The 55,002-nt window shown below is 69.1% G+C and carries 60 protein-coding genes and 2 tRNA genes (1 of these 62 only partly in view); 24 read left to right on the forward strand and 38 right to left on the reverse strand.

The annotated features are described in order from the left end of the window. The 3 genes from BLV96_RS21620 to BLV96_RS21630 all read left to right on the forward strand — a co-directional run. On the forward strand, positions 1–444 hold a 444-nt coding region (locus BLV96_RS21620; RefSeq protein ID WP_167379687.1), incomplete at its 5' end, for an NAD(P)/FAD-dependent oxidoreductase. Positions 445–480: 36 nt separating this feature from the next. Further along, the gene (gene trxA, locus BLV96_RS21625; RefSeq protein ID WP_003082899.1) at positions 481–804 is read left to right on the forward strand and encodes a thioredoxin; all 324 of its coding nucleotides are present in this window, start codon (positions 481–483) and stop codon (positions 802–804) included. 276 nt (positions 805–1,080) lie between these two features. Next, positions 1,081–2,229, forward strand: a complete 1,149-nt coding sequence (locus BLV96_RS21630; protein WP_086678915.1) for an N-acetylmuramoyl-L-alanine amidase — start codon at positions 1,081–1,083, stop codon at positions 2,227–2,229. 209 nt (positions 2,230–2,438) lie between these two features. Here the strand turns inward: BLV96_RS21630 and BLV96_RS21635 are convergent, their stop codons facing one another. Continuing rightward, a complete protein-coding gene (locus BLV96_RS21635; RefSeq protein ID WP_086678914.1) occupies positions 2,439–3,083 on the reverse strand; it encodes a GNAT family N-acetyltransferase in 645 nt (214 codons plus the stop codon). A gap of 192 nt (positions 3,084–3,275) precedes the next feature. Between BLV96_RS21635 and BLV96_RS21640 the strand changes: the two genes are divergently transcribed. Both BLV96_RS21640 and BLV96_RS21645 read left to right on the forward strand, forming a co-directional pair. Then, positions 3,276–4,595 carry an aminotransferase-like domain-containing protein gene (locus BLV96_RS21640; RefSeq protein ID WP_086678913.1) on the forward strand — a complete coding sequence of 440 codons (1,320 nt, stop codon included), beginning with the start codon at positions 3,276–3,278 and terminating at the stop codon, positions 4,593–4,595. Positions 4,596–4,621: 26 nt separating this feature from the next. Beyond that, complete coding sequence (locus BLV96_RS21645; protein ID WP_086678912.1) at positions 4,622–5,566, forward strand: D-alanine--D-alanine ligase family protein; 945 nt, start codon at positions 4,622–4,624, stop codon at positions 5,564–5,566. A 132-nt stretch (positions 5,567–5,698) separates the two neighbouring features. Here the strand turns inward: BLV96_RS21645 and BLV96_RS21650 are convergent, their stop codons facing one another. From BLV96_RS21650 to rpmH, 9 genes are all read right to left on the reverse strand, one after another. Continuing rightward, complete coding sequence (locus tag BLV96_RS21650; protein WP_086678911.1) at positions 5,699–6,703, reverse strand: ParB/RepB/Spo0J family partition protein; 1,005 nt, start codon at positions 6,701–6,703, stop codon at positions 5,699–5,701. Then, positions 6,700–7,626 (reverse strand): ParA family protein, encoded by a 927-nt coding sequence (locus BLV96_RS21655; RefSeq protein WP_086678910.1) that lies wholly within the window; start codon positions 7,624–7,626, stop codon positions 6,700–6,702. The genes BLV96_RS21650 and BLV96_RS21655 overlap by 4 nt, the downstream gene beginning before the upstream one ends. Positions 7,627–7,703: 77 nt before the next feature. After that, positions 7,704–8,387: a 16S rRNA (guanine(527)-N(7))-methyltransferase RsmG gene (gene rsmG, locus BLV96_RS21660; RefSeq protein ID WP_086678909.1), complete on the reverse strand. Its 684-nt coding sequence runs from the start codon at positions 8,385–8,387 to the stop codon at positions 7,704–7,706. 106 nt (positions 8,388–8,493) lie between these two features. Next, positions 8,494–8,847 (reverse strand): DUF6886 family protein, encoded by a 354-nt coding sequence (locus tag BLV96_RS51450; protein ID WP_341866096.1) that lies wholly within the window; start codon positions 8,845–8,847, stop codon positions 8,494–8,496. Positions 8,848–9,000: 153 nt separating this feature from the next. Continuing rightward, positions 9,001–9,558, reverse strand: a complete 558-nt coding sequence (locus tag BLV96_RS21670) for a Jag family protein (protein ID WP_167379690.1) — start codon at positions 9,556–9,558, stop codon at positions 9,001–9,003. 30 nt (positions 9,559–9,588) lie between these two features. Beyond that, entirely contained in the window at positions 9,589–10,716 is a 1,128-nt protein-coding gene (gene yidC, locus BLV96_RS21675) for a membrane protein insertase YidC (protein ID WP_086678907.1), read from the reverse strand. A 5-nt stretch (positions 10,717–10,721) separates the two neighbouring features. Beyond that, positions 10,722–11,045, reverse strand: coding sequence for a membrane protein insertion efficiency factor YidD (gene yidD, locus BLV96_RS21680; protein ID WP_091389515.1), 324 nt, complete (start codon positions 11,043–11,045; stop codon positions 10,722–10,724). A gap of 5 nt (positions 11,046–11,050) precedes the next feature. Further along, positions 11,051–11,488: a ribonuclease P protein component gene (gene rnpA, locus BLV96_RS21685; RefSeq protein WP_086678905.1), complete on the reverse strand. Its 438-nt coding sequence runs from the start codon at positions 11,486–11,488 to the stop codon at positions 11,051–11,053. Positions 11,489–11,509: 21 nt separating this feature from the next. After that, entirely contained in the window at positions 11,510–11,653 is a 144-nt protein-coding gene (gene rpmH / locus BLV96_RS21690) for a 50S ribosomal protein L34 (protein WP_003082934.1), read from the reverse strand. Positions 11,654–12,228: 575 nt separating this feature from the next. Here rpmH and dnaA point away from each other — a divergent pair. The 9 genes from dnaA (at position 12,229) to BLV96_RS21735 (ending at position 24,171) form a co-directional block, all read left to right on the forward strand. Beyond that, on the forward strand, positions 12,229–13,839 hold the full coding sequence (dnaA, locus tag BLV96_RS21695; protein WP_086678904.1) for a chromosomal replication initiator protein DnaA: 1,611 nt from the start codon (positions 12,229–12,231) through the stop codon (positions 13,837–13,839). Positions 13,840–14,628: 789 nt separating this feature from the next. Then, positions 14,629–15,762 carry a DNA polymerase III subunit beta gene (gene dnaN / locus BLV96_RS21700; RefSeq protein ID WP_086678903.1) on the forward strand — a complete coding sequence of 378 codons (1,134 nt, stop codon included), beginning with the start codon at positions 14,629–14,631 and terminating at the stop codon, positions 15,760–15,762. A gap of 34 nt (positions 15,763–15,796) precedes the next feature. Next, positions 15,797–16,687 (forward strand): phosphogluconate dehydrogenase (NAD(+)-dependent, decarboxylating), encoded by an 891-nt coding sequence (gene gnd / locus BLV96_RS21705; RefSeq protein ID WP_086678902.1) that lies wholly within the window; start codon positions 15,797–15,799, stop codon positions 16,685–16,687. Between the two features lie 10 nt (positions 16,688–16,697). After that, positions 16,698–17,852 carry a DNA replication/repair protein RecF gene (gene recF, locus BLV96_RS21710; protein ID WP_086678901.1) on the forward strand — a complete coding sequence of 385 codons (1,155 nt, stop codon included), beginning with the start codon at positions 16,698–16,700 and terminating at the stop codon, positions 17,850–17,852. Between the two features lie 106 nt (positions 17,853–17,958). After that, positions 17,959–18,570, forward strand: coding sequence for a DciA family protein (locus BLV96_RS21715; protein ID WP_086678900.1), 612 nt, complete (start codon positions 17,959–17,961; stop codon positions 18,568–18,570). A gap of 197 nt (positions 18,571–18,767) precedes the next feature. After that, the gene (gene gyrB / locus BLV96_RS21720; RefSeq protein WP_086678899.1) at positions 18,768–20,735 is read left to right on the forward strand and encodes a DNA topoisomerase (ATP-hydrolyzing) subunit B; all 1,968 of its coding nucleotides are present in this window, start codon (positions 18,768–18,770) and stop codon (positions 20,733–20,735) included. A 51-nt stretch (positions 20,736–20,786) separates the two neighbouring features. Further along, positions 20,787–23,345 carry a DNA gyrase subunit A gene (gene gyrA, locus BLV96_RS21725; protein ID WP_086678898.1) on the forward strand — a complete coding sequence of 853 codons (2,559 nt, stop codon included), beginning with the start codon at positions 20,787–20,789 and terminating at the stop codon, positions 23,343–23,345. 49 nt (positions 23,346–23,394) lie between these two features. Further along, on the forward strand, positions 23,395–24,048 hold the full coding sequence (locus tag BLV96_RS21730; protein WP_086678897.1) for a DUF3566 domain-containing protein: 654 nt from the start codon (positions 23,395–23,397) through the stop codon (positions 24,046–24,048). A gap of 49 nt (positions 24,049–24,097) precedes the next feature. Further along, positions 24,098–24,171, forward strand: a tRNA-Ile gene (locus BLV96_RS21735). 69 nt (positions 24,172–24,240) lie between these two features. On the opposite strand, the gene BLV96_RS21740 is transcribed toward BLV96_RS21735, so the two are convergent. From BLV96_RS21740 to BLV96_RS49940, 20 genes are all read right to left on the reverse strand, one after another. After that, entirely contained in the window at positions 24,241–25,428 is a 1,188-nt protein-coding gene (locus BLV96_RS21740) for a site-specific integrase (protein WP_086678896.1), read from the reverse strand. Then, entirely contained in the window at positions 25,412–25,645 is a 234-nt protein-coding gene (locus BLV96_RS21745) for a helix-turn-helix domain-containing protein (RefSeq protein WP_086678895.1), read from the reverse strand. The genes BLV96_RS21740 and BLV96_RS21745 overlap by 17 nt, the downstream gene beginning before the upstream one ends. Before the next feature lie 202 nt (positions 25,646–25,847). Continuing rightward, positions 25,848–26,570 (reverse strand): hypothetical protein, encoded by a 723-nt coding sequence (locus BLV96_RS49925; protein ID WP_086678894.1) that lies wholly within the window; start codon positions 26,568–26,570, stop codon positions 25,848–25,850. Between the two features lie 52 nt (positions 26,571–26,622). After that, a complete protein-coding gene (locus BLV96_RS21755; protein ID WP_086678893.1) occupies positions 26,623–27,327 on the reverse strand; it encodes a DNA cytosine methyltransferase in 705 nt (234 codons plus the stop codon). A gap of 111 nt (positions 27,328–27,438) precedes the next feature. Continuing rightward, the gene (locus tag BLV96_RS21760; RefSeq protein WP_086678892.1) at positions 27,439–28,491 is read right to left on the reverse strand and encodes an AAA family ATPase; all 1,053 of its coding nucleotides are present in this window, start codon (positions 28,489–28,491) and stop codon (positions 27,439–27,441) included. 34 nt (positions 28,492–28,525) lie between these two features. After that, positions 28,526–29,482 carry a bifunctional DNA primase/polymerase gene (locus tag BLV96_RS21765; protein WP_091389437.1) on the reverse strand — a complete coding sequence of 319 codons (957 nt, stop codon included), beginning with the start codon at positions 29,480–29,482 and terminating at the stop codon, positions 28,526–28,528. Next, entirely contained in the window at positions 29,479–29,946 is a 468-nt protein-coding gene (locus BLV96_RS51260) for an NUDIX domain-containing protein (RefSeq protein WP_086679317.1), read from the reverse strand. The genes BLV96_RS21765 and BLV96_RS51260 overlap by 4 nt, the downstream gene beginning before the upstream one ends. Positions 29,947–30,014: 68 nt before the next feature. After that, positions 30,015–31,286 carry a hypothetical protein gene (locus BLV96_RS49930; protein WP_086679318.1) on the reverse strand — a complete coding sequence of 424 codons (1,272 nt, stop codon included), beginning with the start codon at positions 31,284–31,286 and terminating at the stop codon, positions 30,015–30,017. A 2-nt stretch (positions 31,287–31,288) separates the two neighbouring features. After that, complete coding sequence (locus BLV96_RS49935; protein WP_167379691.1) at positions 31,289–31,456, reverse strand: hypothetical protein; 168 nt, start codon at positions 31,454–31,456, stop codon at positions 31,289–31,291. Positions 31,457–31,551: 95 nt separating this feature from the next. Then, a complete protein-coding gene (locus tag BLV96_RS21780) occupies positions 31,552–31,965 on the reverse strand; it encodes a hypothetical protein (RefSeq protein ID WP_086679319.1) in 414 nt (137 codons plus the stop codon). 233 nt (positions 31,966–32,198) lie between these two features. Beyond that, positions 32,199–34,379, reverse strand: coding sequence for a zonular occludens toxin domain-containing protein (locus BLV96_RS21785; protein WP_086679320.1), 2,181 nt, complete (start codon positions 34,377–34,379; stop codon positions 32,199–32,201). An 18-nt stretch (positions 34,380–34,397) separates the two neighbouring features. Then, positions 34,398–35,495, reverse strand: coding sequence for a hypothetical protein (locus tag BLV96_RS21790; RefSeq protein ID WP_086679321.1), 1,098 nt, complete (start codon positions 35,493–35,495; stop codon positions 34,398–34,400). Continuing rightward, on the reverse strand, positions 35,492–35,791 hold the full coding sequence (locus BLV96_RS21795) for a hypothetical protein (RefSeq protein WP_086679322.1): 300 nt from the start codon (positions 35,789–35,791) through the stop codon (positions 35,492–35,494). Before BLV96_RS21795 ends, BLV96_RS21790 begins: the two co-directional genes overlap by 4 nt. After that, positions 35,788–36,033, reverse strand: a complete 246-nt coding sequence (locus tag BLV96_RS21800; protein WP_086679323.1) for a hypothetical protein — start codon at positions 36,031–36,033, stop codon at positions 35,788–35,790. Before BLV96_RS21800 ends, BLV96_RS21795 begins: the two co-directional genes overlap by 4 nt. Continuing rightward, a complete protein-coding gene (locus BLV96_RS21805; RefSeq protein WP_086679324.1) occupies positions 36,030–36,422 on the reverse strand; it encodes a hypothetical protein in 393 nt (130 codons plus the stop codon). The genes BLV96_RS21800 and BLV96_RS21805 overlap by 4 nt, the downstream gene beginning before the upstream one ends. Positions 36,423–36,525: 103 nt before the next feature. After that, positions 36,526–36,954 (reverse strand): RRQRL motif-containing zinc-binding protein, encoded by a 429-nt coding sequence (locus BLV96_RS21810; protein ID WP_086679325.1) that lies wholly within the window; start codon positions 36,952–36,954, stop codon positions 36,526–36,528. After that, complete coding sequence (locus BLV96_RS21815) at positions 36,951–37,328, reverse strand: hypothetical protein (protein WP_244180394.1); 378 nt, start codon at positions 37,326–37,328, stop codon at positions 36,951–36,953. Before BLV96_RS21815 ends, BLV96_RS21810 begins: the two co-directional genes overlap by 4 nt. Next, the gene (locus BLV96_RS21820) at positions 37,328–37,780 is read right to left on the reverse strand and encodes a Pycsar system effector family protein (RefSeq protein WP_086679326.1); all 453 of its coding nucleotides are present in this window, start codon (positions 37,778–37,780) and stop codon (positions 37,328–37,330) included. The genes BLV96_RS21815 and BLV96_RS21820 overlap by 1 nt, the downstream gene beginning before the upstream one ends. Continuing rightward, positions 37,780–38,073 (reverse strand): hypothetical protein, encoded by a 294-nt coding sequence (locus tag BLV96_RS21825; RefSeq protein WP_086679327.1) that lies wholly within the window; start codon positions 38,071–38,073, stop codon positions 37,780–37,782. Before BLV96_RS21825 ends, BLV96_RS21820 begins: the two co-directional genes overlap by 1 nt. A 40-nt stretch (positions 38,074–38,113) precedes the next feature. Then, positions 38,114–38,290, reverse strand: coding sequence for a hypothetical protein (locus tag BLV96_RS49940; protein WP_158104195.1), 177 nt, complete (start codon positions 38,288–38,290; stop codon positions 38,114–38,116). A gap of 116 nt (positions 38,291–38,406) precedes the next feature. Here BLV96_RS49940 and BLV96_RS21830 point away from each other — a divergent pair, with 116 nt between their 5' ends. Together BLV96_RS21830 and BLV96_RS21835 are read left to right on the forward strand one after the other, a co-directional pair. Next, positions 38,407–39,189 (forward strand): GntR family transcriptional regulator, encoded by a 783-nt coding sequence (locus BLV96_RS21830; RefSeq protein WP_086679328.1) that lies wholly within the window; start codon positions 38,407–38,409, stop codon positions 39,187–39,189. A 116-nt stretch (positions 39,190–39,305) separates the two neighbouring features. Beyond that, entirely contained in the window at positions 39,306–39,692 is a 387-nt protein-coding gene (locus BLV96_RS21835; RefSeq protein WP_086679329.1) for an SCO5389 family protein, read from the forward strand. A gap of 454 nt (positions 39,693–40,146) precedes the next feature. Here the strand turns inward: BLV96_RS21835 and BLV96_RS49265 are convergent, their stop codons facing one another. The 3 genes from BLV96_RS49265 to BLV96_RS21845 all read right to left on the reverse strand — a co-directional run bounded on the left by BLV96_RS49265 (position 40,147) and on the right by BLV96_RS21845 (position 44,735). Then, complete coding sequence (locus BLV96_RS49265) at positions 40,147–40,608, reverse strand: hypothetical protein (RefSeq protein ID WP_143051011.1); 462 nt, start codon at positions 40,606–40,608, stop codon at positions 40,147–40,149. A gap of 947 nt (positions 40,609–41,555) precedes the next feature. Further along, positions 41,556–43,148, reverse strand: coding sequence for a hypothetical protein (locus BLV96_RS21840; RefSeq protein ID WP_244180396.1), 1,593 nt, complete (start codon positions 43,146–43,148; stop codon positions 41,556–41,558). Between the two features lie 801 nt (positions 43,149–43,949). Continuing rightward, positions 43,950–44,735 (reverse strand): maleylpyruvate isomerase family mycothiol-dependent enzyme, encoded by a 786-nt coding sequence (locus tag BLV96_RS21845; RefSeq protein WP_086679330.1) that lies wholly within the window; start codon positions 44,733–44,735, stop codon positions 43,950–43,952. A gap of 405 nt (positions 44,736–45,140) precedes the next feature. On the opposite strand from BLV96_RS21845, the gene BLV96_RS21850 reads away from it, so the two are divergent. The 4 genes from BLV96_RS21850 (at position 45,141) to lipB (ending at position 48,846) form a co-directional block, all read left to right on the forward strand. Then, the gene (locus BLV96_RS21850; protein ID WP_086679331.1) at positions 45,141–45,308 is read left to right on the forward strand and encodes a DLW-39 family protein; all 168 of its coding nucleotides are present in this window, start codon (positions 45,141–45,143) and stop codon (positions 45,306–45,308) included. A gap of 27 nt (positions 45,309–45,335) precedes the next feature. Further along, positions 45,336–45,408 (forward strand) — tRNA-Ala (locus BLV96_RS21855). 280 nt (positions 45,409–45,688) lie between these two features. Next, a complete protein-coding gene (locus tag BLV96_RS21860) occupies positions 45,689–47,977 on the forward strand; it encodes a type I restriction-modification system subunit M/S (RefSeq protein ID WP_086679332.1) in 2,289 nt (762 codons plus the stop codon). A 233-nt stretch (positions 47,978–48,210) separates the two neighbouring features. Further along, positions 48,211–48,846, forward strand: coding sequence for a lipoyl(octanoyl) transferase LipB (lipB, locus tag BLV96_RS21870; protein WP_086679334.1), 636 nt, complete (start codon positions 48,211–48,213; stop codon positions 48,844–48,846). Here lipB and BLV96_RS21875 read toward each other — a convergent pair. Beyond that, on the reverse strand, positions 48,830–50,218 hold the full coding sequence (locus BLV96_RS21875) for an alpha/beta fold hydrolase (protein ID WP_086679335.1): 1,389 nt from the start codon (positions 50,216–50,218) through the stop codon (positions 48,830–48,832). The two genes, lipB and BLV96_RS21875, sit on opposite strands and share 17 nt — an antisense overlap. 61 nt (positions 50,219–50,279) lie before the next feature. Here BLV96_RS21875 and BLV96_RS49945 point away from each other — a divergent pair, with 61 nt between their 5' ends. Continuing rightward, a complete protein-coding gene (locus tag BLV96_RS49945; RefSeq protein WP_158104196.1) occupies positions 50,280–50,441 on the forward strand; it encodes a hypothetical protein in 162 nt (53 codons plus the stop codon). A 30-nt stretch (positions 50,442–50,471) separates the two neighbouring features. Here BLV96_RS49945 and BLV96_RS21880 read toward each other — a convergent pair whose 3' ends face one another. Genes BLV96_RS21880 through BLV96_RS21890 form a run of 3 tightly spaced genes read right to left on the reverse strand, consistent with a single transcriptional unit; the run spans position 50,472 to position 52,915 of the window. After that, the gene (locus BLV96_RS21880; RefSeq protein ID WP_086679336.1) at positions 50,472–51,599 is read right to left on the reverse strand and encodes an SMP-30/gluconolactonase/LRE family protein; all 1,128 of its coding nucleotides are present in this window, start codon (positions 51,597–51,599) and stop codon (positions 50,472–50,474) included. 52 nt (positions 51,600–51,651) lie between these two features. Beyond that, positions 51,652–52,290: a pyridoxine/pyridoxamine 5'-phosphate oxidase gene (locus tag BLV96_RS21885; RefSeq protein WP_086679337.1), complete on the reverse strand. Its 639-nt coding sequence runs from the start codon at positions 52,288–52,290 to the stop codon at positions 51,652–51,654. A gap of 1 nt (position 52,291) precedes the next feature. Further along, positions 52,292–52,915 (reverse strand): hypothetical protein, encoded by a 624-nt coding sequence (locus BLV96_RS21890; protein WP_086679338.1) that lies wholly within the window; start codon positions 52,913–52,915, stop codon positions 52,292–52,294. 82 nt (positions 52,916–52,997) lie between these two features. On the opposite strand from BLV96_RS21890, the gene BLV96_RS21895 reads away from it, so the two are divergent. Both BLV96_RS21895 and BLV96_RS21900 read left to right on the forward strand, forming a co-directional pair. Beyond that, positions 52,998–53,531 (forward strand): DUF2020 domain-containing protein, encoded by a 534-nt coding sequence (locus BLV96_RS21895; RefSeq protein ID WP_208608297.1) that lies wholly within the window; start codon positions 52,998–53,000, stop codon positions 53,529–53,531. Between the two features lie 147 nt (positions 53,532–53,678). Next, positions 53,679–54,131 carry a DUF6918 family protein gene (locus tag BLV96_RS21900; protein ID WP_086679339.1) on the forward strand — a complete coding sequence of 151 codons (453 nt, stop codon included), beginning with the start codon at positions 53,679–53,681 and terminating at the stop codon, positions 54,129–54,131. Between the two features lie 61 nt (positions 54,132–54,192). On the opposite strand, the gene BLV96_RS21905 is transcribed toward BLV96_RS21900, so the two are convergent. Beyond that, positions 54,193–54,729 carry a hypothetical protein gene (locus BLV96_RS21905; RefSeq protein WP_086679342.1) on the reverse strand — a complete coding sequence of 179 codons (537 nt, stop codon included), beginning with the start codon at positions 54,727–54,729 and terminating at the stop codon, positions 54,193–54,195. A 97-nt stretch (positions 54,730–54,826) separates the two neighbouring features. Here BLV96_RS21905 and BLV96_RS21910 point away from each other — a divergent pair, with 97 nt between their 5' ends. Beyond that, positions 54,827–55,002, forward strand: partial view of a peptidylprolyl isomerase gene (locus tag BLV96_RS21910; RefSeq protein ID WP_091389439.1) — the 5' end (the start) only. It continues 334 nt past the right edge of the window; 176 of the gene's 510 nt are visible here — the first part of the coding sequence; the start codon lies at positions 54,827–54,829; its stop codon lies beyond the right edge, outside the window.

A 55,002-nucleotide genomic window follows, 5' to 3' on the forward strand; every position in this document is an offset into this window, starting at 1 on the left:
TCCAAGATCATGCTCGAGCGCGCCCGCGCGAACGAGAAGATCAAGTGGAAGCTGAACTCGCAGATCACCGGCGTGGTCGGCGACGGCAAGGTCGAGGGCCTGCAGCTCAAGGACACCAAGGACGGCTCGGAGTCGACGCTGGACGTGTCGGGCTTCTTCGTCGCGATCGGCCACGACCCCCGCAGCCAGCTGGTGAAGGGGCAGGTCGACCTGGACGAGGACGGCTACGTCGTCACCCAGGGGCGGACGTCCTACACCAACCTCGACGGCGTGTTCGCGGCCGGCGACCTGGTGGACCGCACGTACCGGCAGGCGATCACCGCCGCCGGTTCCGGGTGCAGTGCCGCGATCGACGCGGAACGATGGCTCGCGGAGCACGGCGAATCGGACGCGCACGAGGCGGCCGAGCTCGTCGGCGGCGGCTACGGCGCGGGCACCAACTGACTTTCCGGCGCAACACACCCCTTGGAGGAGAAAACCATGGCCAACACCGTCAAGGTGACCGACGCGACGTTCGTCGACGAGGTCCTGACCAGCGAGAAGCCCGTTCTGGTCGACTTCTGGGCCACCTGGTGCGGCCCGTGCAAGATGGTCGCCCCGGTGCTCGAGGAGATCGCGGCCGAGAACGGCGAGAAGCTGACCATCGCCAAGATCGACATCGACGAGAACCCGAACACGCCGCGTGACTACCAGGTGATGTCCATCCCGACGCTGATCCTGTTCCAGGGCGGCAAGCCGGTGAAGCAGATCGTCGGCGCCAAGCCGAAGGCCGCGCTGCTGTCGGACCTCGCCGACGTTCTCTGAGTTCCAGTACTCCCGGCGGACCCGGGGCCTGCGAGAACCCTCTTGCGGACCCCGGGTCCGTCGCCGTTCAGGGGAATGTGACCGGTGTGGGTGAATCGAGCGTGACCGGGGCCACCAGGGGTACTCCACGATCGGGCTCTTGACTGACCTACCGGGCCTACGCTGTCACCGAGAGTTGGCAAGGCACAATAGAGGACCTGGGCCCGTCCCAGCGAAGGTTTTCTTGCCCCGCACCGAGCCCCCCGACTCGGTGCCCTAGGAAAGAGCGAGGAGTGCATGCGGGTACTCCGCCGCGGTGACGCCGGTCCGGACGTCGCCGAAATCAGGTCCATCCTGGCCGGGATGGATCTGCTCCCGCCGGTCACCGGTACCGACGCCTACGACACGTTCGACGTCGCCGTCGAGCACGCCGTCCGTGCCTTCCAGCAGCGCCGTGGGCTGATGACCGACGGCATCGTGGGTCCGGCGACCTTCCAGGCGCTCAAGGGCGCCAGCTACCACCTGGGCAGCCGCCCGCTGTCGTACATGATCGCGTCGCCGGTGCACGGCGACGACGTCTTCACGCTGCAGGAGCGGCTGACCGAGCTCGGTTTCGACGCCGGCCGCCCGGACGGCTACTTCGGCCCCGCCACCGAGCGCGCGCTGAAGACGTTCCAGCGCGACATGCGCCTGACGCCGGACGGCATGTGCGGCCCGGCGACCATCCGCGAGCTGCACCGCCTGTCCTCGCCGCGGGCCAGGGGCGGGCGCCCCGTGTTCCTGCGCGAGCAGGAGCAGGTGCGCCAGGCCGGTCCGCGCCTGCGCGGCAAGCGCATCGTGATCGACCCGGGCCACGGCGGCGACGACCTCGGCGTGGTCGCCGGCGGCCTGCGCGAAGCCGACATCGCCTGGGACCTCGCGCGCCGCCTCGAAGGCCGGATGAAGGCCACGGGCATGGAGGCGCTGATCTCCCGCGGCCCGAACCACAGCCCGACCGAGCTGGAACGCGCCAAGTTCGCCAACGACGCCGGCGCGGACCTGTTCCTGTCCCTGCACAGCGACAAGAACCCGTCGCCGCGCGCGCAGGGTGTCGCGAGCTTCCACTTCGGCAACGGCAACGGCACGACGTCCACGGTGGGCGAGCTGCTGGCCGGCTTCATCCAGCGTGAGGTCGCGGCCCGCACGGGCCTGCAGGACAACCGCACGCACTACAAGTCGTGGGACATCTTCACCCGCACCCGCTGCCCGGCGGTCCGGATCGAGATCGGTTACCTGACGAACCCGGACGACGCCCGCAAGCTCGGCGACCCGGCGTTCCGCGACATCGTCGCGGAGGGCATCCTGATCGCCGTCAAGCGCCTGTACCTGCTCGGCGAAGGCGACCAGCCGACGGGAACGTTCACGTTCGCCGACGTCCTGGCGCACGAGCTCGCCAAAGCCGAATAGGGCCGACCACAACCCCTAGCGGCTCACCTTCACCTGCTCCACCACCCCTGGGGACGCACGCGCTGCGTCCCCAGGTTCGTGGGCAGTCATCCACAGCTTTTCCACCGCTCCTAGCAGCGCTCTGTGGATAACTCGGCACTTCTTCCACAGTTGTGCACACGCGTGTTTCAGCCGTGCTCGAGCACGGGAGCAAACGTTTGCGGGGTGGGTCAGGCGCGGCCGAGGCTGGGCTCGGCCGTCGTGATCGTCACCTGGCCGAGCAGCCGTTCCAGCGCCGCCTCGACGTCTTCCTTCCAGGTGATCGCCGACCGCAGCTCCAGCCGCAAGCGCGGCCACTTCTGGTGCGGGCGGACCGTCTTGAAGCCGACGCTCTGGAGGAACGCCGCCGGCAGCACGCAGCTGTGGCCGCCGTCCGGGTCGGTCTCGTCGGGGCGGGCGTCGCCGAACGCCTCGATCGCGCGGACACCGCGCTTGGTCAGGTCCTTGGCGACCGCCTGGACGAGCATCCGGCCGAGGCCGCCGCCGCGGAACTCCGGGAGGACCTGGAACGCCGTCAGCAGGATCGCGTCCGCGCTCGGCGGGGACGTCGGGAAGGCCAGCGAGCGCGGGACGGCGTTCGGCGGGGCGTACAGCACGAACCCGACCGGCAGCGTGTCGCTGTAGACGATGCGGCCGCAGGAACCCCACTCGAGCAGGACGCTGGAAACCCAGGCTTCCTTCTCGACCTCGGTGGCGCCGAACTCCTCGGCCTGGTTCTTCAGGTGCGGGGCCAGTTCCCAGTACACGCACCTGCGGCAGCTCTTGGGCAGGTGCTCCAGGTTGTCCAGTGTGACGCCCACGACGCGACGCGACACCCGCGACCTCCCCTGACCTGCTTCTCCCGACCGGCCGCCCGGTCGTCAAGCCGCGTCTGACCACGGCACGAACACGGGAGCCATGGTCGAGGATAGGCGGATGTGACGAGCGCCGAAAGGCCAGGGGTACCGGATGGGTGCCCGGTTACACTCGACAGGATCTATATCCATCGAGCCCCGGGTGAATCGTCGATGACCGAGAACCGCCCCAGCAAGCCGCAGAGCGGCCGCCAGAACCTCGACCCGCACCTCGAGCGGTACGCCGCGCGCACCGCCGGGATGACCGCCTCGGAGATCCGAGCGCTGTTCGCGGTCGCCAGCCGGCCCGAGGTGGTTTCGCTGGCCGGCGGCATGCCGAACCTGGCGGCGCTCCCGCTCGACACGCTCTCGGCGCAGGTGGCGGAGATCATCGCCGAGGACGGCCTCGTCGCGCTGCAGTACGGCTCGGCGCACGGCGTGCCGGTGCTGCGCGAGCAGATCTGCGAAATCATGGCCCTGGAGGGCATCAAGGCCCACCCGGACGACGTCGTGGTGACCGTCGGCTCCCAGATGGGCCTGGACATGGTCACGCGGCTGTTCTGCGACCCGGGTGACGTCGTGATCGCCGAAGGCCCGTCGTACGTCGGCGCGCTGGGCTCGTTCGCCGCGTACCAGGCGCAGGTCGTGCACGTGGCCATGGACGACCAGGGCCTGGTGCCGTCGCTGCTGCGCGAGGCGCTCGACCGGACGGAGAAGGCCGGCCGCCGGGTCAAGTTCCTCTACACGATCCCGAACTTCCACAACCCCGCCGGCGTCACGCTGGCCGTCGAACGCCGCGCGGAGATCCTCGAGATCTGCCGCGAACACGGTGTCCTCGTCGTCGAAGACAACCCGTACGGGTTGCTCGGCTTCGACGGCCAGACGTACCCGGCGCTGCGCTCGACCGACCCCGACAACGTCGTGTACCTCGGTTCGTTCTCGAAGACGTTCGCGTCGGGCCTGCGCGTCGGCTGGGTGCTCGCGCCGCACGCCGTGCGCGAGAAGCTCGTGCTGGCCGCGGAGTCGGCCACGCTGTGCCCGCCGACGTTCAACCAGATGATCGTGTCGCGCTACCTGGCCACGCACGACTGGAAGGGCCAGATCAAGAAGTTCCGCGAGAACTACCGCGACCGGCGCGACGCGATGCTGTCCGCGCTGGAGCAGTACCTGCCCGCGGGCTGCTCGTGGACCAAGCCGGACGGCGGGTTCTACGTCTGGGTGACGGTGCCGGAAGGCGTCGACACGAAGGCGATGCTGCCGCGCGCGGTGACCGCGCGGGTGGCGTACGCGTCCGGAACCGGCTTCTACGCCGACGGGTTCGGCAGCCGTCAGATGCGGCTGTCCTACTGCTACCCGACGCCGGAGCGCATCCGCGAGGGCGTGCGGCGGCTGGCCGCCGTGCTGGAGTCCGAAATGGACCTCGCGCGCACCTTCGGTAGCGTGACCTCGCGCCAGATCCAGGGACCGCAGAACCCGTCCCCGGACACGGTCTAGTTCTTTTCAGCTAAGGAGTTTCCACGGTGGTCGACCGTACCGTTGCCGTGCTCGCCGGCGGGCTTTCGCACGAACGCGACGTCTCGCTGAGGTCCGGGCGACGGCTCTCCGCGGCGCTCAAGTCCGAGGGCCTCGGCATCGAGGAGTGGGACACCGACGCCGGGTTGCTGGAGCGCCTGCGCACCCAGCGGCCGGACGCGGTCGTCGTCGCGCTGCACGGCGGCGAGGGCGAGAACGGCTCGGTGCAGACGGTCCTGGAGATGCTGGACGTGCCGTTCGTCGGCACCGGCTCCCAGGGCTGCCGCCGCGCGTGGGACAAGCCGACGGCGAAGGCGCTCATCGAGAACGCCGGGTTCACGACACCCGGCTGGGTGGTGCTGCCGCACAGCACGTTCCGCGAGCTCGGCGCGCAGGCGGTCCTCGACGCGATGGTGGAGCAGCTCGGCCTGCCGCTGATCCTCAAGCCCGACCAGGGCGGCTCGGCGCTCGGCACCCAGGTGGTCCGCGAGGCGGCGGAACTGCCGGCGGCGATGGTCGGCTGCTTCGCCTACGGCGACACGGTGCTCGCGGAGCGGTTCGTCGACGGCGTCGAGGTGGCCGTGACGGTCATCGAGGGCGAGAACGGACCCGAGGCCCTGCCGGCGGTCGAGATCGTGCCGGAGAGCGGCGTGTACGACTACACGGCCCGCTACACGGCCGGCCTGACGGACTTCTTCACCCCGGCCCGCCTGGACGACGCCGCGGCCAAGGCGGTGGCCGAGCTGGCCGTCGCCGCGCACCGCGTGCTCGGCCTCCGGGACATCTCCCGCACCGACGCGGTCGTCGCGTCGGACGGAACGGTGTACTTCCTCGAAGTGAACCCGTCGCCGGGGCTGACCGAGACGTCGACGGTGCCGATGGCGATCGAAGCCGCGGGCAAGTCTCTCGGCACGGTGTTCGGCGAACTCATCGGGCGCGCGATTTCTCGCTGACCCCTCGCACGCGAAAGGCCGCCTCGGAGCTTCCGTGGCGGCCTTTTCGTGTCGCGGTTGATCATCACCGGTTGTGGTCACCGCGATCGCGTCGAGCAATCATCACCGTGACGAAACACCCCGGGGTGATCCCTAATCGGTTTTCGGTGTCTGATTCGTCCCATTCGCATCGATGATCGCGACGATCCGCTCGAGGTCGTCGACCGAGCCGAACTCGAGCGTGATCCGGCCCTTGCGGCGGCCGAGGTCGACCTTCACCCGCGTGTCGAACCGGTCCGAAAGCCGGTTCGCGAGCTCCTGCAACCCGGGCGCCTGGATCGGCTTGCGCGGCGCGGGCTTCGGCTTGGCCGGCTTCTCGCTCTTCTTGAGCGTGACGGCTTCCTCGGTCGCCCGGACCGACATGCCCTCCGCGACGATGCGGGCGGCGAGCTCTTCCTGGCTGTCGGCGTCCTCCAGCGAGAGCAACGCGCGGGCGTGACCGGCGGACAGGACGCCCGCGGCCACCCGGCGCTGCACCGGCAGGGGGAGCTTGAGGAGCCGGATCGTGTTGGTGATGACCGGCCGGCTGCGGCCGATCCGGCTCGCCAGCTCCTCGTGCGTGACCGCGAACTCGTCGAGCAGCTGCTGGTAGGCCGCCGCCTCTTCGAGGGGGTTCAGCTGGACGCGGTGGATGTTCTCCAGGAGCGCGTCACGCAGCATCGACTCGTCGGCGGTCTGCCGGACGATCGCCGGGATCGCTTCGAGCTCCGCCTGCTGTGACGCGCGCAGCCGGCGCTCGCCCATGACGAGCTCGTACTCGTCGTTCCCGAGCTCGCGGACGACGATGGGCTGCATGAGCCCGAACTCGCGGATCGAGTGCTCGAGTTCGGCGAGCGCGTCTTCGTCGAAGACCTGCCGCGGCTGCTTCGGGTTCGGCTTGATCGAGCTGACCGGGATCTCGCGGTAGACGGCGCCGGCGACCTCGCCGCCGTGCGTCTTCGCCTGGCCGTTGGCCGCGAACCAACCCTTGTCCTCGGCCGCCTTCTTGTCCGCCGCAGCGCCGTCAGCGGGCGCCGGCAGCGGACCGCTGCCGGTCGCCGGCCCCGTCGGGATGAGGGCGGCGAGGCCGCGCCCCAGCCCTCCTCTGCGCTCCGTCATGTCGAACTACCCTTCTCCATCTGCGCACCGCGTTCGGCGATCTCCTTGGCCGCGTCCACGTAACTCATCGCACCGCGCGAACCAGGATCGTAAGCGAGGACGGTCTGGCCGTACCCGGGCGCCTCGGAGACCTTCACGCTGCGGGGGATGACCGTCTTCAGGACCGTGTCGCCGAAGTGGTTGCGCACCTCGTTCGTCACCTGGTCGGCCAGCTTGGTCCGGCCGTCGTACATGGTGAGGAGGATCGTCGAGACGCGCAGCTCGCGGTTGAGGTGCTGCTGCACGAGCTCGATGTTGCTCAGCAGCTGCCCGAGCCCTTCCAGCGCGTAGTACTCGCACTGGATCGGGATGAGCACCTCCTGCGCGGCGACCATCGCGTTGACCGTCAGCAGGCCGAGCGAGGGCGGGCAGTCGATGAAGACGTAGTCGACGCCGATCTCGTCGAGGATCTCCGAGGAGATGGCCTCCTTGAGCCGGGACTCGCGGGACGCCATCGAGACGAGCTCGATCTCGGCGCCGGCGAGGTCGATCGTGGCGGGGACGCAGAAGAGGTTGGGGGACTGCTCGGTGGGCTGCGCGGCGTCCGCGAGCGTCACCTCGCCGATGAGCACCTCGTAGATGGAGGGCGTCCCGGACCGGTGGTCGACGTCGAGCGCGGTGCTCGCGTTGCCCTGCGGGTCGAGGTCGACGACGAGCGTCTTGAGCCCGTGGACGGCGAGCGCGGCGGCGAGGTTGACCGTGCTCGTGGTCTTGCCGACGCCGCCCTTCTGGTTGGCGACGGTCAGCACGCGGCGGCGACCGGGGCGGGGGAGTTCCCCTTCCTTCGGGTGCAGCAGACGCGCGGCGCGGGCGGCTTCTTCGGCGATCGGGGTCCAGCCCACGTCGGGGGTGGTCTCCGTGGAGTCGGACGGCGGGGGATTCACCGGTCTCGACACCTCCTCCATGTAGACGTCTGGTCGGTGGTCGAGTCGCGCGGTTTCACGTGGAACACGGCGACCCGTTAACGCTTCCTGCTCCGCGCCTTCGGCTTGCCAGCTGAGGGGAGGCGACGGATCTTCACAACCGTGCTGGGGACCTCCAGTACGGCGGCACCGCATTCGACGATCAGCGGGTCGGCCCCGCCGGCCTTGCGAATGGCGGCACCGTCCCGCTCGATCTCGTCCGCCGCGCCGGCGCCCTTGAGAGCGACCAGGAAGCCATCGGGACGAACGAGCGGCAAGCACCAGTCCGCGAGCCGGGCGAGCGGGGCGACCGCGCGAGCGGTGACGATGTCGGCGCCACCGTGCTGCTCACGCACAGGCCGCTCCTCCGCGCGTCCACGGACGATGGTGATCGGGAGTTCCAGCTTCTCGGCCACCTCGGCCAGCCAGTCCACCCGGCGGGCCATCGGTTCGAGCAAGACGATATCGAGGTCCGGTCGCGCGATCGCGAGCGGTACTCCCGGAAGCCCGGCACCCGACCCGACATCGACGACGCGGGCACCCTCGGGCATCTGCTCGCCGATGACGGCCGAGTTGAGGACGTGCCGCTCCCACAGCCGCTCGACCTCCCGCGGCCCGATCAGCCCACGCTCGACACCGTGCCGCTCGAGGAGTTCGACGTACCCAGCCGCTTGGTCCACCCGCGAACCGAACACCCGCTCCGCCGCGGCCCGCACCGTCGCCGCGGCCTGATCCAAGCTCACTCCGCCTACTCCTCGTCCGCGCGTTTCACGTGAAACGCGCTCCGTCGATTGTCCCCGATGCCGAGCCGAAAACGAGCCGACAGTCCGCAGATGTGCAGAACTCCACTCACCCGGCGGCGGTTCCACGTGAAACAACGCAGCTGTGACTCACCCGCGGCGCACACCGGCCGCCAGTTCCACGTGAAACATCACCGCTGTAATTCGCTCGGCGGTAGCTCCGCGTTCCGCAGCCGGATCCCGCTGAACCCGAGCGAGCTGCTGCCGCGGCGTCCACGAACGGCCACAGGTTCCGCACCACCCTCAGCTCGATCCCCGCCTCCTCGTGCAGCCCGAGGAGGTCGCCGACCGGCGAAGGTGGACCCAGCGGCGAGACCGGTTCGGTCGCGACCATCGCGTGCACCCGATCGGCGCCGAGCCACGCGAGGTCTGCGTCCGTCGCCGACAGCACCGCCGACGCCATCGCCCCTCGGACACTGACGCGGGAACCAGTGGTCCGGCGCCCGCTCCGAGCCGACCGCCCAGCAGACGACCTCACCGGGAGCCGGGCGCATGGCACAAAAGAAGCGGCCCCACCTGACCGAGTCAAGTGGGGCCGCTCCGGTGGAACCGAGTCTCAGGACTCCGGGAAGATCACCACGCGGCGCTTCGGGTCCTCGCCCTCGCTCTCGCTCGTGACGCCGGACACCGCCGCCACCGCGTCGTGGACGACCTTGCGCTCGAACGGGCTCATCGGCTGCAGCCGCACCCGCTCGCCGCTCTGCAGCACCGACTCCGCCGTCGAGCGGCCGAGCTCGCGCAGCTCCTCGCGGCGGTCCGAGCGCCAGCCCGCGATGTCCAGCATCAGCCGGCTGCGCGAGCCGGTCTCCTGCTGGACCGCCAGGCGGGTCAGCTCCTGCAGCGCCTCGAGCACCGTGCCGCGCGGGCCGACGAGCTTCTCGAGGTCCTCACCGCCGTCGATGCTCACGATCGCGCGGCCGGCTTCGACGTCCAGATCGATGTCACCGTCGTAGTCGAGCAGGTCCAGCAGGCGCTCGAGGTAGTCGCCGGCGATGTCGCCCTCCTGAACCAGGATGTCGTCACCGCCCGCCTTCTCCTCGCCCGCCGCATCCGCCGCCGCGGCCGGGGTCACGTCGTCCTTATCGGCGTCGATCGTGTCGATCGTCTCCGACATCATTCGTCTCCTCTCCGAACCGGTCGCGCCTCAGCGGCGCTTCCGGCCCGACTTCCTGGTCGAGTCTTTGAGAAGGCCCGGCACCCCCGTGCCGTTGTCCTTCGAGCCGTTCTGGCCGTTCGTGTCGGCCGGGGCCGGAGCCGCGTCCGCCGCCTTGGGGGTCTCCGCCGAGGGCGCCGTGGTCTGCGCGAAGCCGTGGGCCGAGCCCGCCTTCGTGACCTTCTTCTGCGAGCCGCCCTGGGCCGGCTGGTTCTTTTTCTGCTGGACCGGCTTCTGGCCGACCTTCGGCGCGGTCGGCTTCTGCCCCGGCTTCGGGCCGAGCGACGCGCGCTTCTCCGCGGCCTCCGCCTTGCGGGCCGCCTCTTCCTTGTCGATCTTCGTGTAGACGAGGCGCTGCTGCATCAGGGTCCAGCCGTTGTTCGCCAGCCAGTAGAAGAGGAGGCCGAGCGGGAACAGCGCACCGAAGACGAGGACACCGAGCGGGAAGATGTACATCGTCAGCTTGTTCATGATCGCGGTCTGCGGGGTGGCCGACGCGGCGTTCTGCCGGGCCACCGAGTGCCGCGCGGTGAGGTGCGTGGCGATCGACGCGACGATCATCAGGGGCAGCGCGACCGGGAGCACGTTCCAGTGGAAGCCGACGTTCGTCGCGCCACCGCTGACGACCCCGACGCCGTTGTAGACGGCCTCACCGAGGTTGACGCCGAACAGCTTCGCGTTGACGTAGGACTCGACGTCGTGCTGGGTGAAGAAGTAGTTCTCGGTCTTCGGGCCACCACCGGGTGGCGGCATCGTGAACGCGCGCAGGACGTGGTTCAGGCCGATGAACACCGGGATCTGGAGCAGCATCGGCAGGCAGCTGCCCAGCGGGTTGACGCCGTGCTCGCGCTGGAGCTTCTGCATCTCCTGCGCCTGGCGCTGCTTGTCGTTCGCGTACTTCTTCTGGAGCTTCTTCATCTCCGGCGCGAAGTCCTGCATCTTCTTCATCGACCGGACCTGGTTCACGAACGGCTTGAACATGATGCCGCGGACCGTGAAGGTCAGGAAGATGATGCCGAGGATCCAGGAGATCGCCGCGGCTTCACCGAAGACGAACCCGAAGACCTTGTGCCAACACCAGAGGATGAAGGACACGGGGTAGTAGATGAAATCGAGCACTGCTGCTACTCCTCGATCGGTGTATCAGGTCGTCGGTGGCGCCACGAGAACTCCTCGGGCACGGGGTCGCGGCCGGGCGGTGTCCAGGGGCCGCAGCGCAACAGCCGGCGCAGCGCGAGGTAGGAGCCGCGGCCGGCACCGTGCCGGGTGAGGGCTTCGACTGCGTACGCGCTGCAGCTCGGGTAGAACCGGCAAGCCGGCGGGAGGAAGGGCGAGATCGCCTTGCGGTAGAGCTTGATGGGGAGCAACAGGACCCACGCGACGGGGCCGGGCCGCTGGGGCGCGGGCTCCAGGTCGTGTTCGTGGTCGTGCTCGGGGGTGGCTCGCATGCCGGTCACACCGCTGATCCGTGGTCGGGGTCCGCGTCGGCGGGACGCGTCGGGCGCGGGGCATCCCCGGCCGGACGGTGCGACGGCGTGAGTCCCAGCCGGCGCAGTGCGGCGTCGAGATCGGCTCCGAGCTCCGCGCTGGACGCGGACGCGGCCGGCGGTAATGCCCTAACGACCAACGCACTGCCGGGCGGCAGGGTTCCGAGCCGCGCCGAAACGAGGTGACGCAGCCGCCGGGTGACGCGGTGGCGGACCACCGAGTTCCCCACGGCCTTGCTCACCACAAAACCCGCCCTGGCCGCCGACGGCACAGCGTCGGCGGCCCCGGACGGGTCCGTGGTCAGCGCGTGGACGACGAGGCGGCGCTTGCCTGCCCGGGACCCGCGACGGAGAACCACGCGGAAATCCTCACTCCGCCGCAAACGTGCGGCAGCCGGCAGCACGGCGCGCCCCGACGTGCCGGATCAGGCGGACAGCGCGGCGCGGCCCTTGCGACGGCGGCCCGCCAGGATGGCCCGGCCGGCACGCGTGCGCATGCGCAGGCGGAAGCCGTGCGTCTTGGCGCGGCGGCGGTTGTTCGGCTGGAAGGTGCGCTTACCCTTGCTCACTGCTTCTCCTGTGTGTCGCGTCGGACGCCGGGGTTTCCGCCCCGTCGTCTGGCGTGTCGTGCGGGCGCACGGCAGTCTCTGGTGTCTCCTACCAACGTGTGGCCTCGTCACGACGAGCGACGACAACGTGGGCACGCGAATAGCACCCGTCGCATACGGGAGACTTTACGAGGGTACGCACCCCCGTCGGGCGGCCGGTAAGCACCCCCTCGGCCACGGTCCGCGACGGGCCGGTGGAGCCGAGATCATCGACGCCGGGGCACCGAATGGCAACACGCCGTACACCGTGAAATGCTTGCGACCCAGGATGCCTTGTGGCAGCGGGCGGGGCTTGTTAGCGTGCCTCTCTCGGGTCACCGGTCGAGGTGCACGAGTATCCGGGTGGTGGAGTGCCCACCGGCGTACGACGAGCCCGCAGGTGGCGTCGCCGCGGGTCGCCGTACATTAGTGCACAGCTGTGGACAACTATGTGGATATTCGCTGTGCCGATGCACACGCCGGTCCGCGAGGGGCGCCGGACCGCGTGACCAGGGGCGTCGGCCGTCCACGCCGACGAGGGGAGGGGAGCCGAACAGGTGTCGGAGCACCAGCACAATCTGGGCGTCATCTGGGAACAGGTGGTGCGCGAACTGTCCGACGGGACCCTGTCCCCGCAGCAGCGCGCCTGGATGCGCGTGACCCGACCGATCGGCCTGCTCGACGGCACCGCCCTGCTGGCGGCTCCCAGTGACTTCGCGAAGGAAGCGATCGAACGCGGCCTGCGCGGTGCGATCACCGACGCGCTCTCCCGGCGGCTCGGCCGCGCCATCTCGCTCGCGGTGAAGGTCGACAGCACCGAGGCGGTCGCCCCGGTTCCCGCTCCCCACTACGTGCCGTCACCCGGCCGGGTGGAAAACGGCGCCGTGGCCGAGCCGGCGCCCGTGCCGCGGCCGGGTCCCGGTCCGATGCTGCCGCCGCCGCGTCCCGAGCCGGCGCCGCCGCTGCCCCCACACCAGTCCGTCGCGCCGAAGCCCGACGACGGTGACGACACGGACGAAGAGGTGGACGAAGAAGGCGAAGCGCTCGCCGCCGTCCACGAGATCTGGCCGACGTTCTCCGGCCAGCCGATCGCCGGCCAGCCCTACACCGCGCCGGCGCAGCCGCAGACGTCGAAGACGAAGCTGAACGAGAAGTACACCTTCGACACGTTCGTCATCGGCGCGTCCAACCGCTTCGCCCACGCGGCCGCCGTCGCCGTCGCCGAAGCACCGGCCCGCGCGTACAACCCCCTTTTCATCTGGGGTGAGTCCGGGCTCGGCAAGACGCACCTGCTGCACGCGGTCGGCCACTACGCGCAACGGCTCTTCCCCGGCATGCGCGTCCGGTACGTCTCGACCGAAGAGTTCACGAACGACTTCATCAACTCGCTGCGCGACGACCGCAAGGTCGCGTTCCAGCGGCGCTACCGCGACATCGACATCCTGCTCGTCGACGACATCCAGTTCCTGGAAGGAAAAGAAGGTACGCAGGAAGAGTTCTTCCACACCTTCAACACCCTCCACAACGCGAACAAGCAGATCGTCGTCAGCTCCGACCGCCCGCCCAAGCGCCTCGAGACGCTGGAGGACCGGCTGCGGACGCGGTTCGAGTGGGGCCTGATCACCGACATCCAGCCGCCCGAACTGGAGACGCGCATCGCGATCCTCCGCAAGAAGGCGGCGCAGGACCGGCTCGCGGTGCCGGGCGACGTCCTGGAGTTCATCGCCTCGCGCGTCGAGGCGAACATCCGGGAGCTCGAAGGCGCGCTCATCCGCGTCACCGCGTTCGCGTCGCTGAACCAGCAGCCGGTCGACGCCGGCCTGGCCGAAATCGTGCTGCGGGACCTCATCCCCGACTCGCACGCGCCGGAGATCACGGCGCCGACCATCATGGGCGTCATCTCCGAGTTCTTCGACGTGACGCTCGACGACCTGTGCGGCCCCGGCAAGACGAAGGCGCTCGCCACGGCCCGCCAGATCGCGATGTACCTCTGCCGCGAGCTGACCGACATGTCGCTGCCGAAGATCGGGCAGACGTTCGGCGGCCGCGACCACACGACCGTCATGCACGCGGACAAGAAGATCCGCAAGGAGATGGCCGAGCGCCGGCGCATCTACGACCAGGTGCAGGAGCTGACGTCGCGCATCAAGCAGCGCGCCCGCCAGTAGCACATCCCTTACCTCCCAACGACTTCGGGGCGTCCGCGCAATGTGGACGCCCCTTCGTCGTCTTCGGACGAAGTCGCGAAAAATAGTTGTACACAAGGAAGTTTCCCCATGGTGTGGGCGGATTGCCCACAGTGCCAACGGATCTCCCAGCAGCGACGACGCGGATTCCGTCCACACCCCGCCCACAGGTGATCCACAGTCCATCCACACCGTTGTCCACGTCGATTCCACAGGTTGCCCACATTCTGTGCACAGCACGAGCCGATCACTCGGTAGGGCGAACCGGACCCCTCCGCGCACCCCCAGACCCTGGGGACGGAACCCCCCACACCTGGGGACAACCGTGGGGACAACTCGGCCCGGCTGTGGACGAATCGGGGGATGCCCGAAACCATCCACGGACGCCCCGAGTTGCCCACAGGACTGCCACCACGGTTCTCCACATGCCCGCGAGCGCTCCGACCTGCGCGAACGAGCTCAATCCACACAATCCACAACGCTTACTACTGCTACTGCCTTTAGATCTCTTCTAAGAGAGAACAAAACAAAAACAGGCGATGGACGAAGTTGGGGACAGCCGCGAGAACGTGTCGGCAAGTCGACAAACTCAAGGGGAGGCCGAGGTGACGGCGGGCCCCGCGACGGCCTAACGTGGACGCCTGCACCTGGTCCGCGCTCCGGCCGCTCAAGCGGGAGGGCGGACCGGCCGGAGGGGGCAGCCGGTCACTGCCCCGCGAGAACGAGGCCTGGCCCGAGCCACGAGCGCTCGGTCGTCGAAAGGATGCGCGCATGAAGATCCGCGTCGAGCGTGACGGGCTCGCCGACGCCGTCGCGTGGGTGGCCAGAAGCCTCCCCTCCCGGCCTCCCGTGCCGGTTCTCGGCGGTGTCCTGCTCGACGCCGGTTCGGACGGCGAGAGCGACGCGCTGACCGTCTCGGGCTTCGACTACGAGGTTTCCGCCACGGTGGGCGTCCCGGCGACGATCGCCGACGGCGGCCGCCTGCTCGTGTCCGGGCGCCTCCTCGCCGACATCACCAAGGCGCTGCCCGCGCAGCCGGTCGAGATCTCCGTCGACGGTGCGCGCGCCACCATCACGTGCGGCAGCGCGCGGTTCTCCCTGCCGACCATGCCGGTCGAGGACTACCCGCAGCTGCCGTCCCAGCCCGCCTTCGCGGGCGAGCTCGCGGGCGACGCGTTCGGCCAGGCCGTCACCCAGGTCGTCGTCGCCGCGGGCAAGGACGACACGCTGCCGATGCTGACCGGCATGCGGCTCGAGATCTCCGGCAGCTCGCTGACCCTCGTCGCGACCGACCGCTTCCGGCTCGCCATGCGCGAGTTCACCTGGCAGCCGGCCGAGGGCCTGGCCGACGCCGCGGTGCTCGTCCCGGCGCGCACCCTCGCCGAAGCCGCCAAGACGCTCGGCGCGAGCGGCGCCACGATCCGCCTCGCGCTCGCCAGCGGCGAAGGCCTGCTCGGCCTGTCCGGTTCCGGGCGCTACACGACGACCCGCCTGCTCGACGCGGAGTTCCCGCCGTACCGCCAGCTGCTGCCCGCGTCGCACACCTCGCGCGCGGTCATCGACGTGTCCGCTCTCACCGAGTCCATCAAGCGCGTTTCGCTGGTGGCGGAGCGGGGGACTCAGGTACGACTGGAGTTCGGGGACAACACGCTGCGGTTGTCCGCGGGCGGCGACGACGAGGGAAGCGCCGAAGAGGAGCTTCAGGTCGAGTACGAGGGTGAGCCGGTGACCATCGCGTTCAACCCGGGTTACCTCGTCGACGGCCTGGGCGCACTCCACAGCGACCGGGCGGAGCTCACGTTCACCACGCCGAACCGGCCGGCGCTGATCAAGCCCGCCGACCCCGAGGGCAACGTCGTCCCCGGCTACCTCTACCTCCTGATGCCGGTCCGCCTTCCCGGCTGACCCGCACTTCTCGTTAGCACGTAAGGGGATCTCGATGGTTCAGCTCGGTCTGATCGGCCTGGGCAAGATGGGCTTCAACATGCGTGAGCGGCTGCGCGCGGCCGGTCACGAGGTGGTCGGCTACGACCGCAACCCGGACGTCTCCGACACGACGTCGCTCGAAGACCTCGTGTCCAAACTGGACGGCCCGCGGATCGTCTGGATCATGGTCCCGGCCGGCGAGCCGACCCGGCAGACCGTCACCGAGCTGGGCAACCTGCTCTCCGCCGGCGACATGGTGATCGACGGCGGCAACTCGAAGTACACCGACGACAAGCTGAACGCCGATCTGCTGGCGGCGAAGAACATCGGCTACGTCGACTGCGGCGTGTCCGGTGGCGTGTGGGGCAAGGACAACGGCTACGGCCTGATGGTCGGCGGCGCGGCCGCCGACGTCGAGAAGGCGATGCCGATCTTCGACGCGCTGCGCCCGGAAGGCCCGCGCGAAGAAGGCTTCTCGCACGCCGGCGACGTCGGCGCGGGGCACTACGCGAAGATGATCCACAACGGCATCGAGTACGGCATGATGCAGGCCTTCGCCGAAGGCTTCGAGCTGCTCGAGGCCGCGAAGGTCGTCAACGACGTGCCCGCGGTGATCAAGGGCTGGCAGCGCGGCACGGTCGTCCGGTCCTGGCTGCTCGACCTGCTCGTGCGCGCCCTGGACGAGGACCCGGAGCTGGACGACCTCGAGGGGTACGTCGAGGATTCCGGCGAAGGCCGCTGGACGCTGGAAGAGGCGATCAACAACGCGGTGCCGGCGCCGGTCATCTCGGCCGCGCTGTTCGCGCGGTTCGCCTCGCGGCAGGAGCACTCGGCCGCGATGCGCGCGGTCGCCGCGCTGCGCAACCAGTTCGGCGGGCACGCCGTGAAGAAGGTCGGCGGGTAAGGAGCAGCTGGTGTATCTGCGTCACCTGCAGGTCACCGACTTCCGCTCCTGGCCGCAGGCCGATCTCGCGCTGGACCCGGGGCCGACCGTGCTGGTCGGCCAGAACGGTCGCGGCAAGACCAACCTGCTGGAGGCGATCGGGTACGTCGCGACGCTGGGCTCGCACCGCGTCGCGACGGACGCGCCGCTGATCCGGCACGGCTGCGAGCGCGCGCTGGTGCGGGTCGCGGTGGTCAACGACGACCGCGAGCTGACCGTCGAGCTCGAGATCACCGCCGGCCGCGCGAACCGCGCCCGGGTCAACCGCGGCGCGGTCGGCCGGCCGCGCGACGTGCTCGGGATCCTGCGGACGGTGCTGTTCTCGCCGGAGGACCTGTCGCTGGTCCGGGGCGACCCGAGCGAGCGAAGGCGGTTCCTCGACGAGCTCCTCGTGCTGCGCGCGCCGCGGTACGCGGGGGTCCGGGCCGACTACGAGAAGGTGCTGAAGCAGCGCAACGCCCTGCTCAAGACCGCGGGGAAACGGCGTACGGGCCGCGAAGACCCGTACGCGCTCTCGACATTGGAAGTCTGGGACGACCACCTCGCGGTGGCGGGCGCGGAGCTGCTGGCCGCGCGCCTGAACCTCGTCGCGGACCTCGGGCCGTACGCGGCCGCCGCGTACATGGGAGTCGCGCCGGACTCGCGTCCGGCGAAGATTTCGTACAAGTCGTCGCTGGGTGACGCTCTGGCGGAGACGTACGGCGTACCGGATGGCGAACGGGCGCAACCCGACGTCCTCAAAGACGTCTTGCTCAAAGCACTCGGTGAGGCCCGGAAGGCCGAGCTCGAGCGCGGGATCAGCCTGGTCGGCCCGCACCGGGACGAGCTGGAGCTGATCCTCGGCGAGGCGCCGGCCAAGGGGTACGCGAGCCACGGCGAGTCGTGGTCGTTCGCGCTCGCCCTCCGGCTCGGCAGCTACGAGCTGCTGCGCGGGGAGGCGGGCGAGCCGGTGCTGCTGCTCGACGACGTGTTCGCCGAGCTGGACCGCAAGCGCCGGGCCCGGCTGGCCGAGGTGGCGGCGAGCGCCGAGCAGGTGCTGGTGACCGCCGCGGTCGACGAAGACGTGCCGAGCGAGCTGGCCGGCGGCCGGTTCGTGGTGGCGGATGGTGAGATCACGCGTGGCTGAGCCGGACGAAAGAGCACCCGGTGTGACGGGTCGCACAAACCGCACCCGATCTGGGGACAAACCTGTGGACAGTGTGGATAACACGGTGAATGAGTTATCGCTGCCCGTGACCGTACGGCCAGATAGGTGGCGCAAAACGTCCGAAACCGGCACCAAGCCACCCGTCGGCACTGAGCGTGACAACAGCGCTGGGCCGAACGAGGCACCCCAGACCGGGCGGGACCTCGCCCACGCCGCGCTCGAAGCGGCCAAGGCGAAGGCCAAGGAACGGGGTACTTCCCCGGGCTACCGGCGCCGTGCCGCCGGCGGTGGCGGGGGCCAGAACCCCCGGCGCCGCCGCTGGTCGGGACCGGGCGCGGACCCGCGCGACCCGCAGCCGCTCGGCCGGCTCGTCTCGCGGCTGGTCACCGACCGCGGCTGGAACGAGAGCGTCACGACCGCCCGCGTCTTCGCGCAGTGGGCCCGGCTGGTGGGCGAGGACGTCGCCGAACACGCCCAGCCGGTCGCGCTGAAAGACGGGGAACTCACCGTGCGCGCGAGCTCCACGGCGTGGGCCACGCAGCTGCGGTTGCTGCAGGGAAAGCTGCTGCACAAGATCGCCGCGGGCGTCGGGAACGGCGTCGTCAAGCGCATGCGGATCCAGGGTCCGACCGCTCCGAGCTGGCGGAAAGGCCCCCGGCACGTGCCCGGTCGCGGCCCGCGTGACACGTACGGCTGACCCGGGTTGCGCGATGCTCGGTTGAATGCCCCGAGAACGCATTCAGACCTACCGAATTACGTCAAGACTCGGCTCGAACCGATTTCGTCCGTCTGTGACGCGCTCAGGGGTGTCCTTGCCGCATGCCAGCGGACGCGGCCAAGTACACTGGGAGGGAGCGAGCGTCCGCTCGGGCGAGACGAGGAGAAACAACGCCGGTGACCGAGAACAAGAGCGAGTACAACGCGTCGTCGATCACGGTGCTCGAAGGCCTCGAAGCGGTCCGCAAGCGCCCAGGCATGTACATCGGTTCCACCGGTGAACGCGGCCTGCACCACCTCGTCCAGGAGGTCGTGGACAACTCCGTCGACGAGGCGATGGCGGGTTACGCCACCAAGGTCGAGGTTACCCTGCTCGCCGACGGAGGGGTGCGCGTCGTCGACGACGGCCGCGGCATCCCCGTCGACATGCACCCCAAGGAGCAGAAGCCGACCCTCGAGGTCGTGCTGACCGTGCTCCACGCGGGCGGCAAGTTCGACAGCGACTCCTACGCGGTGTCCGGCGGCCTGCACGGCGTCGGCGTCTCGGTGGTGAACGCGCTGTCGACGAAACTGCTCGCCGAGGTCAAGTACGGCGGCCGCAGCTGGCGCCAGGAGTACACCGACCAGATCCCCGGCCCGCTCGAGGACCTCGGACCGGCCTCGGAGACCGGCACCACGATCACGTTCTGGGCCGACAAGAACATCTTCGAGACGACGACGTACAACTTCGAGACCATCTCGCGCCGGCTGCAGGAGATGGCGTTCCTCAACAAGGGGCTGACGCTGTCCCTGCGCGACGAGCGCGTCGCCGACGAGGAGACCGAGGCCGACGCCGAGGGCAAGGTCGCGCGGGTCAAGGAGAAGACCTACTGCTACCCGGGCGGGCTCGAGGACTTCGTCAAGCACATCAACGGCAGCAAGGACCCGATCCACTCCAGCGTGATCTCCTTCGACGCGAAGGGCACCGGCCTCGAGGTCGAGGTCGCGATGCAGTGGAACACCGGCTTCACGCCGTCGGTCTACACGTTCGCCAACACGATCAACACGCACGAGGGCGGCACCCACGAAGAGGGCTTCCGCGCCGCGCTGACCCGCGTCGTCAACTCCTACGCGCGCGACAAGAAGCTGCTCAAGGAGAAGGACGCCAACCTGACCGGTGACGACGTGCGCGAGGGCCTCGCCGCGATCGTCTCGATCAAGCTGGCCGAGCCGCAGTTCGAGGGCCAGACCAAGACCAAGCTGGGCAACAGCGAGGCCAAGACGTTCGTGCAGCAGACGTCGAACGAGTGGCTGGCGGACTGGTTCGAGCGCAACCCCACCGAGGCGAAGACGATCATCAACAAGTCGATCTCCTCGGCGCAGGCGCGGATGGCCGCGCGCAAGGCGCGTGACCTGGTCCGCCGCAAGGGCGCGCTGGAGATCGGCGGCCTGCCCGGCAAGCTCAAGGACTGCCGCTCGACCAACCCGGCGGAGTGCGAGCTCTACATCGTCGAGGGTGACTCGGCCGGCGGCTCGGCCAAGGAGGGCCGGGACTCGATGTACCAGGCGATCCTGCCGATCCGCGGCAAGATCATCAACGTCGAGAAGGCGCGCATCGACCGCGTCCTCAAGAACACCGAGGTCCAGTCGCTGATCACCGCGCTGGGCACCGGCATCCACGACGAGTTCGACCTGCAGAAGCTGCGCTACCACAAGATCGTGCTGATGGCCGACGCCGACGTCGACGGCCAGCACATCACCACGCTGCTGCTCACCCTGCTGTTCCGGTTCATGGCGCCGCTGATCGAGCACGGTCACGTCTTCCTGTCGCGGCCGCCGCTGTACAAGATCAAGTGGCCGCGGGCGGAACCGGAGTACGCGTACTCCGACCGCGAGCGCGACGCCGTCATCCAGGCGGGCGTCGAGGCCGGCAAGAAGCTCCCGAAGGACGACGCGATCCAGCGCTACAAGGGTCTCGGCGAGATGAACGCCGAAGAGCTGTGGGAGACCACGATGGACCCGGCGAACCGGCTGCTGGGCCAGGTCACGATGGACGACGCCGCCCAGGCGGACGAGCTGTTCTCGGTCCTGATGGGCGAGGACGTCGAGGCCCGCCGGTCGTTCATCACGCGCAACGCCAAGGACGTGCGCTTCCTGGACGTCTAGGCGTTCCCCGCTCTTCGCCCCGCTTAGGACTCTCCACTCGAGAAGGACTCCATGACGGAAACTCTGCCGCCGGCTCCGGACCACGACCGGATCGAACCGGTCGACATCCAGCAGGAGATGCAGCGCTCCTACATCGACTACGCGATGAGCGTCATCGTGTCGCGGGCGCTGCCGGACGTGCGGGACGGCCTCAAGCCGGTCGCCCGCCGCATCCTGTACTCGATGTTCGACTCCGGCTTCCGGCCGGACCGCGGGTACAACAAGTGCTCCCGCGTCGTCGGCGACGTCATGGGCAACTACCACCCGCACGGCGACTCGGCGATCTACGACGCCCTCGTGCGGCTCGCCCAGCCGTGGTCGCTGCGCTACCCGCTGATCGACGGCCAGGGCAACTTCGGCTCGTCGGGCAACGACCCCGCGGCCGCCATGCGGTACACGGAGTCCCGGCTCGCGCCGCTGGCCATGCAGATGCTGGCCGACATCGAAGAAGACACCGTCGACTTCTCCGACAACTACGACGGCCGCACGCAGGAGCCCGACGTCCTGCCGTCGCGGTTCCCGAACCTGCTGGTCAACGGCGGTTCCGGGATCGCGGTCGGGATGGCGACCAACATCCCGCCGCACAACCTGCGCGAGGTGTCCGACGGCGTCGTCTGGGCGCTGGAGAACCCCGAGGCGACCGACGACGAGCTGCTGGCCGCGTTGCTGGTCCGCGTCAAGGGCCCGGACTTCCCGACCAAGGCGATGATCCTCGGCACGTCCGGCATCGAAGACGCCTACCGCACGGGCCGCGGCTCGATCCGGATGCGCGCGGTCGTCGAGGTCGAAGAGGACGCGAAGGGTCGCACGATCCTGGTCGTGTCCGAGCTGCCGTACCAGGTCAACCCGGACAACCTGGTCGAGAACATCGCGAACCTGGTCCGCGACGGCAAGCTCACCGGCATCGCCGACATCGCCGACGAGTCCAACAGCCGCTCGGGCATGCGGATCGTCGTCACGATCAAGCGGGACGCGGTCGCGAAGGTCGTGCTGAACAACCTGTTCAAGCACACCCAGCTGCAGCAGAACTTCGGCGTCAACATGCTGGCCCTGGTCGACGGCGTGCCGCGCACGCTGCGGCTCGACCAGATCATCCGGCACTACGTGAAGCACCAGGTCGAGGTCATCGTCCGGCGGACCAAGTTCCGCCTGCGGAAGGCCGAGGAGCGGGCCCACATCCTGCGTGGGTACGTCAAGGCGCTGGACATGCTCGACGAGGTCATCGCGCTGATCCGGCGGTCGCCGTCGGCGGACGAGGCCCGGCCGGCCCTGATGGAGCTGCTGGACGTCGACGAGATCCAGGCGACCGCGATCCTCGACATGCAGCTGCGGCGCCTGGCCGCCCTGGAGCGCCAGCGGATCATCGACCAGCTGGCCGAGATCGAGCTCGAGATCGCCGACCTGAAGGACATCCTCGCCAAGCCGGAGCGGCAGCGCGCGCTGATCCGCGACGAGCTGATGGCGATCGTCGAGAAGTACGGCGACGACCGGCGCACGAAGATCATCGGCTTCAGCGGCGACGTCACCGACGAAGAGCTCATCGCGGTCGAGGACGTCGTCGTCACCATCACCCGCACGGGGTACGCCAAGCGAACGAAAACGGACCTGTACCGCTCGCAGAAGCGCGGCGGCAAGGGCGTGCAGGGCGCGACGCTGAAGCAGGACGACATCGTCCAGCACTTCTTCGTCTGCTCGACGCACGACTGGATCCTGTTCTTCACGAACAAGGGCCGCGTCTACCGGACCAAGACCTACGAGCTGCCCGAGGCCAACCGCAACGCGCGCGGCCAGCACGTGGCGAACCTCATGGCGTTCCAGCCGGACGAGCAGATCGCCCAGGTCATCCAGATCAAGAACTACGAGGTCGCGCCGTACCTGGTGCTCGCCACCCAGCGCGGCCTGGTGAAGAAGACCAAGCTCACCGACTTCGACTCGAACCGCTCCGGTGGTCTCATCGCGATCAACCTGCGCGAGGGCGACGAGCTGGTCGGCGCGGTGCTCGCCGGCGCTGAGGACGACCTGCTGCTGGTGTCGGCCGAGGGCCAGTCGATCCGCTTCCACGCGACCGACGAGGCACTGCGCCCGATGGGCCGCCCGACGTCCGGCGTGATGGGCATGCGCTTCAACGACGGCGACGAGCTGCTCGGCATCAGCGTCGTCAAGGAGGGCAAGTTCCTGCTGGTCGCGACGGACGGCGGGTACTCCAAGCGGACGCCGATCGAGGACTACCCGGTGCAGGGCCGCGGCGGCAAGGGCGTGCTCACCATTCAGCACGACCGCAAACGTGGCAGGCTGGTGGGTGCGCTCATCGTCGACGCCGAGGACGAGCTCTACGCGATCACCTCGAGCGGCGGCGTGATCCGCACGCCGGCGGGCGACGTCCGCAAGGCAGGACGGCAGACGAAGGGGGTCCGGCTGATGAATCTCGGGGAAGGAACCACTCTTCTCGCCGTCGCACGCAACGCGGACGAGCCCTCGGACGTCGCCAACGGTGACACCCCCGAGGACGCGCCGGCGCCGGAAGCGCCGGACACGGCGGGTGAGGAAACGACGGCCACGCCGGAGCAGTAAATTTGCTCTCCGACGACGGCCCCACGGCACGGGTAAGGACTGACTCTTCGTGACACCATCCGAGAATCCCGAGGCAGCGGGTTCGAACGGGACTCCGGCGAGCCCGCCCTGGCAGAGGGTCGGCAAGGACGGCGACTCCGAAGCGACGGTCGGGATTGCCACGGACGAAGCGCTGCCGGCCGGGGAGACCCAACCGGTCTCCCCGGACCAGCGCCCGGTGGTAACGGGCAGCGCGGCCCCGAAGCTGTTCGGCGACACCCCGCCTTCAGGCGCCGAGGTCCCACCGGCCTCGGCACAGCGAGCCCGCCCGAGCGCCCTACGACGTCCAGGCCGCGGCCCGCGTCGCGCATCGCTGCAGGTCAAGCGGTTCGACCCGTGGTCGGTGCTGAAGCTGTCCCTGGTCCTGGGCGTGGCGATGTTCTTCGTCTGGCTGGTGGCGGTCGGCGTCCTGTACACGGTGCTGGACGGCATGGGCGTCTGGGACAAGCTGAACGGAACGTACTCGTCCCTGGTGGGCGGCGAGGGGGCCAACGCATCCTCGGAACCGCTGATCAGCGCGGGCCGCGTGTTCGGCATCGCGGCGATCCTCGGAGCGATCAACATCGTGCTGGTCTCGGCCCTGGCGACGGTGAGCGCGTTCATCTACAACGTGTCGGCCGACCTCGCCGGAGGCCTGGAAGTCACGCTGTCGGAGCGAGAGTAACCCGGTTGCGGGGCCCCTCCGGGGGTCCTGTAAAGTTCTCCTCGTTCAAGGGCCTATAGCTCAGGCGGTTAGAGCGCTTCGCTGATAACGAAGAGGTCCCAGGTTCAAGTCCTGGTAGGCCCACGCAGGTCAAAGGCCGGTTCGCATATCGCGAACCGGCCTTTTGCATGACCTGAGTGACAAACAGGGTGACTAAGCGGCTGGATCCGGGAAGAGCACGTCCATTGCCGTCGCTCCGTTCTGGATCACCGGGCGTAGCTGGTGGCGGTACACCAACTCAGTCACCTTCGTGTCGGAGTGGCCCACGAGTCGGGAGATCTCCTCGATGCTGAGGCCGCTGTCGGAGAGCAGGGACACGAAGCTGTGCCGCAGCTCACGCGGTGTCCAGTCCCTTGGCTCCAGCCCGGCAAGCTTCAAGATCCGACGGAAGCCGCGCCGGACGTTGGCGGCGTCGAGCTCGGTCCCGACGTCTGAGGCGAAGACGATACCGAGCTCGTGCCACCGTTTGCCGGCCAACTCGCGTTGGCGCCCCTGCCTGCGCTCCTGGCGCGTCAGCGCCTCGATTGCCCGACCGGGGAGCGCGAGCGACCGTCGCGACTTCTTGGTTTTCGTGTCCCCGCCGGCGCGCACCGACCGCCACACGTTGACGTGCGGAGGAATCGGCGGAGTCGCGTCGGGCCTCCCGTCCTTGTCGACCTCCGACCAGGACAGCGGCCGGGCCTCTTCCGTCCGTGCCCCTGTCAGCAGCGACACCACGGTGTAGTCGCCGTAGGTTGAGTCCTCCGCCTCCGCTGTGGCGAGCACCGCGACGGCCTGCGCGAGGGTCAACGACTTCGACCGCCGACCATCACGACCGACCGGAAGTTCGTCGCACAGCAGCACCACGTTCCGGATCCCCTTGGTTCGCTTCGCTGCCCGGTTGATCGAGCGGCGAAGTACCGAACGGAGATCTTGCAGGGTGCGGGTGGCGAGTACTTCCGCTTTCTCGGCTAGCCAGGCGTCGACGTCGTCGGCGCTCAGCTCGTTTTTCTGCTTCGGGTCCAGAAGTACCCGTGCGCCGAGATCGGGAATGATGTGCGTTTCGGTGAGGATGGTCAGCTTCTCAACGGTCGAGGCGCTGCGACCGTTCAAGCCGTGTCGGAGCCAGTCGCGCACCGCCTTTTCGACAGTGAGCCCGCCGACCGCTGTTGCTGTGCCCTCTTTCCTGCGCTCGACCAGTCGATCGAGGGCGGCCTTTGCCCCCGTCTTCGTTTTGCTGCTGGCCTTGCGCACAATCCGCTTGCCGTTCGGGCGGTAGCCGACGGTCAGCTCAGCGATCCACCGCTGCCGGGGTTCCGACCAGTAGAGCCCGCCGTCCCCACGACTACGCCGCGTGGCCATAGCCGGTCACCTCCGCTTCGCTGATGAGCATTTCCACGTACTGCTGAATGGCTTTCGCCGGAATGAGCCGTGCCCGGCCCTGCTTCACGGACCCAAGGCGACCAGCGCGCAACTGCTCGTAGATCACCGAACGACTCATGGAAAGCAGCTGCTTGGCTTCTTCGACCGTGTACAGGTGCCGCGTGGGAACCGCGGCCGGCGTGATGGCGGTATCCATCGGGTGTGTCCCCTCGGGTCGTGCTGCTGACGGGCGGGAGCGATGAACATCGGTGACTCCTTTCGGTGGGTGTCACAGCTGGTGTCACACCTGTTTGTGCTGGTCAGGACGGGTTGAGTGACGGAGTGACAGGTGTGACACCTGCGGGGTGGTCGCGGGTGTCACTCCCTGCCGGGGACGTGACAACGTGCAGGTCAGGCGGTTAGGCGAGTCCGCGGCGCTTCTGCTCGGCCCGGATCGCGTCGTAGGTCTGCGAGGGGATGAGCGGATCGCGCAGGGCCGCGGTGAGGTCGTCGGCGCTGGCGTTGCCGATGCCGGCCGCCTGGACCCGGTCCTTGGCGCTGGTGTCGCGTGGTCGCTCGATCCGCATGACGTGCTGGGCGTCTCCGCCGATCTCGATCGCTGCGGCGTGGTCTTCTTCTCGGAGCGCCTTGCGGTTGTCCTCGGGGACGAAATGGACGGCGGGGTCGTTGCGGTTCATCTCCCGCAGGACTCGGGTCACCTCGTCGTGGTCGACGTCCCCGAGGGCCTTGCGGAGGTCCACCAGGCTGACCCATTCGCCTTCTGCCCGGGCGAGCTTGGCGACGGCGTCGCGGACGCGGTCCGCGGTCGACCCGGTCGGCGCGCTGGTCGGTTCCGCCTTGCGCGGCTGCGGTTCCTCGGGTTTCGGCATGGGTTTCTCCGGCGGGGTCGTTGCGGGTGTGGTGGGCAGCTGGCCGGCGAACGTGCCGACGTCGGGCGGTGGTCCGCCGGTGACGGCGGTGTACTTCGCTTCGGCCGCGGCAACCGCGTCCAGGTCGCCGGCGGCGCGGGCGGCTTCCAGTCCGCGGCGGGCGCGGGAGCGGGCCTGGCGGGCGCGGGCGCCGGCTGCTCCGCAGCTGCGTCCGCTGCACCGGCGGCCACCTTCAGCGGCTGAGCGACACATCCGGGTCTCCTCTCAGGTGCGGTGAGCTGGGCTTTGTCACGTCCCCGTGGGTTCAGGCGGCGGCCGCGGCGGTGGCGGCGAGGTGGGTGAGCAGCTGGGTGCCGATGTGGCGGGCGTAGACCGGCGGGATGCACTCGCGGATGCCGTCGCGGTTCATCCACGGGACGCCCATGTCGGCGCGGACGTAGGGCACGCCGGAGAAGTTGCCGACGGCGTGATACCAGTCCCCGGGCTGCAAGGGGCGGCCCATCTTGACCATCGGGTCGCCGTGCCCGGGGTGGTCGGGGACGGTGAGCGGCCAGTTGGTCTCGAACAGCCGGTGCCGGTAGGTGTGCAGCCCGAACCCGGCCATGGCCCCGCACAGCAGGACCGGGTCGCGGAGTTCGGCGCGGGCCTCTTCGACGTTCTCGATCACGTACGGCTTCCCCAGCCCGGCCACCACGCGGCGGAACTGGTCGATCAGGCGCGGGTGGTCGTTGCCGTGGATACGGTGGGTCAGGGAGTAGCCCTGGCACGGCGGCCCGCCGGCCACGGCGGCGTATTCGTGGCCGTGCTCGCGGGCGTAGGCGATCGCGTCGCCCTGCACGAAGCAGAACGGGAACCGCGGCTGGGGCTTGCAGTCGACGCCGGTGACGTCGAACCCGGCCTGCCAGTAGCCCATCGCCTCGCCGCCCTGGCAGCAGAAGCAAACCAGGATGCGCGGCCGCGGGCCGGGGCCGGGCCACGGGAGCCGGGCCGGGAGGGTGAACGTGTCCATTGTGGTCCTTCCTCGGTGCGCTGAGCTGGGCGTTGTCACGTCCCTGCGGGGTGGACGGGTTCGGAGAGAGCGACGGCCGGGTGACAGGTGTCCGGGGTGTCACTCCCGCTGTCACTCCTGTTCGTGCTGGTCAGCGGCGCGGAGTGACAGCGGTGACAGGTGTGACGGGGCGGGGGTGGTGCTGCTGTCACCGCTTCCGCCGGGGGCGCTGTAGGTGCCGTCCACAGTGCGGGCGAGCTGGCCGGCGTCGCCCATGCGCTTGCAGGTCTGGCGGATGCTGCCCGGGTTGGCCCCGAGCGCTTCGGCGATCCGCGCGGGCTTGAGCGGCCCGTGCTCGCGCAGCAACCGCAGGATGTCCGCGCGGGTGTCGCCGACCAGGTGGTCCGCGGCGGGGCCGTCGAGCTTGGTCCAGGCGCCGGCGGTGGCGTCGAAGCTCATCGCGTAGTCGGCCTCTTCGACGTCGCGGCCGGTCACGTGCAGCACCCCGTCCGCCTGCCCGCGGCCGCGCTCAAGGACGAGCGTCGCGTCCACTGCGCCGGTGATTCCCGCGGTGCCGGACACCAGGTTTTGCCAGTCTTCGGCGCTCTGCTTGCGGACGTGGTGGATGAGCAGGAACGGGACGCTGTAGTGGTCGGCCAGCTGCTTGAACCGCCCGGCCGCGGCGTAGTCGGCGCTGTAGGCCGACGCGCCGGCGGCGTCGGTGCCGCGCATCTTCTCGAAGGTGTCGATGATGACCAGCCGTGCGTGCGGGTTCTCCTCCAGCCACTCGACCAGCACCGCGTCACCGCCGTTGGTCATGGTCGGACAGGCGGTTTCGAGGGTGAGCAGCGGCGCGGCCCGCCCGCCCGCGGCGAGCATCTGCCGCCGTCGGCGCTGCAACCGCCGGCCGGTGTCCTCCAGCGCGCAGTACAGGACCGGGCCGCGCTCCACCTCGATCGACCCGAGCACCGGGTCGCCGTTGGCGATCGCGGCACCGGTGCCGAGGGAAAACCACGACTTGCCCAGCTTGGGCGCGCCGGCCAGCAGGTTCAGCCCTTCCGCGAGCAGACCGGGGACGGCCCACTTCGGCGGCGGGAACTCCTCTCGCATCAGCTCCGCATCGGTCCAGCGGGTGCGGCGGGCGGGCGGTGTCGGCACGGCGGCCAGCGGCCGGGGCGTGGTCATGGGTCGGACCTCCAGGGACGTGACAACGTGCAGGTCAGGCGATCCGGCGGGGACGGTTGCGGCCGACGCGCAGACCGGACGTGATCGTGCGTTCGGCTTCGCGGGCGGTGAACTGGCGAGTGCCGATGTGGCGGCCGGCCGCGGTCATCAGCGCCGCGCGCACCTCGTCTTCGGTGAGTGCGTCGCCTTCGACCAGCTGTCCCAGCGCGACCGCGGCGGCGAAGAGGGTGCCGTTGCGGCTCTGGGTGGCGTCGGCGACCTTCCCGGCTTCGGCCTTGATCGCGGCGTCGAGGTAGCGGGAGCGCCGGCCGCCGGCCGGGCGGATCGGCAAGACCGGTGCCGCGGGCGGTGGCGCGGGGGTGAGCTGCTCGACCAGCCACCGCGGGAGCTCCGCCACCCCGCCGTCCCACACGAACCCGTAGCGGCCGGCGTCGGTCAGCGTGCCGGGGCCGACGACGTAACCGCCCCACGCGCGGGTGTCGACCTTCCACCCGAGTCCGTTGCCGCGGTCTCCGCTGGTGTTGCGCAGTGTCGCGTCCCCCGGCACCCGGTAGTACAGGTGCAGTCCGCCCGAGGGGGTCCGGACGGTGAGGGTGTCGCCGGGCAGCTCCTGCCCGGCTTCGTCGGCGACGACGGCGAGCACGTCTTCCCCGGAGCGGGCGCCGGCCGCGGCCCACCGCTCGGGGATGTCCTCGCCGGCCTTGAGGGTGTCGAGGTCGAGCACGCACAGCCCGGACGGGCCGGTCGCCACGCCGATGCCGTAGGGGGCGTGCGTCCACGCGGCACGGATCTTGTCCGGGTCGGTGGTGGCGCGCTGTTCCCAGGTGCGGTGTCCGCCGGCGCAGCGGCCGGTGCCGGGGCACCGGTCCTCGGGGTGGCCGGCGGGGCGCTTGGTGCCGGGGCGGAGCGGGAAGACGTGCCAGCCGCGGGCCGCGGCGTCGAGTGCGGCCCTGAGCTGGTCGTTGTCACGTCCCTGCCGGTGGTCGCTCATCGGGTCACCTCCGAGGTGTGGCGGTCCAGGACGGGGACGGCGTCGGCGAGGATGGTGGCGTGGTCGAAGGCGATGGAGCCGCGGTTGCGCAGCAGCCACGGCACCGCCACCCACGCGGCGTGGGCGGCGTCGTCGCCGGCGGTGGGCATGATCGGGGCGGGGACGACGGCGTAGAACGCGACGTTCACGTACCGGCCCCGCGGATCACGCTCGGGGTGGTCGTAGATCCCCAGCACCCGCAGGTCGGCCAGCCGGAGCCCGGTCTCTTCGGTCAACTCGCGGACCGCGGCGGCCTGGAACGTCTCGCCCGGGTCGACGTGCCCGCCGGGGAACGCCCAGCAGCCACGGAAGGGCTCCCAGCGGCGCTGGATCATCAGGATGTGCCAGATGGTGCGGCGGCGGACGAACACGAGCGCGTCCGCGGTCAGCCGGACCACTTCGGGGATGTCGTGGGTGTGTTCCATCGCAAGGTGTCCTTTCGGGACGGTTGTGGGTGGTGTCGCGTCCCCGCGGTGAGCAGGGGAAAGGCGGGTCACTGGTCGGTGTCGTCGTGGAAGGTGCCGCCGAAGATGAACCCGACCTGCGTGCGCGTCTGGTCGTCTCCGCTGGTGGTGTTGGTGCTCACCCACCCACCGGCCCGGTGGACCTTGGTGCGGGCGTGGGCCGCGGCCTGCTGCGCGCGGCGGACGGCGTCGCTGACGTCGGGCGGCACGGCGCCGGCGTCCTGGTGGCTGCGGCCGGCGGTGTCGCCGTAGACCACGCCGTGCTGTTCGCCGACGTGCGCGCCGGGCGCGGCGTAGTTGACGTTGGTGAACGTCGCACCGCCGGGCAGGGTGTGGTGGCTGACCTGCGCGGTGTCACGTCCCCCGGGGCCGCCGCTCCCGGCCGAACCTGCACCGTGCGGTGGCACGTCGTCGCTCGCGTCGTCGGCGACGTAGGTGAACTGGCGGCCGTTCCCGCCGTGGACGAAACGCGGGTCCTCCCCGAACGTCTCTACCCAGCGCCCCCCACCCTGCTCGGGCGCCGGTGCGGGAGCGTCGAGGCCGCGGGCGCGCCGCGACGCCGCGACGTCTTCGGCCGTGGTCGTCCACTCCGGTCCCAGCTCGACCGGGTCACCGGCCGCGGACGGGCTGCTGACGTGGTTGAACTGGCGCCCGTGTCCTCCGTGGACGAAACGCGGCGCGTCCCCGGACGGCGCGGATGCCGATGCGCCGGTGTCGAGGCCCCGGGCGCGCCGCGACGCCGCGACGTCTTCCGCGGTGGTCGTCCACTCCGGTCCCAGCTCGACCGGGTCACCGGCCGCGGACGGGCTGCTGACGTGGTTGACCTGGTCGGTGTGGGAGTCGGGGCCGGCGACTGGGATGGGGGTACTGCCGTGGTTGTGGAAGACGTTCTCGTCGATGCGGTAGCTCTGGCCGGGCTGCACGAAGAACCCGCCGTCTGCTGTCGCGTCCCCCTCGTGGCTACGGGTTTCGCCCTCCCCTGCCGTGTTGGCGGCGTCGTGGTCGGCGCTGTCGGGCGCGGTGTCGTTGGCCATGGCGGTGTCCTCTCCGGTGTCGTGTCCCTGCGGCTGAGCGGTGGCGGGGGTGTGCGGGTGCGCTGCACGGGTCTGCTCCAGGCGGCTTTCGGCCGTGGTGAGCCGGGTTTCCGCGGCGGCGACGGCGTCCGGGTCGCCGGCGGTACGGGCCTGGTCGAGGCGGCGGCGGGCCCGCTGGACTGCCCGGTGCGCGGTGCCGAGTGCGCGGGTGCGGTGCCGGCTACCGCCGGAGCAGCGGCGCCCGCCGTCCGAAGTGGAACGGCACATCGCTACTTGCCCCCGTTCTTCTGCACCGCCAGGCACCCGGGGCAGGTCTGCACGAAGGCCGGGAACCACACCGACTTGGCGTTGCCGGGCGGGAGGATCAGGCCGCAGAGGGTCTTGACGTTGCCGGACCACCAGGACTTTTTGCCGATGTGCGCGTACTGGGTCGTCATCTCGTCGCCTTTCGGTCGGTGATGTATGCGCCGGTCGGGTTAGGTGTTCTTCAGGCCGCTGAACTGGGGTTTGTCACGTCCCTGCTCAGGCCGTGCTATCCGGCCGGGTTCTCGCAGGCGATCAGGTTCGCGACCAGCCGTGGCACGTCCTGCCGCTCGATTTCCGCCGCAATGACCGCGGCCTGAGCGGGCTCGCTGATCTCGTCGAACGTCGCCACGACGATCAAGCGGCCACCGGGCCACCGGCCACGGATGCTCAGCCGGACGCAGCTGTCGGCGCTGCGGAACTTGCCGGCGATGGCGTCGTCGACCTCGATCCGTTCCAGCCAGCGCCCGAGGGTGCGGGCCTTGGTCGGTGATGCGGGGTCCAGCTCGAACAGCAGGACGGGGTCGCCGTTGGGGTGGTCGAGGGTGGTCACGGTGACCGGCCCGAGCTTGGCCGCGGTCGCGGCCTGCTCCAGCGCCTTCGTGGTGTCGGCCGGGCCGGTGTGCGTGGTCGTGGTGGCCATCGGACGTCCTTCCGGTTGGTGACGGTGTGTGCCTGTTTTTGAGTAGGAGGTGCCGTCGCGGTGTCCCGGGAGGGAGCCGCGTCACGGGGAGCGGAGAGCGAGCTTTCGGTGCGTGATCGCCGGGTGCGGCGGGCGGGTCCCTTGCCTCCCTGGTCAGCGTCGTTGCTGGTCAAGGGAGGGAGGCAGGTCCGGGGAGGCGGCGAGGGAGAACTCCCCGGATTTCCCGGCCTCCCTCAGTCGGTTCCCTCGTTCTCGTCGCCGTCGGACTCGTCCTGTTCGTCACGCTCTGCGATAGCGTCGCGGACGCGGGCGGCGGAGACCTGCATGACGCCGGCGGACTTGTACGGCTTCGCCGACTCCGGCAACGCGCGCTGCAGGTCGCCGAACGTCCAGCCGGTGTAGGTGCCGCGGTCGTGTTCGGTCAGCCCCTGCAACACCTCCTGCGTCCGCATCCGCGGTTCCGTCCCGAGCACCGCGGCGATGTCGGCGAGGTGGTCGACGGGCGCGGCCGGTGCCGCGGGTGCGGCGGCCGGCAGCGCGGTCTGCTCGCGCAGCGCCATCGCGCGCTTGGTGACGGCGTGCGCGTCCTTCGGGGACACGTAGAAGCTGCGCAGCAGGCCGGGTTGTGCGGTGAAGCCGCGGGCCATGCAGGTGCCGACGTCGCCGGGGCCTTCGTCGGTCTTCGGCGTGAGCCCGACCGCGGAGATGCCGGCTTTGTACGACCCGGTCCCGAGCACGGCGTCGTTGGCCATCTGGTCGCCGATGGCAAAGCACGCCTTGTTGCTGGCCACGGACGTGATCTTGCGCGGGAGAGCGTCCTTCGACGGCTCCGGCGTGAGGAAGATCAGCGTGATGGCGTACTTGCGCGCGGTGCTCATCAGCTTGGACGCGACCTCGATCGCCTTCTTGCCGTCCTTACCCATGAACAGGTTCTGGCACTCGTCGATCACCACGACGCGCGGGCGGAGGCGTCCGTCCTTTTCGGCCAGTGCCCGGGTCACCGACCGGTCGGTGGCGTGCTGCTGAAGCGCCTTGCCCCGCACGGAAAGGTCGTCGTAGAGCTCGTAGAGCAGGTTCAGGCACGCCTCCACCGTGTCGTCGCCGGCGCCGGTGGTCAGCGACCGCAGCCGCGGGCGCATGGGGTTGTAGTCGGTGTTCTCCGCCATCACCACGACGTCGATCTCTGCCAACGGGTCGAGCATCGCGCCCAGCACCAGGTTGATGGCCATGGTGGACTTGCCCGAGCCCATCATGCCGCCGAACGCGTAGTTCGCCTCGAACAGCCGCCCGCGGACCACGTCGCCCTTGAGCGTCACGGCCACCGGAACGCCGGTGAAGTAGTCGATGGTCGCGGTGTCCAGGTCCGTGAGCAGGGGCCACGGGTCGACGGGGCCGGACAGGGCGCCGGGCTTGGCCACCCACAGGTCCAAAACGGACGGTTGCGGTTCGGTGGGCCAGACCTCGCGCGGGTAGCGGACCAGGTTGTGCGCCAACGTGGTCTTTCGCTTGACGATCTCTTCCACCGGGCACGCCGGCGGCAGCGCCACCTGCGCGCGCCATCCCTTGCCGTCGACGTGCGGCGGGGTGATGAACTTGATTCGCCACCCCTCCTTCACTGCGCGGGTGAACCCCGGGATGTTCAGGTTCTTCAACGCGTTCAGGATGGTGTTCTCGTCCGGCAACTCGTCCATCGCGTCGCCCTCGACCGGCGGAGCGAGCCAGGTCGGCATGTTCCCGTGCGTGCGGCCCTGCTGGTACAGGTAGCCGACACCCAGCGCGGTGCCCCCGACCAGCAGGAACACGCCGTAGGTGGTCAGGAACCACAGCACGAACGCGACCGCGTCGAACACCCCCGTGATCGGGGTCAGGATCTCGCCGGCCTCGCCGTCGTTGATCGCCATGATGATGCCCAGGACCAGAAGAAACCCTGACACACCAACGGATCCGATGACCGCGGCCTTGATCCACTGCCCGGGTGCGCGCAACCAATCCATCGTGCGGGCGTGCCGGCGCTGCTTCTCCGCCACGTCGGCTTCCTGCCAGTAGCGCAACATCTCCTGGTCACCGGCGGCTTCGGCGGCGCGCATCTGGCGTTCGTAGCGGTTGGCGCCGTGGGTGTCGCGCCACCGGTTGACCACGACCTTCGCCCCGGCGGTCGGGTAGGCGACACAGTGCCGGAACGTGGCTTTCGTTCGGTCGTGCTTGACGACCTTGCGGGCGGTGCGGGCCGCGACCACGACGTCGTGACGGTAGCCGGCGTAGCGGGCGATGGCGCGGGCCTTCTGCGAGGTGAGGCGCTGGTACTCCTCCTCGGAGATGAGCTCGCCTTCGATCGCCTCGCCCTGCTCGGTGCGGATAGGCAGGGGGTGGACGGTGGCCAGCTCGCTGGCGGTCGGGTTCGTGTTGGTGCTCATGGTCGTGTCCCTCTCGGCTCAGGCGCGGTTGGCGTGCTCGTCGCGCAGCTGGCGGGCGAACTTCGGCGCGCAGCGCAGCGTCTTGCGGATCGACTCCGCGGACTTCGGGTTGATCGCGACATCGGGGTTGTCGATCGCAGCGGTGAAGGCGGCGCGCAGGTCCTCGATCGACCGCACCTTGGGAGCGCGCGGCGGACGGGGCTTGCGGGTCGATTTCGGCTGGTCGTCCGGCCGATCGAGGGTCAGCACCGGGGAATCGGTGATCGGCCCATCCTCGGAGGCGGCGGCCTGCTGCTGGGCGGTGAAGAACGCGGCGATCTCGTCGTCGAGGACGTCCGCGGTGTGGGCGTCGAGGTCGACCACCGCGGCCAGGCGCCGGCCGTCGAGGGTGTAGCGGCCCGGGGTGAACACCAGCCGCGCTGTCCCGTCCTGGGCCAGCTCCGCGACCGCGTGCCGGACCGCGGCGGCCTGGACCCGGGCGACCTTGCGCAGCGTCTTGCGCTCAATCCGGGCCGCGGCCCGCTCCGCCGCCGATCGCGGAGGGGACGCGACCGCGAGTTGGTGGGCGATGACGCCGGCGACGGACACGATGCCCATCACCACCGCGGCGTCGGCGCCGCGGTGCCAGCCGTGCAGGACGTTCAGGGCGAACCCGACACCGGCGAACACCCACACCCCGAGCTGCAACGCCCACACCGGCCGCTCCGGGTGGCGGTGGCGGGTGATCTCGACGGCGAACGCGAACGCCCACATGCCCAGCTCCGACAGTGCCGGCAGCGCGGTGCCGGTCACGTCCCCGTAGACCTGCGCGCCGTAGCCGGCCATCGCGGGCACCGCCATGCCGGCCGACACCAGCGCGAGCAGGTAGATCGGCAGCCGCACGCGGTTCGTGGACAGCCACCCGGCGACGCTGGCCAGCATCGCGGCGCGGCGAGCCCGGCGGGTCTCTCGCTGCTTGTCGGCCAGCTTCACCGCGGCCGCGGCGTCGGTGCGGCGCAGTTCGGCGCGGGCGGCCTGCTCGCGCAGCTTCCGTTCGGTCGCGGCGGCGGCGTCCTGGCGGCGCTGCTCCGCGGTGGCCGCGTGGTTCGCGCGGCGCTCCTCTGCCCAGCTGGTCATCGGGTCACCTCCCGGTCCTCGTGGCTGGTCGTCTCGTCGTCGGTGCTGGTGACCGGGGTCGCCGGCAGCTGCTTGCGGTCGGTGGAGCCGGCGCGCAGCCGGGTCTGCTCGCGGTGGTCGCGCACCTCGTGCATCGCCCACCCCGCGGCGACGACCGCGGACACCAGGGCGAACCAGGGGGTGAACACCACGGCCAGGACCAGCGGCCCGAGGACGCCGGCCAGCTCACCGAAGTGCCACACCGCCCACTCCATGGCCAGCTCCAGGCGGGTTCGCTGCTCACGCTGCACGTTCATCGGGGCACCTCCTGCCCGGTGGGGAAGTTGAGGGGGAAGAACTGGTTCACCGGCCGCCGGGGCGGGCGGGACGCCTGCCGGGTGGCGGCCTGGTCGAGGCGGACCAGCACGCCGGCGAGGATCCGTTCCGCGATCACCAGCGGGATCCGCAACAGGTGCAGGACCAGGAACAGGCACACGGTGCCGGCGAACCGGATCAGGGCCAGGGTTCCGCGCTGCTGCAACACCTCGAACGTGGTCACGTGCGCTCACCCCGCTCCGCGGCGTTGTAGGCGTCGGACCAGCGCTGGCACCAGGCCATGAGCTCTGCGAAGGGTGCCGACCAGGTGATCGCCGGATCCGCTTCGAACGCGCGGGCCGCGGCGACAGCACCGCCCTGGGTGCTGGTAACCAGCGGAAGGAAGATGACCGGGCCGTCGTGGCCGTACTTCATCGGCGCCCAGGCGTCCAGCCGGATGCGGATGCCTTCGCCGTCCGCGGTCACCTGCGGGGTCACCGCGAGGTACGGGCCGATCTCGACGAACGGCCGGAGGATCGAGACTCGGGTGCCGTTGACGGTGATCTCGCAGTTCACCGCGGCGATGCCGCGGCCGTCGAGCACGTAGCTGTCGAGCTTGAGGTAGCCGGTCATCGGTTCTCCCTCTTGGCTTGGGCGGCGGCTTCGCGGCGGGCGCGTTCGGCTTCTTCGGCCTGGCGCTGCATGTCGCAGTGCCAGGCACCGGAGTCGTTGGTGGTCACGCGGCCACCTCCACCCGGCCGGCATGCTCGCCCTCGAAGCAGGCCCAGCACTGCCGCGTGCTGGTCGGCACGCAGTAGTCCTGCACCTCGGAGCAGTCCACGCAGGTCCGGCGGGCCTCCATCGCGCGGTCCAGCTGCCCCGGCACCGGCGGACGCTTGGCCGCGGCCCGCTCGACGGAGAACAGCTCCGCGACGGTCTCCCGGGCGTAGGGCTTGACGTGCCGGAACACCAGCAGCGCCAACGGGTCCTGACCGTTGGGCCGCAACCCGACCTCTCGCAGCTGCGAGCGGGTGAGCAGGGTCGAGGGGGCCTCGCCCCACCCGAACACCGGCAGCCCGTCCCGCTCGCCGCGGCACAGCGCCACGTGGTGCGTGCGGCCGTCGAACACCGTGGTCACCACCTGCCGGCGGCGGCGCGGGTTCACTGCACTTCTCCGGTGATGCTGTCCAGCTCGGCAACCGCCAGCAGGCGCAGCTGCGCGGAGACGTCGAGGTAGACCCGGGCACGCTCGCGCTTGGCCGCGGCCGGCACCGTGTCGTTGGCCAGCAGGAACGCGGCGTTCGACATCAGCGACAGGCCGAGTTCGTGCAGGCGGCCGGAGACCTCGCGGGAGATCAGGCTGTTTAGTTCGTCCGGGGTGTAGGTGAACGTCGCGGCCTCGCGGGCCGGGGCGGTGGTGTCTACCATCTGGGGTTCCTCCGTGCGGTTTCGTGACTGGGCGGTGGAACCCGGCGCGGTCGGCGCGTTCTTGGCGGAGTGGGCCGCCGCGTCGGGGTGGAAGATCAGGCGAGTGGTCATCACGCCACCGCCAGCACAAGCGCGACGGCCAGCAGCGAGAGGCCGATCACCAGCAACACGACGGCGCGGCTGATGCGGCGGTACTTGCACACCGCGGTCCGCCCGATCTGCGCGGCATCGGTCGCGACCCGGACCGCAGACCCGGCATCCGGCGCGTCCAGCAAGGTCGACGGGCCGTTGAGTGCGGCGTCCAGCCACGTGCCCGGCGTCGGCTCCGACAGCCGCGGTCGCAGCGCCGAGAGCAGCACCAGCACGGATGCGAAAATCGGCGTTGCCGCCGTCCACAGCGCGACCGTGGCGGACACCGACACCTGACGCGTGGTCAAGGCGACGACACCGGCGAGCGCGGCACCCACCAGCGACAGCAGCGTGGTGACCTTGGTGTCGGCCTTACGGAGTTCGTCCCGCGCGTGGTCGTGGGCCTGCTGAACGTGCTGGGGAACGTCGCTCATCACGCGGCCTCGCCATCGGCGGACCGGATGACCTGCACGCGGGTCGGCAGTGCCCGCAGGGCCTCGCGGCCGGCGCGGCGACGTGCCCGGCTCGCCCGGCGCTGATCGGTGAAGTCGTACCGGTAGGCGGCCTCCGCGGCCTGCTCGTCCGCGGCCAGCTCGCCGTAGACGTCCTGCAACATCGCGTCGATCGCCGCTTCGGTCAGCCCGTCCGGGTAGACAGCCTCGCCGGCGAACTCGTCGGTGACCGATACGGCGGCGTCGATGCGGCGGCGGTAGACGTTGGTGTCCATTGCGAAGTCCCTTCTAGAAACGTGCTGGTCAGTGGGTGTGTCAGAACGAGTGGAAGAAGGTCACGAGGCTGTGCACGAAGTGCCGCACGAGCGCAGCCGCCTCCAACGGCGACGACACGACGAACACCACCAGCGCGACCACGATGGCCAGGCCGACGAGCTTCCGGCCGATGCCCGACCCGACCTTGAAACCCGGCATCATCTGCTGCCTCGACATTTGGACCCTCCTGCTAGAGTTGGTGTACCAACTTGAGTTGGTGCGCCAACTATGACACAGACCCCAAGTGGGAACAAGAGGTTGGTGCACCAACTTTGATGAGAGGGAGTTGATCAATGTCCGGTCAGACCCCTGGGCACCTGTACGAGCGGATTGCCGCGGCCCTGAGAGACCAGATCCTCGCTCGCACGCTCGCCCCCGGGGCGCGCCTGCCGACGCGTGACGACCTCGCTGCAACGTTCGGTGCATCCGAAACCACGGTTCGTTTGGCACTCGACCTGCTCGAATCGGAGGGCCTGATCAACCGCGGGCGAGGTGCGGCTCCCACTGTTCGCCTGTACGACCCTCTGATCCGGCGAGCTGAGCAGCACTACAAGTCCGAGCCGGGCGCGCCGTTCGCCGAAGAGGCGATCGCGACCGAGCGCGTGCCCAGGTACAGCCACGAGACACGTCCCGACCGGGCCGGGCTTGAGACTGCGCACCGGCTCAAGATCGGAGTCGGAGATGAGGTGATGCGCACGGACTACGTCTCTTACGCAAACGACGAACCGATGATGCTGACCACGTCGTATGAGCCGTTGGCGATCACGCGCGGAACGCCGATCGAGAAGCCGGAAGAGGGCCCGCTCATGGGTGCGGGGATCGTCGACCGGTTCACCAGCATTGGCCTACGCCCGACCGCCGTGGTCGAGCGGCTGCACTCCCGGATGCCGCGACCTTCCGAGGTTGAGGCGCTAGCGCTCAAGCCGGGAATACCGGTGATCGTGATCGTTCGAACGTCGTACGCCGGCGAAACCCCGATCGAGACCGCGGACATTCTTCTTGCCGCCCATCAGTACAAGCTTGAGTACGTCACCAAGGTGGCCCCGCTCGGAAACGGCGAGGCCAGCACGACGTAGCCGCCCGTGAATGTGACCGAACGTGAAGGCCCCCATCAGCTAGATGGGGGCCTTCCGTCATCGGGGGAACTGTGGATGAATGGAGATGACAACCAAGTTCATCACAGGAGGTCACCATGTCGTTGACGGTTCCGCAGGCGCTGCTTGAGCAGGCACAGCAGGGAACGATCAAGGAGGAAGACTTCCTCGCGTGCATCCAGACGTCCCTGCCGTACGCGTGGTCAGTCGTCGCGGGCACGGCGGAAAAGCTGAACGCCAACGGGGGCGTCGTCGAGGTCAACGAGGACGTGCCGCAGACCGACGAAGAGTGGGGGCAGCTCTTCCGGCTGATGGCTAGCGACTCGATGCGCGCAGCAGTCGAACGGAAGTTCGGCGTGAGGCTCGCCTTCCAGAACTGCTGCAAGGTCGGCGCGTTCGCGCCGGGCGCCACGTCCGAGTACGAAGAGTTCACCTCGATGCGCGCACAGGTGCTCAACCAGAAGCCCGAGCTGTTGAACTGCTAGCTTCGGAACCGGAACGCACCGTCGGCGCCGAGCAGGGCCAAACTCGCGGCGGCGGTGCGTTCCCCAAAGAGCCAGTCAGCCGACCTGCCGCAACTCGCCTAAGGCTGCGACAACGCGGTGGTTGGACGTCGGAATCGGCACAGGCGTTCTGAGGGCCGGTTTTCGCAGGTTGTCAGAACGTGGCTTGCGCCCGTGGCCGCGGGGAGTGACACCTGCGGGGTGTCGTCACTGCCACACCTGTCACTCTGTCGCTCTACCCTGCCTGACCTGCGACTTTAGCTGTGACAGGAGAGTGACACCTTCGGTGACAGCTCTTCTCCCGCACTAATTCTATGTCTCTGTAGTCACCGGGAACGAAAAGCGGCTGAACCAGGGGGTGATGGGCGCTACTGCGCCGCAGCAAAATTGCGCCAGATTAGTTCCGCCACCACGCTCACTGATACGTTCAAGCACTTCAATGATCACTATCCTTTTCGCGCAATACAACAGGTGAACCGAAGAAGAATTCGCGCTTGAACCACATGCGAAACCGATATAAACGCTTGTCAACTCCCGTCTCAGATCGGGCGACTCGCTGGAATTCCTCCATAGGCTCTCTGAAATCTTCCAATTTACGCGAGGTGCGCCAGACGCCAAGAGCATCAGCAACATCAGAGTACAGTTTTGCGGCACGAGGACTACCGTGCATTTCTATGTCTCCCAGCGCAGCTAGAACTTGCTGATAGACACCTTCAACCTTCTCGTCTTCGTCAGCAAAAGGTATGCCGACCATCGCCGATATTCCCGAAGAGTACGCGTCGCGTTTGAGCTCACTTAGCTTGGCCCGGCGCCCCTGCCAAGCTGTGATGACGGGTGCCACAATGGTCCCACTGACACCGATTCCCGCACCTACCAGCGCGGCAGTAGTTGCGTCCATTTACGCCCTCCAGGCGGCTTAACACGATCTTGATGAGAAGTCGCATTGAGGCTGACAGCCGTTACGGAACGTGCAGGTCCGTCGACGTCACCTACGGCCGCAGACGCCGCCGGCTCTACGCCCTGCGGCCTCGCGGCGAGCCGGACGAAACCGGTGGGCGCTCGGGATCTTCCACCTCGAACTCGCCGCCGGCGGGGGCGGCGGCGACCAAGCCACCGGCTTCACGAAGTGTCCGTGAGCGGCCGACAACCACGCTGAGACGGGACAGGCGGCCGCGGGCGGAGTTCGTCGGCACCGAGACGCCCAATACGGAAACGGCGCGTCGTGCGCGCTCTCAGGCCCGACAGGGGTCGGAAATTTCGCTGCCTGAGGACGCCGTACGCCGCCGAACGCCCGCCCCCTGGTGTGGTCGGACCACAGGGACCGACAGAGGGGATCTGAGGGCCGATTTTGACGGGCGTGCAGAGCGCGGGCTCTTCACGTGCCGCTGCCAGGGTGAGTGACACCTGTGGGGTGTCGTCACTGTCACACCTGTCACTCTGTCACTCTACATAGTCTGACCTGCGGTTTTAGGTGTGACAGGCGAGTGACACCCTCGGTGACAGCTCTTTTCCCACACTAATTCTATGTCTCTATAGTCACTGGAAAAGGGAAAAGCGGCTGAAGCAGGGGGGTGGCACACCTCCTCCTGTTTCAGCCGCTTTTCCCTAGTGGCCCACGGATGGCCCACGGATGGCCGCACACGGCTGCACACTGCCGCATCTGGCCGCACACGCAAAGAAGCCCGCGCCTGGCATATGCCAAGGTCACGGGGCTTCTTCGCAGCGTGGCGGGTGAGGGATTCGAACCCCCGTAGGCGTAAGCCAACTGGTTTACAGCCTGTCCCCGGACGCTGCGCGTATCAGGGGTTGCCGCTTCGAGACCTCGCCTAAGTCAGGCGGCAGTGCTCAGGTGGGTTTGCGTACGAGGCCGGTGTAGGCAGCGATGGCGAGGGTGGCCAGGCCCCAGAGGAGGGCTTGAAGTGCCCAGAGGATGGCGGTGAAGGTTTGACCCCAGCCAGTGGTGGTGTCGAGGTCGCAGTGGGCGCGGATACCGGTGGTGCCGAGGGGTAGGCCGCGGTCGATGCCGAGGCCAATGAGTTCGACGGGTGAGCAAGGGGTGCCGGGGGTGACGGGTTTCGCGGTGGCGGGTGGGACGCGTTCGGCGGCGTGGTGGCCGGGGTGGGTGGTGACGTGTCCGGCGAGCAGGCTGAGGGCGGCGGCGAGGGTGAGGACGACGGCGAGGGCGGTGACGAGACGGTGGGCACGGTAGCCGTAGCGGCCGAGCCAGCCCCATATTCCATGTCGCCACTGTGCGATTCGGTTGCCCAAAGCCTCGGGGGTGCGGCGGCGGAGGTCGTTTTGTTGAGTGATCAGCACTTCGCGGGCGTTGTTGTCGTGGCCGGCGGCGCGCTCGGTCGCGGCGAGTTGTTGGAAGGGCTGGGGCCAGTAGGCGGGGGTGTGGTGCACTAGCAGGTGCAGCCATTGACGCCACGATGTCTCCCGCAGGACGGGGTAGGTCAATCCGTGGGCAATGATGGTGCGGTCGCCGTCCGGGCAGCCGCGGCGGCTCGTCGTCTGCCGACTGGTCGGGCACACGACCGCCGGTAGGAGCAGTAACGCCCCGGTGATCTGCGCCTCATGCATGACCAGGAGCGGACCTGAGCTGCTGTCCAGCCGGGACACCAACAGCGCAGTCTGGCCGCCGATTTGGGCACCGGCCAGCCGGATCGCACCGAGTTTTCCGGCGCCGGTGATGGTGGCGTCCTTAATGAACAGGTCGCTGTCAGTGCGGAGGCCGTCGGCGTAAAGCGCGGGGCCGGTGGTGTTGGTGATGGTGATTCGATCGAGGCTGAGTGGGCCGCTGATTTGGGCACCGGGGAGCCGGATCGCGCCGAGGTCTCCGGCGCTGGTGATGGTGGCGTCATCCATAAAAATGCCATAGCCGGTGCGGAGTCCGTCGGCGTGCAGCGCGGGGCCGGTGGTGTTGGTGATGGTGATTCGATCGAGGCCAAGTTGGCCGCTGATTTGGGCACTGGGGAGCCGGATCGCGCCGACATCTCCGCCGCCAGTGATGGTGGCGTCCCGTATGAAGAGGTGGCTGTCAGTGCGGAGTCCGTCGGCGTGCAGGTAGGAGAGCAAGCAGCGGTTCAGGTACAGGTCGCGAAGGTGCGCATGTCGGCAAACGATGCCGTCCGGGAGCGCAGACTCGTACAAGTCCAGGCCGGTGACGGCGGTGACGTGATCGAGGTCAAGCTCTCCGATGACCCGCACTCCCGCTAGCCGGATTCCACGGGGGTCGAGGTCACCGTGCAGGCCGCGGAGGAGATCGCGGAGCAGATCGGCTCGTACCCGCAGTTCGGGGTTGTCGGTGACCGCCAGCTCCTCCACCGTCATCATGGTGGCGGAATCGGCGAGGTCTCCGCGGCGGGCAGTTTCGACCACCTGTCGCTCCACCTCGGTCAGGTCGGTCAGCACGGGGGAGGGCTGCGTTTCGTCCACACCACCACAGTCGATTGCACGCAACGGAATGTGACATCTGACCACCCCACCTCACCGCGGAGTCTGTCACGGCGCGCTGTGACACCAGCGGGGGCGGCGGCTACCACGCGAATGACTTCACGAAGTGCCTGTAGTCAAGCGGGAACCCGTGCCGACGGCCCGGGTTCCGGCTCATCGGCACGAGACGACTCAAAGCGGAAAACGGCCGCGCTGTGCCGCTCTCAGCCCTGACAGGGACCGGAATTTCGCAGCCTGAGGACGCCGTACGCGGGCGAACGTGCGCATCCTGGTGTGGTTGGACTGCGGGAACGGTAGATGCGCTCTGAGGGTCGGTCTTGCGGACCTGCGGAGCACGGACTCTGCGCCTGCCGCCCCGGGTGAGTGACACCTGTGGGCTGTCGAGACTGTCACACCTGTCACTCTGTCACTTTGCATGGTCTGACCTGCGGTTTTAGGTGTGACACGGCGGTGACACCTCCAGTGACAGCTTCTGTCCCACACTAACGGTATGTCTCAGTAGTCACTAAGAACGAAAAGAGGCTGAACCAGCAGTGTGGCGGCGGGCCCCCCTGCTGGTTCAGCCTCTTTTGAACCGCTGGGTGTCAAAGTGAGTGACAATCTGGGTGGCGGAGCGTGGACCTTCATGGACGTTGGCGGACCGTGAATGTGCTGGCCAGAATGGTTTGAGCGAGTTCAAGAACGGTCGAATTTGCCCTGATAACGAAGAGGTCCCAGGTTCAAGTCCTGGTAGGCCCACAGAACAAGGCCGGTTCGCAGTTCGCGAACCGGCCTTGTTCATTTTCAGCCGGCGTCGTGGGCGGTGGTTTCGAGCCAGTGCCGGGCAAGCGCGGTCTCGCCGTCGATGGTGATTTCGCGGTCGGCGAGGGGAAGTCGCCGAGTCAACGTCAGCAGCAGCGAGCTCGCCGGGCCGGTCAGCGTCACGTCGGCTGGTCGGGCTCCGGGTTGCCACTTCGCCCCCTCCGGCCGCCGTTCGATGAACCACGCGTCCGGGGTGTCGGTGGCCTGCCACAGCAATGTCTGCCCGGTGCCGCGGATGCCGTGCGCGGACTCGGATCGCTGCAGCTCCCACGTCGGCGAAGTGAGCATCGTCAGGTGGTTGGAGATGAGCGCGGCCGCGACGGTGGCGTCGATGTCGGCCGGCTGGTTCGCCGCGTTGGACGCGTCGAAGCCGTGGATGACCGCCTCGTTGACCATGCTGGTCAGCCAGAACTGCGCGCCGGAACGTTCGTCCCCCGCGGCGTTGAACACGGGTGCGTCCATCGCGTCGTCGGAGCACGCGTTCGCCACGCGCTGTGCGGACTCCGCCAGCCACGCTCGCCACTCGGCCGGGTCGGCCGGGGCTGCGGCCATCTCGGTGGGCAGCTGGGTGGGGTCGGTGATGCGCCGCTCGATGATCTCCGCGACCCAGTGCTGGGTCTGGCCGATGTGCGCGACCAGGTCGGAGACGGTCCACGCCGGAGCGGTCGGCACGGCGGCGCCGGGTCCGGCCGCGACAGCCGCGTTCGCCAGCCGGCGGGTGTGGTCGACGATCGCTCGCCGGGCTTGGTCGGTGCTCAGTTCGGTCATTGCTCGCCCCTCGGTCGGTCGCTGGTTCGCCTTCGACAACGCGTCGAACGAGGGTGGCAGGAATCGACAGAGCCCGGATACAGGTCAGCCCTGCCGGGAAGAGAATGAACCGGCAGGGCTGAGCGGTCACGGTCGGCGCGCATCACGGTCGCCTCTCGGCGAAGTGGCTCAACACGGCTCCAGCCGAACGGAACTCCGCGAAGGCGGTGGTTGAGGCCCGGGGGACACGGTGGGCACGTCGACCAGTGGGTACAACGAGACACCCCGCCCCCGTATTTCCGCCGAAGTGTGACCTGCGTTACCTGCGCAATCGTGGTTCCACGTGGAACCACCGCCCCCGACGGTGGCCGGGGCCGGTGCAGTAACATCGCGGGGTAAGGGAAGCAAGCTGAGAAGGGGGCTTCGGTGAAGAAGCTGCTGGCACTCGCGGTCATCGCGGGCGGCGTCCTGTTCGTCGTGAAGCGCAACAAGGCGGCCAAGGCGGAAGCCGACCTGTGGCGCGAGGCGACCGCGCCGGTCCCCTCGAACAACGGCACCACCCCGGCCAAGCCGGCGGGTGCGTCCCACAACTGATTTGCCGCGGGCACTTCGCCCGCACCCGGGGCTGTAGCTCAATTGGTAGAGCACCGCCTTTGCAAGGCGGGGGTCAGGGGTTCGATTCCCCTCAGCTCCACAACATCCATGGTTCCGCGAAGCCGGTACGGAGACGCCGTACCGGCCTTTTGCTGTACTGTCACGCGTGAGTGCCCTTAACAAAACGCCAGATCGTTGCGGGGCTGAACTGGCTGCGATGGTGACTCAGATAGCCTCCTGACAAGGATACTTACATGTTGTCGTCGCTGCCTCGCAGCTACGGCGTGGAGTGTGAACTCTAGTAGCACTGCAGTGCTACCTTGCTGTGCACTGTCTCGGTTCCTATCGTTGGTCAAGAACATCGACGAAGGAGGGGGACCATGACAGCGGCAGATGCGACTGACGACCGCCTGGTGTCGAGGGCACAGATCGCGGTGCTGGCGGGAGTCCAGCGCCCGGCCGTCACGAACTGGCAGCAACGCCATCCTGACTTCCCGCAGCCGGACCGGTCGGAGGGTGGGGAGTACTTCCGGGCCGGTCAGGTCATCGCGTGGCTGGGTTCGAGGCAAATCCGAGAAAGTGCTCTGCTCGCGGACGAATCCCCGGGGGCGACGTACGGCGAGCGGATGCGGCGGCGGCTTGCCGAGCCCGAACAGAAGACTGCTCGACCGCCGTCGAGAGCGGTTGAACCATCCGGAGGGCAGTCGGCCGATCGGTTGCTGGGGCCGTTGGCGAACCGAACCCGCGGTTCCGCGTCCGCCGGGGACTACTTCGACCTGATCTTCTCGCTGGTTCTGCTGCGTTCGACCGGAGCCGACAGCTGGAACGAGCTAGCACGGTTCGCGACCGCGGACCGGTCCCCTGAGGACGTCCGACGGCTGCTGTTCACGGTTGGCAATCTCGCCGACGAACAACTGCGCAGAATGGGACTCACGCCTGGACTGCGGTCATCGGTGGCGGTCATCCGGCCGGAGTCACCGCGGGACTTGGCCGAGGTCGTCGCGTTGACCGGCGAAGTCGGTCCCGTCGCGTTTCGAAAGCTGCTCAGGGCATATGAGACGGCAGCTGTCATGCGAAGCGACACGGTCTTCACACCACAAAGCCTTACCCGTCTGATGGCTCGCTTGGTCGCCGGTGTGGGCAAGCGTCCGCTTCGGGTCCTCGATCCCTACGCCCGTGGGGGCGAGTTGCTGGCCGCCGTGTCCGAAACCACGACGGCATCGAGCCTCCGCGGTATGGGACCGGACCGGGCCATGCTCCGGATCGCCGGGATCAACCTCGCACTGCACGGCGTGGTGGCCAAGCTCGAGCGGTTCTCGTCGATGCCGTGGGAAACCTTCGACCCGGTCGAAGGCAAAGCGGACGTCATCGTCTGCAATCCGCCTTTCAACGGGAGTTCCGCGCGCCTCGATCCTGATAAGCCGACGTGGTCGTTCGGTCCGGTGCCTGCCGGAAACGACAACTTCGCTTGGGTGCAGCACGTGGTGCAAGCCCTCGCGCCAGGCGGTAGAGCGGTCGTGCTGATGCCCGGCAACGCCGCGGTTTCGGCAAATCAGCGCGAACGCGACATCCGCCGGAAGCTCGTCGAGGAAGGGGCAGTGGAATCGGTCGTCGCACTGCCGGCTCGGATGTTCCCCACGACGCCGATCCAGGCGTCCATCTGGGTTCTTAAGAGCCCGGACGGAAACCGTGGGCCAGTTTTGTTCGTCGACGCGCGCAGGCTCGGCCACCGGGTCGAGAAGTCCTATGTCTTCGCGGACTCGGACATCGACGACATCGCGGGGGAACTCGTTTCGTGGCGTGACTCCGGCTGTCGTGCTGGTCGCCGGTCCGCGCTCAGCGCATCCGTCGAGGCGAGCGAGATCGCCGAACCCGAATACTCGCTGAGCCCCGCTGAGTACGCGCGCATGGCCGACACCGCAGAAGGAACGGAGGACCACCTCGAGATTCTCGTGCGGACAACAGCCGAGACTGAGCGTCTTCGTGCGCAAGCCGAGGATTCGGACGCCGCCGTGGCCGAGTTCAGCGGCTCGATCAGCCGAGTCGGCCGAATCCGGAAAGAGCGGCAGGCGAGGTTGAACGAACTGTGTGAAATCAATCCCGGGCCGGCGCAGAATCTGTTGAAGAAGTTCGAGCAGAGCATCGCCCAGGCGGTACCGGTGGTCTTACCCAAGCACCTCACCGATCGACGCATCGTCATGGCTGCCGACGAGCGGAAGGTCTCCGACCAAGCGGCAGCGGAGCTTGGCAGGTTCCGGCTGAGGGTGCACGACATCGTTTGTGTGCGAACTGGAAGCACGGGTCCGAGTGCGTTGGTGGAGGAGCACCAGGAAGGGTGGGTGGCGGGGACCAATCTGCTGAGATTGCACAAGTTCAAGACTGACGTCGTCGACCCGCTGTACCTGCTGGCTTACCTGTCGCTACCTGCCGTGGTGACGTGGATCCAAGAACGCTCGAGGGAGGCCACCGCGGTACCGACCCTCAGCAAGAGCGCCCTCAGTCAGCTCAAGGTGTCCTTGCCGTCGCTCGACGAGCAGATCCAGATCGGTTCGTGGCTGCGGACCGCCGACGAACAGGTCGCCGCTCATCGCGAGCTGGCGAAGGCCGTGGTACACCGTCGCGCCGCGATGGTGCCGTGTCTGATGGGGGGCCTTTTCGATGGAAAATGAAAACGACGGAGAGCGTGCTTCGAGCACATTCGGCGTGCGGTACTTGTGGCTGGTTTGCGTGGTCCAGTTCTCTTTGCTCGTCGCCGTGGTGGCAGGCGTCGTGAAGAAGGCAACGGGGGTTTCGGCGTGGGACGCGGTGTTGTTCGGGGGTGGGGCTTTCTGCGTCGTGATCGGCCTCTGTCTCACGGTGCGTCAGGCACTGCGGCAGTCCTGATCGCGCTAGGTTGGAGTCTGTGGGATGGCCCGTCAAACGCGTCGACCTCGGTGAAGTCGACTATCACCGAGCCCTCGCCGACATGCGGACGTGGGTCGAGGAGCGGCAGCAGAACCTCGCCGAGGATCGGCTCTTCCTCCTCAGCCACCCGCCGATCGTCACCTACGGGCCGCGCACCAAACCCGAAGACCTTCCCGCCGGTTTGCCCGCCGTCGAGGTCGATCGGGGCGGCTTCGCCACCTACCACGGGCCCGGGCAGCTCGTCGGCTACCTCGTCGTCGATGTCAAAGCGCGTGGGCCCGTCGACATCGTGCGGTGGCTGGAAAACGGGCTCGTCGACGCGCTAAACACCCTCGGCTTTCCTGCTGGCCGAAGGGAATCGCCGCACGGGCACTCTAGCCTCGCCGGCGTCTGGACGCCTGATCACCGCAAGGTCGCCTCCATCGGCATGCGCATCCGCCGCGGCGTCACGAGCCACGGCTTCGCGCTCAACGTCGACCCGGACATGACAGCCTTCCACCACTTCACCGCCTGCGGACTCGCCGACGTCGCCATGGTGTCCCTCGCCGAACTCGCCGCCGAACAACAGCGAGGGACACCGACCGACGCCGAAGTGCGGGACGCCGTCTTCGAGAGCCTTACTTCAAGAAGCTGATCACCGCGTCCCGGCCCGCGTGGCCGCGTTCGCGGTTCTGGATCGAATGGGACTCGCCCGGGACGATCACCAATTGGCCCCGCGGGGCCTGCGCCGCTTCCTCCCGAGCCCACTCCAGCGGCGTCGACAAGTCACGGTCGCCGTTCAGCAACAGCACCGGGACGTTCGGCAGCCGCGACGCCGGGTTCGAGCCCGGATGCTCGGCCGGCCATGGCAAGCAGCTCTGGATGAAGCCCTGCTGCGTCGCCACTTCCGTTGTGTACGGCCAGGTCGCCGACGCCGGCAGCGCACGCGCCGTCAGGGACAACAGCGGCTGGCGCCAGGACACCGGCGTCGCCGACGAGCCCCATGGAAAACGCTGGTCCGCGCACAACGTCGCCGCGTGCAACCCCGAGCTGAACGATGCCGGGTCGTCGCCGCCTGATTTGTACGCCTCCAGCAGCGAGTCCAGCTGTGCCGGCGAGCCCGTCCTTGCTGCGTGGAGCGCGCCGATCACGTCGCCCGCGGACGGGTTGCGGTACGTCGGGTCGACGAACTCGTACGTGACGATCAGGTCGAAGATCTTCACCCCGTCGGCCGTCCCGCGGTGGCGGACCACCCACGCCAGGTCCTGCGCCGGGTCGTAACCGCAGGCCGGGGCCACCGCGCACGCCGCGCGCAGCACCCTGGCTTCGGCCGTCATCCCCGTCAAGTACAGCGACGCCGACGCGGACGCGTGGTGCGGCAGCACCGAATCCAGCACGACCTTGCTGACGTTGCCCGGGTGCGCGATCGCGTACCGCGCCGCCGTGAACGAGCCGTACGAGACGCCGTCCACCACCATCTTCGACGCGCCCAGCGCCTGGCGGAGCTGGTCGAAGTCCGCGACCGTCTGGTCGGTCGAATACAACGGCGCCGTGTTGCCGAGGATGCGCGCGCACTCGGTGACCGCCTCGCGCGTCGGCGTCGCGATGTCCGAACTGCCCATCTGGGCCTGCAAGCCCGGGCACCGCAGCGCGTTGGCGCCGGTGCCGCGCTGGTCCAGCGTGACGAACCGGTAGTCCTTGGCGACTTCCGGCATCCGCTGCGTCGCGATCCGCGTGATGGTTCCGACGCCGCCCTGGCCGGGACCGCCGGTCAAGAACAGCAGCACGCCCTTGGGCGCGGTCACGTTGTCCGCGGTCGCGACCGGCAGGTCGAGCGTGCCCGGTACGCGGCCGGACCGGTCGAGCGGCACGGTCAACGTCGAGCACGTGAAGCCCGGCTGGCCCGGGCACGGATGCGGGTCCGTCAGCGTCGGTCGTCCCCCAGGACGCGCGTCGGCCGCGGCCACACCCCCGAATGCGGCAGTCAACGCCAGGACCAGCCCGGCGGTCAGCAATTTCGAACGCATGATCCATCATCGCCACACCGGCCCGGGTGCCGCATACCCCCGAACGGCCATACTTGCGCGCATGACCACAGCGCGGCTGCGGGCCTGGTGGGCCCACCGGCAGGGCCTCGACGGCACCCTCCGCGGCGCGCCGGCGGCCGAAGTCCTCGAACGGACCGGCTGGGCCCGCTCGGTCGGCGGCTCCGCGCCCTACTCGCGGCCGCGGAGAAGTACCTCGGCGTGACGCCCCGCACGCCACCGTCCGATGTGGCGCTCAGGGCCTGACGCAGGAAATCTTCGCTCGCACCGCACCCGCCGGACTCGCTTCGCCGGCCGTGTTCGGGGCGTTGTCGCGGCGGTTGCCGTCGGAGTTCGTGACGCACAGGCGGCCGTCCGGTAGCAGCACCGGGCTCGTCGGGAACTCCAGTGGTCCCGCGTTGCGCAGCTTCGACGTCGCGTCCGCCGGGTTGCGGAAGTACTCGACGACCCGGCCGTCGCGGCGGGTCAGCACGATCGCGTTGCGCTCGTTCGCCGCCGTCCAGACGTTGCCCGCGCGGTCCACCACGATTCCGTCCGCGCCTTCCAGGTACGGGTGCTGTACGGACACGTCGTCCAGGCACAGCGTGTCCGCCGGGAACGCCGCGTCGCAGCCGGTCGCCGCGCGGGGGCGGCCCGTGCGGTCCATCGGTACGCGCCACAGCGCGCCGCGGGCCGTGTCCGCCACCAACAGGGTTCCGTCCGCCGTGAACGCCAGGCCGTTCGCGACGATGTGCTGCGAACCCGCGGTGTCCGCCGCGGTGCGGCCGTTCGGCGTGATCGTCACCGTGCCCGGTGGCAGGCCACGCACGTCGCGGCCGAGCCCGCCGGGGATGACGTCGCTGACCAGCGGCTGCACGCGGAACTGCTCGAGCGCGACGCCGTCCGCGCCCGCTCGCCACACCCGGCCCTGGCCGGTGCCGCCATCGGAAATCCACAGCGCGCCCGACCGGTCGAACGCCAGGCCGTTCGCGCCCGGGACGCCGCTCGTGAACACCGTCGCCGCCGGTGGGTTCGCCGCGTCCGGTACGAACGACACCACCGTGTCGGCGTTCGCGACGTACAGCCGGCCTCGGCGGTCGAACGTGAGCCCGGCGGGGTTGCACGGCGCGGGGATCTTGCCGACGACCGCGGCCGGGCCGCCGGTGGCCGCGACGCGGTAGACCGGGCACGGATCCGCGCCGCGCGCCGGCGAGTAGAGGTTGCCGCGGCCGTCGGTGGTCAGGCCTTCGAGGCCCAGCGGCGAGGCGAACACCGTCTCGAACACGGCTGGGTGCTGGGGAGACGAGACTTCACCGGCGGAAGCGCCGGAGAGCAATCCGGCGGACAGGGCGGCGGTGGCGGTCAGGACGACGGTTCGGCGCATGCAGGGCCTCCGTTTTGTCGGATTTCCTGCCTACGCCGCCGCGTCCGGCCCGTCAAGGCCAGAGGCGCTCGCGGACCCAGCCGCCGTCGGTCTTGCGGTACCGCAGCCGCACGTGCCGGCGGTCGTGACTGGCCTGCCAGAACTCGACCTCGTCCGGGTCGACGAGGTACCGCGTCCACGTTTCCGGGGCCACTTCGGGGTTTTCCTCGACCCAGCGCTCCGCTTCCGCGGCCGCCGCGTCGAGGTCCGCCGGGTCGTTCAGCACCTGTGACTGGTGCCCGATGAACGCCTCGACGCGCGACGCGGGCGGCCGCGCCAGGAAGTCCGCCGCGGACACCTCGGGCGCCGCGGGGGAGACCGGGCCGCGCAACCGGACCTGGCGGCCGCGGCCGGGCCAGAAGAACGTCAGCGCCGCACGCGGATCCTTGCGCAGCTGCAGGCCTTTCGGGCTTTCCGAGCTGGTCGCGACGGCCCAGCCGGCCGGGCCGACGTCCTTGAGGATGACGACCCGCGCGTCCGGCGCGCCATCGGCGTCCACTGTGGACAGGGTGACGGCGTGCGGCGCCAGCACGTGCTCACCGGCTTCGGTCAGCCACTCGACGAACAGTGTCCGCGGGTCCGCGGCGGCCGTTTCCGGCGTGAACACGGGAAGTTCTTCGGGGAACGACGGCCATCCGCGCAACGCGACCATGTCAGTAACCGTACGGCTGCTGTCCCGGCGGCGGGTAGCCGGGCGCGGGCGGTCCGGCGGCCGGCGGGGGCGGCACCTGCGGCGCGCCCATCGGCGGCTGCTGCTGAACTTGCGCCTGCTGCCACTGCACCTGCTGGTAGGCCTCGGCGGGCGGCGGGAAGCAGAACGTCAGCTTGGCGCGGATCGCGCCGTGCATCGCCGCGCCCCACATCTTCCCGCCGGTGAACGCGTACGTCTGGCCGGCGGTGAGGTCCACCGCGACCATCCGCGTCTCGCCGCCGAACTGGTTGCTCGTCTTCGCCGACGCCGCCTGCGCGGCGTCCGGGTACACGTGCTGGCCGACGAGCCCGGCGATCACGACCGAGGCCGCGGTCCAGCCCATGGTGCCGACCAGGTTGGCGCGCGCGTACTGCGTGGCGCGGCCGGTGAAGTCGTACAGCGCGGCCGCGTTGATCTCGGGGACGGCCGCCGCGATGACGCAGTAGTTCATCGTCGAGAGCATCACCGACTCGGCGAACAACCCGACGGGGCAGAGCGCGGGCCCGATCTGCACGGTCCCGAAGTTGCCGCCGGACCGCTGGATGCGCTCGGCCACCACGCCGAGGTACTGCTCGGGGGTAAGCACGACGCCATCGTCGCACGCCCCGCGGTCACGTCGACTTCAGCCAGCGGTTTTCACACATGCTTCATGGTTGACTGTGCGCGCTATGCGACGACTCGTACTTCTCGCGCCCGCCGTGGTCCTGCTGGCGGGCTGCGGCCCGACCCTCGTGGCCGGCACCGCGACCCCCAGCTCCCCGTCGGCGTCGGCCGGCACGACGGCCGGTTCGGAGCTGCCGCCGGACCCCCAGCCGGCCGCGACCGAGGACTGCCCGTACCTCGACAGCGAGTTCGTGGCGGACTCGAACGGCCAGCACGTGTCGAAGGTGCGGATCTCGGCGGACCAGCCGCACCCGGCGTGCTTCTTCTACCGCCCGGACGGGAAGGTCCAGCTCACTGTCCGTGTCTACGTCGGCGACGCGAAAACGGCGACGGCGTTGGTCAACAAGGCGGCGCCGGTCGACTCGTCGAACCCGGCCAGCGACCCTTCCGGCTGGAAGGGCGGCTACGAATCGACCGACGACGGCGCTGTTTACGCGGTGGCGAAGGGGTCCGCGGCGGTCATCGCGACCACCAACCAGAAGCAGAGCGTAAAGGCACGCACAGTGGTCAAGAAGGCTATCGCTGCCCTGAAGCTCTAGGTAGCGGGCTCCACACGGGTGAGTGATGTTGATCTTGTATTACCCTGTGCGTCACGCGCAGGCTTCGTGGACTCGCGCACCGCAGCCATCGGGGGATCCCCACCCCGGGGGCCGGGCACAAAATCTGCAACGCAAAGGACAAGATTCGTGGCTGACACCCTCAAGGACATCCTGCTCGACTCCAGCCGTCGTCCGGCTGTCGTGACCGACTTCGAGACCCTCGTCGACGCCGAGGTCTCGGACAAGGGCGGCGTTTCGGGTGCCGTCGTGAAGACCGGCTTCGCCGCGGTCAAGAAGATCAAGCCGGGCATCATCCCCTCGGCCGTCGACACGCTGCTGCCCGACTTCGCCACCGCGCTCGAGCCGTTCTACGGCGACTACCGCGCCAAGGGCGGCAACGACTTCGGTGCCTACCTGACCAGCCGCTCGGACGAGGCTTCCGACGCGCTGCTGAGCGTCACCGACTCGCGCGCCGAGCGCAGCAGCCGGGACAGCATCAAGAAGGTCTACTCGAAGCTGCGCCCGAACGGCAAGAAGAACGTCGAAGAGGCGCTGCCCCGCCTGGGCCAGCTCATCGACAAGCACACCGCGAACGCCTGATCGCACGCACGACTGAAGAGGCCCCTCGGGTGCACGCCCGAGGGGCCTCTTCGCGTCCGGTTCAGTTCTTCTTCTCGGCGGGCGCCGGGGACGGCGCCTTGCCGTTCGCCTGCGGGCTCGGCTTCGCCGCTTCGGCGGGCTTCGGCGCGGGCGGGGTGGCCTTCGGCGGCGCGGGGGCGACCGGCGGCTCCTGCTTCGACCGGAGCGCGTAGGCCGCACCGGCACCGACCACGACCAGACCGAGCAGCCACGGCCACTTGCGACGGCTGCGCGTGCCCTTCGCCGCGGCCTTCGCCTCGACGAGAGCGGCGGCGAAGTCCTTCTTCGCGGCCTTGAAGTCCTTCTTGCCGCGACGCTTCGAGTCGCCGGCGGCCTTCGCGGCCTTGATGGCGGCCTTCTTCGCCTTGCGGCCCGGCTTGCGCAGCTCGGAGAGCCGGGCGAGGGCCTCCTGGCGGGCAGCCTTCGAGCTCTTCTTGAGCTCCTTGCGGGTGAGCTCGGTCTTCTTCGCGAGCTGCTTCTGCGCGCGCCGGCCCTGCTTGACACCCTCGGAGAGGAGTTTGTCGGCGGTCTCGGCGGCCTGGGCTGTCGCCCGGGACATGGACTTCACCTCATCATTCGTTTTGACACTGCTCTGTTACCCGTAACCTATCGTGCCCCTTTTCGCCGCCGCCCGCTGCTGATGGCACGATGAACCTGTGAAAGCGACGCTGCACACCAACCAGGGTGACATCAACCTGAACCTCCTCCCCGACCACGCGCCGAAGACGGTCGCGAACTTCGTCGGGCTCGCGGAAGGCACCAAGGAGTACACCCAGCCGAACGCGGCGGGCACGAACTCCGGCCCCTTCTACGACGGTTCGATCTTCCACCG

Source organism: Amycolatopsis pretoriensis, assembly GCF_900107925.1.
GTDB classification, from domain to species: domain Bacteria; phylum Actinomycetota; class Actinomycetes; order Mycobacteriales; family Pseudonocardiaceae; genus Amycolatopsis; species Amycolatopsis pretoriensis.

Bases quoted from the DNA above. Each gene is read 5' to 3' on its own strand.
- BLV96_RS21860 (WP_086679332.1), top strand. From the start codon at position 45,689: ATGACAGCGGCAGATGCGACTGACGACCGCCTGGTGTCGAGGGCACAG.
- BLV96_RS21745 (WP_086678895.1), bottom strand. From the start codon at position 25,645: ATGGATACCGCCATCACGCCGGCCGCGGTTCCCACGCGGCACCTGTAC.
- BLV96_RS49940 (WP_158104195.1), bottom strand. From the start codon at position 38,290: ATGTCGAGGCAGCAGATGATGCCGGGTTTCAAGGTCGGGTCGGGCATC.
- BLV96_RS21795 (WP_086679322.1), bottom strand. From the start codon at position 35,791: ATGAACGTGCAGCGTGAGCAGCGAACCCGCCTGGAGCTGGCCATGGAG.
- BLV96_RS21805 (WP_086679324.1), bottom strand. From the start codon at position 36,422: ATGACCGGCTACCTCAAGCTCGACAGCTACGTGCTCGACGGCCGCGGC.
- BLV96_RS21670 (WP_167379690.1), bottom strand. From the start codon at position 9,558: ATGTCGGAGACGATCGACACGATCGACGCCGATAAGGACGACGTGACC.
- BLV96_RS21845 (WP_086679330.1), bottom strand. From the start codon at position 44,735: ATGACCGAACTGAGCACCGACCAAGCCCGGCGAGCGATCGTCGACCAC.
- BLV96_RS21630 (WP_086678915.1), top strand. From the start codon at position 1,081: ATGCGGGTACTCCGCCGCGGTGACGCCGGTCCGGACGTCGCCGAAATC.
- BLV96_RS51260 (WP_086679317.1), bottom strand. From the start codon at position 29,946: ATGGAACACACCCACGACATCCCCGAAGTGGTCCGGCTGACCGCGGAC.
- BLV96_RS21825 (WP_086679327.1), bottom strand. From the start codon at position 38,073: ATGGACACCAACGTCTACCGCCGCCGCATCGACGCCGCCGTATCGGTC.
- BLV96_RS21740 (WP_086678896.1), bottom strand. From the start codon at position 25,428: ATGGCCACGCGGCGTAGTCGTGGGGACGGCGGGCTCTACTGGTCGGAA.
- BLV96_RS21905 (WP_086679342.1), bottom strand. From the start codon at position 54,729: ATGTCCCGGGCGACAGCCCAGGCCGCCGAGACCGCCGACAAACTCCTC.
- BLV96_RS51450 (WP_341866096.1), bottom strand. From the start codon at position 8,847: ATGGCGTCGGCGGTGCTGTCGGCGACGGACGCAGACCTCGCGTGGCTC.
- BLV96_RS21785 (WP_086679320.1), bottom strand. From the start codon at position 34,379: ATGAGCACCAACACGAACCCGACCGCCAGCGAGCTGGCCACCGTCCAC.
- BLV96_RS21885 (WP_086679337.1), bottom strand. From the start codon at position 52,290: ATGGTCGCGTTGCGCGGATGGCCGTCGTTCCCCGAAGAACTTCCCGTG.
- trxA (WP_003082899.1), top strand. From the start codon at position 481: ATGGCCAACACCGTCAAGGTGACCGACGCGACGTTCGTCGACGAGGTC.
- BLV96_RS21835 (WP_086679329.1), top strand. From the start codon at position 39,306: ATGTCGTTGACGGTTCCGCAGGCGCTGCTTGAGCAGGCACAGCAGGGA.
- BLV96_RS21875 (WP_086679335.1), bottom strand. From the start codon at position 50,218: ATGCGTTCGAAATTGCTGACCGCCGGGCTGGTCCTGGCGTTGACTGCC.
- gnd (WP_086678902.1), top strand. From the start codon at position 15,797: ATGGTTCAGCTCGGTCTGATCGGCCTGGGCAAGATGGGCTTCAACATG.
- BLV96_RS21895 (WP_208608297.1), top strand. From the start codon at position 52,998: ATGCGACGACTCGTACTTCTCGCGCCCGCCGTGGTCCTGCTGGCGGGC.
- yidD (WP_091389515.1), bottom strand. From the start codon at position 11,045: ATGCGAGCCACCCCCGAGCACGACCACGAACACGACCTGGAGCCCGCG.
- BLV96_RS21650 (WP_086678911.1), bottom strand. From the start codon at position 6,703: ATGACGGAGCGCAGAGGAGGGCTGGGGCGCGGCCTCGCCGCCCTCATC.
- BLV96_RS21880 (WP_086679336.1), bottom strand. From the start codon at position 51,599: ATGCGCCGAACCGTCGTCCTGACCGCCACCGCCGCCCTGTCCGCCGGA.
- BLV96_RS49930 (WP_086679318.1), bottom strand. From the start codon at position 31,286: ATGTGCCGTTCCACTTCGGACGGCGGGCGCCGCTGCTCCGGCGGTAGC.
- BLV96_RS49265 (WP_143051011.1), bottom strand. From the start codon at position 40,608: ATGGACGCAACTACTGCCGCGCTGGTAGGTGCGGGAATCGGTGTCAGT.
- gyrA (WP_086678898.1), top strand. From the start codon at position 20,787: ATGACGGAAACTCTGCCGCCGGCTCCGGACCACGACCGGATCGAACCG.
- BLV96_RS49945 (WP_158104196.1), top strand. From the start codon at position 50,280: ATGACCACAGCGCGGCTGCGGGCCTGGTGGGCCCACCGGCAGGGCCTC.
- BLV96_RS21640 (WP_086678913.1), top strand. From the start codon at position 3,276: ATGACCGAGAACCGCCCCAGCAAGCCGCAGAGCGGCCGCCAGAACCTC.
- BLV96_RS49925 (WP_086678894.1), bottom strand. From the start codon at position 26,570: ATGTGTCGCTCAGCCGCTGAAGGTGGCCGCCGGTGCAGCGGACGCAGC.
- BLV96_RS21780 (WP_086679319.1), bottom strand. From the start codon at position 31,965: ATGGCCACCACGACCACGCACACCGGCCCGGCCGACACCACGAAGGCG.
- BLV96_RS21765 (WP_091389437.1), bottom strand. From the start codon at position 29,482: ATGAGCGACCACCGGCAGGGACGTGACAACGACCAGCTCAGGGCCGCA.
- BLV96_RS21815 (WP_244180394.1), bottom strand. From the start codon at position 37,328: ATGACCACTCGCCTGATCTTCCACCCCGACGCGGCGGCCCACTCCGCC.
- BLV96_RS21790 (WP_086679321.1), bottom strand. From the start codon at position 35,495: ATGACCAGCTGGGCAGAGGAGCGCCGCGCGAACCACGCGGCCACCGCG.
- BLV96_RS49935 (WP_167379691.1), bottom strand. From the start codon at position 31,456: ATGACGACCCAGTACGCGCACATCGGCAAAAAGTCCTGGTGGTCCGGC.
- BLV96_RS21820 (WP_086679326.1), bottom strand. From the start codon at position 37,780: ATGAGCGACGTTCCCCAGCACGTTCAGCAGGCCCACGACCACGCGCGG.
- BLV96_RS21830 (WP_086679328.1), top strand. From the start codon at position 38,407: ATGTCCGGTCAGACCCCTGGGCACCTGTACGAGCGGATTGCCGCGGCC.
- BLV96_RS21760 (WP_086678892.1), bottom strand. From the start codon at position 28,491: ATGACCACGCCCCGGCCGCTGGCCGCCGTGCCGACACCGCCCGCCCGC.
- dnaN (WP_086678903.1), top strand. From the start codon at position 14,629: ATGAAGATCCGCGTCGAGCGTGACGGGCTCGCCGACGCCGTCGCGTGG.
- BLV96_RS21755 (WP_086678893.1), bottom strand. From the start codon at position 27,327: ATGGACACGTTCACCCTCCCGGCCCGGCTCCCGTGGCCCGGCCCCGGC.